Origin of the sequence: Streptomyces sp. NPDC058291, from assembly GCF_042880855.1 — a bacterium.
Lineage (GTDB): Bacteria > Actinomycetota > Actinomycetes > Streptomycetales > Streptomycetaceae > Streptomyces.
Genome location: NZ_JBHVYK010000056.1, coordinates 1 through 54,734, shown reverse-complemented (window position 1 = coordinate 54,734; position 54,734 = coordinate 1). Strand labels below are relative to the sequence as shown.

Sequence of the window (54,734 nt, the reverse complement as noted above, 5' to 3'; positions counted from 1 at the left end):
GGCCGGGCGCGGCGGCGGCTGCAGGCGGCGTCCGCCGGCGCGGGCAGGGACCGTCCGCCCGGGCAGGGCACGGCGGCGGGAGCAAGGCACGGCGGCGGGGGCGGGGCGCGGCGTCGGGAGCAGGGGCCGTCCGCCTGCCCGGGCAGGGACCGTCCGCCCGGGCAGGGCACGGCGGCGGGGGCGGGGCGGGGCGGCCGGGGCGGCAGCCTGCGCTATCTGCCGACCGCCGCCGCCACCGCCACCACGACGAACAACAGCACTAGGGCGCCGGCCATGATCCGGTTCCGGGTCTTCGGGTCCACGCGTCGAGACTAACCGGCCCTTCCCAGCGCCCAGCGCCCGACCGGCTCGTAACGGGGCTGCTCGCCCGGAACCCCGGACCTCGGCAGGCGGCTGCGCACCAGCACCAGCTCCCCCACCGTCCAGGTGCGGCCTTCGAAGGACTCCAGCGCCTCGACGTACGGCCGCACGTCCACGGCCGCACGACTGCGGGCCAGCGTCAGGTGCGCCTGGTAGCGGCGGTGCCGCCCCATCTCGACGCCCGCCCTGCGCCCCGCGGCCTCCGCCCGGTCGGCCAGCAGCCGTAGCGCCGGCACGTCCCGCGCCGCACCGGCCCACAGCGCCCGTCCGTGCCCGAACTCGCCCCCGCCGCCCAGCGCCAGCTCGAAGGGCGCGCTGCGGTGCGCGGCGCGCTCCAGCCGCTCCGACAGCCCGGGGACGACGCCGTCGTCGACCTCGCCGTAGAAGGCGAGGGTGAAGTGCCAGCCGGGCCGGTCCGTCCAGCGCAGCGCGTCCGCACCCGGCAGCGCGCGCAATGGGGCCGCCCGCTCGGCGAGTTCGTCGGCGATGGCGTCCGGGGGCAGCACGGCGGCGAAGAGTCTCATGGGCCGATTTTCCCGGCCGGGGCAGCCGCATGCGCACCATGGATGACGTCATGCGGATCACGATCGGAGAAGGCGGGCCGGACGACGTCCCCGTGCTGCTCGGGATGCTGGACAGCAGCGCCGCGTGGCTCGTCTCACAGGGGCGGCCCGGCCAGTGGGGGACGAGGCCGCTGTCGGAGAGCCCGAAGAAGGTGGAGTCGGTCGTCCGGTGCATGGAGGAGGGCTGGGCGTTCGTCGCCGAGGCCGACGGCGTGCCGGCCGCCGCCCTCACCCTCACCGACGGGCCCGGCGCGTACCTGTCGCATCTCCCGCCCCCCGGCGAGCCCGAGCGGTACATCCACTGGCTCGCCTCCGACCGCCGCTTCAAGGGCCACGGCGTGGGCAGCGCCCTGCTGGCCCACGCGGCCGAGACGACCCGGCAGGCGGGCGTCTCCCTGATCCGGGCGGACTGCTACGCCGGCGACGACCGCCGACTGGTCGCCTACTACGAGGCCGACGGCTTCACCCCGACGCAGGCCTACACCGTCGGGGAGCACCGGTGGCCCGGCCAGGTGCTGGCCCGCAGGGTGCGGCCCCCCGCCGCGTGGCCCCCCGCCGCGTCCTGCGGGTGACGTCCCGCCGGGTCAGGCGACCGTGGCGAGCTCCCGGTCCTCCCGGGGGACGAACCGCACCCGCGGGTGACCGCGGTGCCAGCCGACCGACAGACGGAGGTTGCCCATGCGGGCCAGGACCAGGCCGACGGTGACGGCCGCGGCGGCCGAGACCACGCCGCCCGACGCCAGGCCCGCCCGGACGCCGTACGCGTCGGTGACCCAGCCGGCGATCGGCGCGCCGATCGGGGCGCCGCCCATGAACACCATCATGTAGAGCGCCATCACCCGGCCGCGCATGGCCGGATCGGTGCTCAGCTGGACGCTGCTGTTGGCGGTGACGTTGACCGTCATGCCGAACATCCCGATGGGGGCCATGAGGAGCGCGAACAGCCACAGCGAGGGGGCCATGGAGGCCACGATCTCCATCGCTCCGAAGGCCACCGCCCCCGCGACGAGCACCCGCAGCCGGGCCGTGCCGCGCCGGGCCGCGAGCAGGGCGCCCGCCAGGGAGCCCACCGCCATCAGCGTGTTGAAGAGGCTGTAGGAGCCCGCACCCGCGTGGAAGACGTCGTCGGCGAAGGCCGAGAGGTAGACGGGGAAGTTGAACCCGAAGGTGCTGACGAACCCGACCAGGACGATCGTCCAGATCAGGTCGGGGCGGCCGGCGACGTACTGGAGTCCCTCCCGCAGCTGCCCCCTGCCGCGCGGGGCGCGCTCGACGACGTGCAGCTCACGGGCGCGCATCAGCAGCAGACCGGCGAGGGGGGCGACGAAGGACAGGCCGTTGAAGAGGAACGCCCAGCCGGTTCCGACGCCGGTGATCATCACGCCGGCCACGGCGGGGCCGATCAGCCGGGCCGACTGGAAGTTCGCCGAGTTGAGGCTGACCGCGTTCTGGAGCTGGTCGGGGCCCACCATCTCGGAGACGAACGTCTGCCGCGCCGGGTTGTCCAGAACGGTCGCCAGTCCCACGGCGAACGCGGCGACGTAGACGTGCCAGACCTGGACGTGTCCGGAGAGGCTGAGGACGGCCAGCGCGATGCCGGTGAGGGCCATCGCCGACTGGGTGAACAGCAGCGTCCGGCGCTTGGGCAGACGGTCGACGAGGACGCCGCCGTAGAGGCCGAAGAGCAGCATCGGCAGGAACTGCAGGGCCGTCGTGACGCCGACGGCGGTGGCCGAGCCGGTGAGGCTGAGCACCAGCCAGTCCTGCGCGATGCGCTGCATCCAGGTGCCGATGTTCGAGACGACCTGGCCCAGGAAGAACAGGCGGTAGTTCCTGACCTTCAGCGAGCTGAACATGGACGACGACTTGCGCCGCTCGGACGTCCCGGACTGCTCGGCGGACCGGGCCGTCCGGGAAGACCTGGCCGGCTCGGAAGCTGTGGGTGACCCGGAAGCTGTGGGTGACCCGGAAGCTCTGGGTGACCTGGAAGCTGTGGGTGACTCGGGTGTCCTGCCGACGCCCTGGGCGGGCTTCCCGGCAAGGGTCTCGTGGGTGGTCGGTGCGGGGGCGGAGTCTGCTCCGGGTCCCGAACTCAAAAGGGTCGCCTCCTCATGGCTGCCTACAGGTGTGCGAGTTTCTCCAGCACGGGGGCGGCGGCGCGCAGTTTCGCCCACTCGTCCTCGTCGAGGCCGTCCACCAGCGTCGCCAGGAAGGCGTTCCGCTTGGCGCGGCTCTCCGCGAGCATGGCCTCGGCCTGCTCGGTCTTGGTGACGACCTTCTGGCGCCGGTCCTCCGGGTGCGGCTCCAGCCGGACCAGACCCTTGGCCTCCAGCAGCGCCACGATGCGGGTCATGGAGGGCGGCTGCACGTGCTCCTTGCGGGCGAGCTCGCCGGGTGTGGCGCTGCCGCAGAGGGAGAGGGTGCCGAGCACCGACATCTCGGTCGGGCTCAGCGACTCGTCGACCCGCTGGTGCTTGAGCCGACGGGACAGCCGCATGACGGCTGAGCGAAGGGAGTTCACGGCGGCAGCGTCGTCGCCATGGGTGAGGTCAGACATCTCTTTAGCATAAGTCATTACTCTGGCTAAACAAGCTGGGGCGCGCCGGGATCCCCGTGACACTGGACACGGAAACCCTGCCATCACTCGAACGGGTGAGTCGGCAGCGGAAAGTGACCGGACTGCGCTACACGCCCGCGACCCTCGTCTCATGGGGACCAGTGTGCTCAGCCTGCGGATAGACGGGGAGCTGCTCGAACGGCTCCGGCAGCATGCCGCCAAAAGAGGGATGAGCGTCCAGGACTATGTCGTCCAGACGCTCATCCGGGATGACTTCGACGAGCGGTTCCAGACCGCGGTCGACGAGACGGAGAAGTTCTACGGGCTCACCTGAGCCCGTACCGACGCTCCCGCGACTCGGGGGCCGGGCTCAGGCGAGGCCGGGGACTCCGGTGCGGCGGGGGCTCGGATGCGGTCGGGCTCAGGCGAGGTCGGGGCTCAGGTGAGGCCGAGGGCCGGCATCAGGTAGTAGAAGACGAACACGGCCGAGACCACGTACATCGGCGCCGGGACCTCGCGCCCGCGGCCGGCCGCGAGGCGCAGCAGGACGAAGGTGATGAAGCCCATCCCGATGCCGTTGGTGATCGAGTAGGTGAACGGCATCATCACCATGGTGATGAAGGCCGGGATGGCGATGGTGTGGTCGGCCCAGTCGATCTCCTTGACCGAGCCGGCCAGGATCAGGAAGCCGACCGCGAGCAGCGCCGGGGTGGCGGCCTGGGACGGGACCATCGTGGCCACCGGGGTCAGGAACAGCGCGACGGCGAAGAGCCCGCCGGTGACGAGGTTCGCGAAGCCCGTGCGGGCGCCCTCGCCGACGCCGGCCGTGGACTCCACGAACGCGGTGGTGGCGGAGGAGGAGCTGGCGCCGCCCGCGGCGACCGCGAGGCCGTCGACGAAGAGGACCTTGTTGATGCCGGGCATCTCGCCCTTGGCGTTGGTCAGCTTCGCCTCGTCGCTGACGCCCATGATCGTGCCCATCGCGTCGAAGAAGCACGACAGCAGCACCGTGAAGACGAACAGGACGCCGGTCAGCACGCCGACCTCGTGGAAGCCGCCGAACAGGCTGACCTGGCCGATGAGCCCGAAGTCGGGGGCCTCGACGGGGTTGCCGGGCCACTCGGGGGTGGTCAGACCCCAGGAGGGGACGGTGGCGACCGCGTTGATGATCAGCGCCAGGACGGTCATCGCCACGATGGAGATCAGGATCGCGCCGGGCACCCTGCGGGTGATCAGAGCCAGCGTGAGCAGCGCGCCGAGGATGAAGACGAGGACCGGCCAGCCGTTCAGGTGACCGTCGGCGCCCAGCTGGAGCGGGACGGTGGTGTGCGCGGCGTCCGGGATGCGGCTGACGAAGCCCGAGTCGACGAGCCCGATCAGCATGATGAACAGGCCGATGCCGATGCTGATCGCCTTGCGCAGACCGAAGGGGACCGCGTTCATGACGCGCTCGCGCAGACCGGTGGCGACCAGGAGCATCACCACGAGACCGGCGAGCACGACCATGCCCATGGCGTCCGGCCAGGACATCCGGGGCGCGAGCTGGAGCGCGACCACGGAGTTCACGCCGAGGCCGGCGGCCAGCGCGATGGGCACGTTGCCGATCACGCCCATGAGGAGCGTGGTGAAGGCCGCCGTCACACAGGTGGCGGTGACCAGCTGGCCGTTGTCCAGCTGGTGCCCGTACATGTCCTTCGCGCTGCCCAGGATGATCGGGTTCAGCACGATGATGTACGCCATCGCGAAGAAGGTGGCGAAGCCGCCACGGATCTCCCGGGACAGCGTGCTGCCCCGCTCGGAGATCTTGAAGTAGCGATCGAGGGCGCCGTGGGCGGACCTGGCTCCCGGCTCGTCAGGGGCGGGGATCTTGGCGGGGGCCGAGGTGGACATGTTTTGGCGGTTCCTACGAAGAGAAGTGGTCAACATCAAACCGTTTCAGTATGAACATATGACGTGGGGATCGGCCATCTCCGCGCGTAGACGTGACCACCTCGTAAGCTGTCCTCCATGGCGAAGTGGACACCCCAGCACGAGGCGCCGGAGCCCCTGGAGGGCCCCGTCGTCGCCACCATCATCGGCGGCACGATCCTCTGGTTCGTCCTCTTCCTCGTCCAGCTCCCCTTCTACGGCTGGTTCGACGACCGCGGCCGTGCCTGGTGGGTGTGGACCTGCCTCGCGGGAGCGGGCCTCGGGCTGATCGGCATCTGGTACGTCCGCAAGCGCGACGCGGCGATCAAACGGGCGTCCGCCGAGTAACCGCCCGCCCGCAGCCGCGTGCCCTCGGCCGCGTGCCCTCGGCTGTGCGCCCCTCGGCCGTGCGCCCTCGGTCGACCCCTACAAGCCACGGAGCACCGCCGTCCTCCGCAGGTCGGATCTTCGGGGTCGGATCTTCGGGGTCGGATCTTCGGGGTCGGATCTTCGGGGCTTCCGGGGGTGAAGCCCCGAAACCGCACGTACCGTCGATTCCATGGCCCATACCGACGCACCCGCCCTCGCGCCGACGGCGGCCGGCCTGACCGCCGCCGAGGTCGCGGACCGCGTCACGCGCGGCCAGGTCAACGACGTGCCCGCGCGCAGCAGCCGTTCCGCCGGCGAGATCGTCCGGGCGAACGTGTTCACCCGGTTCAACGCGATCATCGGCGTCCTGTGGCTGGTCATGCTCGCCGTCGCCCCCATCCAGGACAGCCTGTTCGGCTTCATCATCCTCGCCAACACCGGCATCGGCATCGTCCAGGAGTGGCGGGCCAAACAGACCCTGGACTCCCTCGCGGTCGTCGGCGAGGCCCGTCCCACCGTCCGCCGCGACGGCACGGCGGTCGAGGTCTCCACCGCCGAGCTCGTCCTGGACGACCTCATCGAGATCGGGCCGGGCGACAAGATCGCCGTGGACGGGGTCTGCGTCGAGGCCGACGGGCTGGAGATCGACGAGTCGCTGCTCACCGGCGAGGCGGACCCCGTCGTGAAACGGGCGGGCGACCAGGTCATGTCGGGCAGCTTCGTGGTGGCCGGCGGCGGCGCCTTCCGGGCCACGAAGGTCGGCCGCGAGGCCTACGCCGCCCAGCTCGCCGAGGAGGCCTCCCGCTTCACGCTCGTCCACTCCGAGCTGCGCTCCGGCATCTCGACGATCCTCAAGTACGTCACCTGGATGATGGTCCCGGCGGCGGTCGGCCTCGTCGTGACCCAGCTGTTCGTCCAGAACAACGACTTCCGCGACTCGGTCGCCCGGACCATCGGCGGCATCGTCCCGATGGTCCCCGAGGGGCTCGTCCTGCTCACCTCCGTCGCCTTCGCGATCGGCGTCGTCCGGCTCGGCCGAAAACAGTGCCTGGTGCAGGAACTCCCCGCCATCGAGGGCCTCGCCCGCGTCGACACCGTCTGCCTGGACAAGACCGGCACCCTCACCGAGGGCGGCATGGACGTCACCGGCCTGCGCACCCTCGACGGCGCCGACGAAGGGTACGTACGGCGGGTGCTCGGGGCGCTCGGGGAGTCCGACCCGAGGCCGAACGCCTCCCTCCAGGCCGTCATCGACGCCTTTCCGGACAGCGAGGGCTGGCGCTGCACCGAGTCCCTGCCGTTCTCCTCGGCCCGCAAGTACAGCGGCGCCGCCTTCAACGAGACCGACAGCGAGAGCGACGGCGGGGACAGCACCTGGCTGCTGGGGGCGCCCGACGTGCTGCTGGACGACGACGATCCCGCCCTCGCCGAGACGGAGCGGCTCAATGAGCGGGGCCTGCGCGTGCTGCTGCTGGCCCGCGCCGCGCGCGACCTGGGCGATCCCGAGCCCGCGCGCGGAGCCCGGCCCGTCGCGCTGGTGGTGCTCGAACAGCGGCTGCGGCCCGACGCGGCCGACACGCTGCGCTACTTCGCCGAGCAGAACGTCCAGGCCAAGGTGGTCTCCGGCGACAACGCGGTGTCGGTGGGGGCGGTCGCCGCGAAGCTCGGTCTGGACGGCGCCGCCGTGGACGCCCGACGGCTGCCGGCGGACCAGGACGGTATGGGGCGGGCGCTGGACGAGGGCACGGTGTTCGGCCGGGTCACCCCGCAGCAGAAGCGGGACATGGTCGGGGCGCTCCAGTCCCGCGGGCGCACGGTGGCGATGACCGGGGACGGCGTCAACGACGTGCTCGCCCTGAAGGACGCGGACATCGGCGTGGCGATGGGGTCGGGCTCGGCGGCCACCCGGGCGGTCGCGCAGATCGTGCTGCTGAACAACAGTTTCGCGACCCTGCCGTCGGTGGTGGCGGAGGGGCGGCGGGTGATCGGCAACATCACCCGGGTGGCTACCCTCTTCCTCGTCAAGACGGTCTACTCGGTGCTGCTGGCCCTGCTGGTGGTGTGCTGGCAGGTGGAGTACCCGTTCCTGCCGAGGCATCTGACGATGCTGTCCACGCTGACGATCGGCATCCCGGCCTTCTTCCTCGCCCTCGCCCCCAACACCGAGCGGGCTCGGCCGCACTTCGTGCGACGGGTGATGCGGTACTCGGTCCCGGGCGGCGTGATCGCGGGGGTCGCGACCTTCGTCACGTACCTGCTGGCCCGTCACTATTACACCGGCGAGGGCTCCTTGGAGGCCGAGACGAGCGCGGCCACGCTCACGCTATTCCTGGCGTCGATGTGGGTGCTGGCGATCATCGCCCGGCCCTACACCTGGTGGCGGGTGCTGCTGGTGGCCTCGATGGGCGCGGCGTTCCTGCTGGTGCTGGCGGTCCCGTCGCTGCAGCACTTCTTCGCGCTGAAACTGGTCGGGCTGGCGATGCCGTGGATCGCGGTGGGCGTCGCGGTGGTGGCGGCGGTCGCCCTGGAGTTCTCCTGGCGCTGGGTCGACCGCCGTTTCCCCGACTGACCGCCTGCGCAGGTGCGCTCCCCACTGACCGCCTGCGCAGGTGCGCTCCCCCGGAGGGGAGAGCGAGGTGGCCGGCCCGGAGCTCCGGACCGGCCGATTTCAGCTGTCCGACGTCACTTGACGTCGACGAAGTCACCCGCGGCGCTGACCGCCGGGGTGGTCGAGGTGCCCGCGAACACGAAGCGGTAGTAGCCGTCCACGGACGCCGTGACCGTGGCCTTCAGACCGCCGGTGGTGCTCGACTTGACGGTCTTCACGGTGGTGTAGGTGCTGCTGCCCTTCTTGCGGAACTGCAGCTTCACCGGCTGGGCCGAGTAACCGGCGTACTTGTCGGTGTCCCAGTTGGCGCGGGCCAGCTTGCCCGTGACGGTGATCGTCTTGCCCTTCTTCACCGGCTCGGGGGTGGCGTCGGCGGTGAGGGTGGACTTGCGCTGCAGCTTGATGCCGCCGAAGTTGCTTCCCGTGGTGAGCCCGTCGTCGTCGATGGCGGCCGCGCCGACCTTCCACGCGCCCGCCAGGGCGTTGGTCAGGTCGCCGTACATGTCGGTCGCCTTCGGACGGAACTGGACCGTGGCCGTGCACTTCAGGACCGTCCGGGAGGACGCCGTGCAGGTGCCGGGCTCGTCGCCGAGCCAGACGTCCTTGTCGGGCGTGGACTCGCTGAGAGTGGCGCCCCGGTAGAGGACGGGGAAGGTGATGAAGGAATTCGCGTTCAGACCGGCGGGCTTGGTGACGGTGTAGCTCGCCGCGACCGTGACCTTCGTGGTCGGGCCGACGACGATGTTCTTGCCGCCGTTGACCTTCACGTTGGAGAAGGTGACGGCGGGACCTGCCGGAGCGGCCTGCGCGGCCGGGACGGCGAGGGCGGAGAGGGCGACGGCGCCGGTGGCGGCGACGACGAGAGCGCGTATGCGCATGTGCGTTCCCCAGATGGAGAGGAGTGATCTCGGGGCCTGTTGACCCATCAGGTGAGATCAGTGACGGAGTCGGTGAGTTGTACGTAAGAAAGTAAAGAATGATCCGCGAGTGAAGGAGCCGCTGGCCCGCCCGCCTCGTCTCACTTGACGTCGACGAAGTCACCCGCGGCGCTGACCGCCGGGGTGGTCGAGGTGCCCGCGAACACGAAACGGTAGTAGCCGTCCACGGACGCCGTGACCGTGGCCTTCAGACCGCCGGTGGTGCTCGACTTGACGGTCTTCACGGTGGTGTAGGTGCTGCTGCCCTTCTTGCGGAACTGCAGCTTCACCGGCTGGGCCGAGTAACCGGCGTACTTGTCGGTGTCCCAGTTGGCGCGGGCCAGCTTGCCCGTGACGGTGATCGTCCTGCCCTTCTTCACCGGCTCCGGCGCGGCGTCGGCCGTCAGCCGGGAGAGACGCTGGAGCCTGACGGTGGCCAGGGCGTCGCCCTCGGCGTATCCGACCTTGGTCCAGTCGACGTCGTCGCTGGGGTCGACGTCGTTCCAGTCGACGACGTAGCCGGCCGCCTTCCAGCCGGTGGCGTCGGCGTTGGACAGCCTGTCGGCCGGGTGGACGTCGATGGTGCCCGCGCAGGAGGCGACCGTGGCGGAGGTGTCGGTGCAGGTCGGCCGGTAGTCGCCGACCAGGAGGGCGTCCGGGGCGGCGAACGAGGCGCCGCGGTAGACGGCCAGGTCCAGCTCGACGTCTTCCGCGCCGAGGTCGACGCCCGCGCCGTGTGTGACCTTGAACGTGACCGGCACGCTGACATGGCCGCCGGTGCCTGCCACGATCGGCCTGCCCTTGTTGACCTTGACGCTGCCGAACGTGACGTCCAGCGGGTACGGGGCGCCGCTGTCGGCGGGGCTCGCACCGGCGAAGGCGCTGAAGGCGCTCCGGCCGGAGGCGGCCGTGTGCGGGGCCTTCAGGGGGTCGGCGGGGTGGCGCGTGCCGTTGCCCGCGGCCTGCGCGGCCGGCACGGCGAGGGCGGAAAGGGCCATGGCGCCGGCGACGGCGGCCACGGTGGCGCGTACGGGCATGCATTCCCCCGTGGAGAAAGGGGCCCCGGCGGAGGGCGTTCCCTGCGGCTCGCCGACGCCCGAGGTCATGGTCGAGGAGCCTGCTGGCTCATGCGGTGAGATGCGCAACGGACCCGAATGGTTGTGCGGGACGCGAGAGCTGTCCGACGAAGGGGCCACCCCCGGACCACCGTCCCAGCCCGATCCCGCCCGTTCCAGGCCGCGGAGCAACCGCCGTACGGTGCAACCCGGTTGACGTCGCAACACGACGTCGGACCTTCAGGCCCCGGGAATTCGGAGCGGCGGTCGAAGACGGGACGGTCCGTGAAGAAGGCCGCCCCACCGGATGCTCACCGGTGGGGCGGACTTCTTGTCTGCTGGGCGCTCAGTCGAACCAGCGGTCCCGGGCCAGTTCCGCCGTCCTGGACGGGTCCTCCAGGAGGGCGGCGACCTCGAAGCGGCGGGGCCACTGGCGGGCCGCCCAGGCGAGGCCGGCCGCGACGCCCTCCAGGGTGGCCGCGTGCAGGACGCCGTCGCCGGTCAGGCGCCAGTCGATCTCCACGCCGTCGACGACGAGTTCCTCGTGCTCGACGTAGGCGGCGGGCGTGCGCGGGCCGAGCAGTGCGCGCACCGGATCCGGGACGTCGTGCTCGGCGCCCTCGGAGTCGACCTCGCCGGTCACGGACTCGCTCAGCCGCCGCACCTGGAACAGCTCGGCGAGTTCGGCCGCCCGGGAGGGGCGGACCGGGAGCAGCGGGACGCCCTGGGTGAAGGGGAGCAGGTCGGGAGAGTCGACCACCACCGCGTCCGCGGCGTCCACGACCTCGACCCGCCCGTCGACGACGGCCCGCAGCTCGTCCGGCAGGGTCACCTGCTCGGGGTCGAGCTCGGCCAGCGCGCCGTAGAGGCCGTGCAGTTGGGCGGCGCCGACGGAACGATCCGGGTCGGCGAGGCGGTCCAGCAACTCCGCCGCGCCGCCCGGCTCGTCGAGCAGGGCGGCCACGGAGGTCCGCACGCCGAGGGCGCGCAGCACCTGCTCGTCGTCGAAGCCGGTGGCGTCGGCCTCGTCGTACAGGCCGTGCAGCAGCGGGTCGCCGCCGGCCGCCCGCAGACCGGCCGGGCGGCGGCCGTCGAGGACCGGGTTCCCGCGCAGCCACCAGGCCGTGTAGGGCCGTACGACCTCGTGGGTGCCGTCGGGCAGGAGGACGCGGACCGGCTGGGTGAGGGCGTCGCGCAGCGGCGGCCGGGCGAGCATCGCGAGGGCCTGCGGCCAGCGGTCCTCGTCGACGAGGTCGAGGTCGCGGACGGCGACCAGCTCGGTGGCGACGGGAGGCACGGGACTGTCGGGGAAGCGGTCGAGGATGTCCTCGCACCACACGTCCACCGCGTCCAGCAGCCCCGCGTCGTCGGGCTCGGCGAAGTCGCCGTCGCGCGGCTCCAGTTCGTCCGGGTCGAGGACGACGTCCGTGGCCCGCACCAGCGCGAACTCGGCCAGCACGCCACAGGCGGCGAGCGGCTGTTCGCCCCACTTCTGCGCCAACTCGGATTCGACGCAGGCGAGTTCGCCCTCCCGGATGACGGAGGCGAAAGGGCTGCCCGGCAGCACCAGTTCACCGGCGGGGACGAGTTCGCCGTCCTCGTCCGGCAGCGCGAGGGCGCCCAGCCAGGGCTCCTCGCCGGGCTCGAGCCCCGCGGCGCGGACGAGCCCGAGCACGGTGTCGGCGAGCTCCTCGGCGTCCAGCGCGTCCTGGTCGTCCCAGGCTCCGCCGTCGTCGTCCAGGGAAGCCGCGACGGCGGCCCGCACCTGCGGGGTGGTCAGGACGGCGCGCGGGGTGGCGGGCAGGGCGCCCAGCTTCTCCAGCAGGGGATGCGCGGCATCCTGGTGAGCCACCTTGAGACCGAGCCGGCGCAGGACGTCCGGGTCGAGGCCGGCCGCGTCCGGCGTGGGCAGCAGCACCTGGCGGGGGCCGATGGTCGTCCGCCCTCCCCCGGCGCCGAAACCCTGCGGGGCGCCGCCGGCCAGCGGAACCGGCAGCCCGGTGAGCCGGTCCGGGTCGACCCCGGCCAGGCTGTCGTAGAGCCGGTACCACCACTGCGGGTCCTTCTCCAGACCGGCCAGCCGGTCGACGACGTCCGCGAGCGGGATCCGCGCGACGCCCAGCGTGCGCAGCTCGACGCGCCGCTCCAGCCCGGCGGGCAGCAGCGTGGGCAGCACCTCCGCGAGCACCCGCACGGTCTCGGCGCCGGCGCCCTCGACGACCTCGGCGTCACGGGGACGCAGGGCCTCGGGAAGCCCGACCGCGTCCTCGCCCTCGGCCCCGTCCTCCTCGTCCGGCACGGGCGCGACGGCGGGCGGCAGGAAGGCGGTGCGCGGCAGCAGCTCCAGAACGGCCCGGCGCAGCGCTCCGTCCAGCTCCCCCTTGCCCAGCGGCCCGGGCACCAGGTCGATGATCCCGGCGCCCACCGGCCGCCAGTCGGCGAGGAGTTCGGCGTACACGTCGGCCGCACGGCGCACCAGGTGGTCGGTCAGCGGGCCGGGGGCCGCGTGGCGGCGGGTGGTGTCGAGCGGGAAGGAGGCGATGAGCAGGGCCGGGACGCCGAGCGGCTCGTCGCTGGGGGTCGGGGCGTGCACCACGGGCGTGGTGCGGGGCCGCACGGGAGCGCCCTCGTCGTCGACGGGGACCGCCCAGGTGACCGACCAGTGGGGACGCAGCCGCTCCTCCACGGGACGGTCGGCGAGCAGCTCCGGGTCGAGGTCGCCGTGGGCGGCGGCGGTCCGCCAGCGGGTCGTGCCGTGCTCGGTGTCCGAGACGACGGTGAGCGGGCCGTCGACGGAACGCCGCAGGGTGCGGGCGGCGCCGTCGCCGATCTCGATGACGACCTCCTCCAGCCCCGGCAGGGCCAGCAGGAGCGCGTCGTCGACGGCGGTGAGGAGCCGCTCGGCCAGGTCGGCGGCGGCGGTGTCGCGCAGCGGAAGGATGACGGCCGTGTCGTACGGGTCCGGGGCGGTGCCCTGGGCGGCGAACGGGAGCCGCAGCAGCGGCACATGGCCGTCGCGCCGCCGGATCTCGTCCCCCAGGCCGGGGCTGTGCCGGGCGGTCTCGGAGGCGAGCGCGCGGGCCTCGGCGAGGTCCCAGCGGACGCCGCCGTGGCGTCCGACGACGGCCGGCTCGTCGGTGACGGCGAGGACGGCGGCGAACCCGACGCCGAACCGCCCGACGGCCACGGCCGACTGCTGCGCCTCGCGCTTGGCGGAGGCCCGCAGGGTGGCCAGGGACTCCACGCCGGCCGCGTCCAGCGGCGCGCCGGTGTTCGCGGCGACCAGGACGCCGTCCTTGAGGGTGAGCCGCAGCCGCCCCGGCGCCCCGGCCCGGGCGGCGGCGTCGGCGGCGTTCTGCGCGAGCTCGACGACGAGCCGGTCCCGGTACCCGCCGAGGACGAGGTCCTCCTCGGCGTTGGCGTCCTCCCGGAAGCGGGCCGGGCTGGTGGCCCAGGCGTCCAGGACCCCGCGGCGCAGGCGCGCCGTGCCGAAGGGGTCCGCGCCCTCGGGCGCCGGCCGCACGAACTTGCTCACGTTGGCTCTCCTCGTCGACGGGAGTCGACGGTACCGCGAGATGTCCGTCGCCCCCGCCGCCCCTGCCCTCCCCGCCCCCGGACACCAGCAGCAGCCGCAGGAGCCGGAGGGAGCGTGAGGGAGCCGCGAGGGACCTGAGGGTCGCGCCCCGGAGCCGCGACGCACCGGAGGGTCGCGGCCAGGCCCTAGGAGTGACCCAGCTCCGCCGTGTCCTCGTCGGAGACGACCGGCACCGAGCCCGAATCCGGCGCCGGACGCAGCGGGAACGGATCGACCCGGGTCTCGTCGACCACCGGCGGGGCCGGCCGCGGCGGCGTGGGCATGACCGCCGCCTCCGAGTGACCGCCGCAGCCGTAGGCCAGGGAGACCACGCGGCCGTCGGCCGGGGAGAACTCGTTGGCGCACACGCCGAAGGCCTGGCCCAGCGAACCGCCGATGCGGGTGAGGAAGCCGCAGCTCACACAGGAGGCTGGGGCCGCCTGCGCCATGGGCGTCTTGGCGCCGAAGCCCTCTTCCCAGCGGTCGGCGGCGGTGTGCAGGCCGTAGCGGGACAGCACCCGGGCCCGGCGCAGCCCCAGTTCCTCCGCGACGGCCGCGATCGTGCCCCGGCGCGGAGCCGCGGGCAGCGCCGCCGGCGGAGCCGCAGTGACCTCCGCGTCCTCCGCCTCCACCAGCTCGGCCATCTCCTCGGAGAGGGGCGAGTTCGGCGTCGGCTCGTCCGCGTCGAAATACCCCGGCTGCAGACGCGGATCATCCTCGCCGGTGTAACCGGGCTCCAGACGCAGATCCTCCGCGTCCGTGGGCAGGAGGTCCCCCGGACCCATGTCGCCGGGGCGCAGCCGCTCGCTCCACGGAACCCACTCCGGGGCCAGCACCGCGTCCGGGCCGGGCAGCATGACCACCTCGTCCAGGGTGACGATCTTGGCGCGGGACGCCCGCGCCACCGTCGCCGCCCAGCGCCAGCCCCGGTAGCCCGGTTCCTTGCACTCGAAGTAATGGGTGACCACCCGGTCACCCTCGGAGACGAGGCCTACGTGCTCGCCCACCACGCCGGGGGCGGCTGCCTCCTCGGCTGCGGAGCGTGCGAGGTCGACGGCCTCGGCGCACAGGCGGTCGGGGGTGCGGCTTCGCGTGGTCGCTGCGCTCACAGGTATCGCTTCTCTCCTACGCCGTCTCTCGGTGCGCCTGCCTGAAGGCGGCGGGTGCGGACGGAGCGGACCACTGGACCGCGTCGACGTCCGCGCCCGATCGCGCTCGGGCGCACCTGCTGTCATCCATTCTGCGGGATGGCCGGGAGGCGCGCGGCCGAGAACGATCGCCACGGCGCGCTACGCACGCTACCTGCTCCCGGACGCTCGGCCTACACCGACGGGACGTTTCCCTCCCCCCGAAAGCCTCCCGCCCCCGTCGCGACCCCGCCGGCGACGGCCCCGCCGGAGCGGCGGAACAGCCGTGGAACCGCCTCACCACGGGCCCGCGGGCCCGTGTCCACCGCGTCGGGGCCGCCGCACAATCGCGTCCCAACCGTTGCCGAACCGGCCCGGCCCGCCGACGATCACGCGGCCATACGCGCGGCAACCGCACTATGCACGGCGTTTCCGGGGCACTATGACGGGGTGGCAGCCGCAAGGACACCCCAGGGCGCCACCGGGATCGGTGCGACGAAGGGGAACAAGGGGAGGAGCCGGGTGAGCGGTTCGGGCCGGATGAGCGGGTCCGTCCGCGCGGTCGGCCGTGCCCTGCGCTCCCCGTTCACCGGCACCGCCCGCGGCATCAGGAAGGTCACGCACGCGCACGGCGCCGGCGAGTCCGGCCTCGGCAAGCTGATCGAACTGCACGGCGTGAACGGCGCCGGCGACGTCATGATCACCGTCGCGCTCGCCTCCACCGTCTTCTTCTCCGTGCCCACCGACGAGGCCCGCGGCCGCGTCGCGCTCTACCTCGCCATCACCATGGCGCCCTTCACCGTCCTCGCCCCCGTGATCGGCCCCCTGCTCGACCGGCTCCCGCACGGCCGGCGCGCCGCCATGGCCGGGGCGATGTTCGCCCGGGCCCTGCTCGCGCTGGTGCTGTCCGGGGCCGTCGCCACCGGCAGCCTCGAGCTGTACCCGGCGGCGCTGGGCGTGCTGGTCTCCTCCAAGGCCTACGGAGTCGTCAGAAGCGCCGTCGTGCCCCGGCTGCTGCCGCCCGGGTTCTCCCTGGTCAAGGCCAACTCACGGGTCACCCTCGGCGGACTGCTCGCCACCGGCGTCGCCGCGCCGGTCGGCGCCGGACTGCAGGCCCTCGGCCCGCGCTACCCCCTCTACGGCGCCTTTCTGATCTTCGTCGCCGGGACCTTCCTGTCCTTCTCCCTGCCCCGCAAGGTCGACTCGGCCAAAGGCGAGGACGTGGCCCTGCTCGCCGCCGACGAACAGCACCTGCACGGCCCCCACCGCCATCCCGTCAAGCGCCCCGGCCTGCGCACGGTCGGCATCGCCGTCACCCATGCCCTCGGCGCCAACGCGGCCCTGCGCTGGCTCTCCGGCTTCCTGACCTTCTTCCTCGCGTTCCTGCTGCGCGAGCACCCGCTCACCGGCCAGAGCGCGGCCGTGTCGCTGGGCATGGTCGCCGTCTCCGCGGGCGTCGGCAACGCCCTCGGGACGGCGGTCGGGGCCTGGCTGCGCTCCAAGGCCCCCGAACTGATCATCGTGACGGTCGTCGCCGTCGTGCTCGGCGCGGTGCTCGTCGCCGCCGTCTTCTTCGGCGCGTTCCTCGTGGCCTGTCTGGCCGCCGTCGCCGGCTTCTCCCAGGCCCTCGCCAAGCTGTCCCTGGACGCGCTCATCCAGCGGGACGTGCCGGAACTCGTGCGCACCTCCGCGTTCGCCCGCTCGGAGACGCTCCTGCAGGTGTGCTGGGTGTTCGGCGGCGCCGTCGGCATCGTCATGCCGCTCAACGGCGCGCTGGGCCTGTCGGTGGCCGCCGTGGTCGTCGCGCTGGGCTGGCTGACCACCGTCCGCGGACTGCTCTCCTCCGTACGGCACGGCAGCGGCGCGAAGCCCCGCGTGGCCTAACACACAGCCGCGCCGCCCCCCGCGTAAAGAGACCACCCGACGTGCCCGATAGCCTTCCGCCATGACCACGATGCCCCGCGGCGGAGCCGCTGATGTCCTCGGCGCTGTGCGACGCCGCCGCGCCGTCGCCGCCGCCGGCGCCGTTTGTGCCGGACTGCTCGTCCTGTCCGCCTGCGACAAGCCGACCCCCCTGTCCACGATCACCGTCGGTCGCGACTCGGTCAGCTCCCAGGCCACCTGCGGTGGCGAGGGCAAGACCCTGCGGGCCGCCGAGCTGACCAAGTGCCTCGGGGACAAGGACATCAAGTCCATCAGCGTCGACCCGGACGAGACCGTCCGCTTCGGCGTCGACCCTGACGTGGCCGACAAGCGCTGGACCATCCTGATGAACGGTCAGCCGCTCACCGAGGACAGCGACAAGACCTACCGGACGATCCCGGGCAGCGTGTTCTTCAACGCGCAGTACGGCGCCCAGGGCAACTCCACCCTCGTCACCATCAAGGCCGGCGACGGCAAGAAGCAGAGCCAGGCGGCGACCGGCCTGTGGTCCTTCAAGCTCAAGAAGGACGACTGACCACGTCCCGCACACGCCTCCTCGTGGCCACCGCGGTCCCCGCCGAGCGGGACGCGGTGGCACGGGCGTTCCCCGGGCCCGGCCGCGAGACGCACCTGCCCGGCGTGGTCCTGCACCGGCTGCACGGCCCCGGCGGGACCTGCGACCTGCTCGCCGCCGGGGTGGGCCCCGCGCTCGCCGCCGCGTCCGTCTCCGCCGCCCTGACCGCCGCACGGTACGAGGACGCCCCCTACGACCTGGTCCTCTCGGCCGGCATCGCGGGCGGCTTCCCGCCCGGGGCGCCCGTCGGCTCCCTCGTCGTCGCCGACCGCATCACCGCCGCCGACCTGGGCGCGGAGACCGCCGACGGCTTCCTGCCGGTCACCGAACTGGGCTTCGGCCAGGTCACCCATGTCCCGCCCGCGTCCCTCGTGCGGGCGGCCGCGGCCGCCACCGGGGCCGCCGTCGGCACCGTCCTGACGGTCTCCACGGTCACCGGCACCGCCCCCCGGGCCGCCGCCCTGCGCGCCCGTCACCCCCGCGCCCTGGCCGAGGCCATGGAGGGCTTCGGGGTGGCCGAAGCGGCCGCCGCGCACGGCACGGCCGTGCTGGAGATCCGCGCGGTCTCCAACCCCGTCGGCCCGCGCGACCGCGCCGCCTGGCGCATCGGCGAGGCGCTCGGCGCGCTCACCGAGGCCTTCGGGAAGCTCGCACCCGTCCTGGAGAGTTGGAACCCACATGACCACGAGTGAGCCGGCCCTGCGGATCGCGTACTCCCCCTGCCCCAACGACACCTTCGTCTTCGACGCCCTCGCCCACGGCCGGGTGCCGGGCGCGCCCGCGCTCGACGTGACGTTCGCGGACATCGACCTCACCAACGGCATGGCCGAGCGCGGCGAGCTCGACGTGCTGAAGGTGTCGTACGCCGTGCTGCCCTACGTCCTCGACGCCTACACGCTGCTGCCCTGCGGGGGCGCGCTGGGCCGGGGCTGCGGACCGCTGGTCCTCACCGGCGAGCCGGGCGCCGACCTCACCGGCCGCACGGTCGCCGTGCCGAGCGAGCGCTCCACGGCCTATCTGCTGTTCCGCCTGTGGGCGGCGGACACGGTCCCCGGAGGCGTCGGCGAGATCGTCGTCATGCCCTTCCACGAGATCATGCCGGCGGTGCGGGACGGCAAGGTCGACGCCGGACTGGTCATCCACGAGGCCCGCTTCACCTACCGGAACTACGGACTGCACAAACTCGCCGACATGGGCGAACACTGGGAGTCCACGACCGGCCTGCCGATCCCGCTCGGCGCGATCATCGCCAAGCGCTCGCTGGGGACGGCCGCGCTGACCCGCCTGGCCGACGCGATCCGCGCCTCCATGCGGGCCGCCTGGGACGACCCCGAGGTCTCCCGCCCCTACGTGATGGAACACGCCCAGGAGATGGACCCGTCCGTCGCCGACCAGCACATCGGCCTGTACGTCAACGAGTTCACCGCGGACCTGGGCGAGGACGGCCGGGCGGCGGTCCGCGGTCTGCTCACCCGGGCCGCGGCCGAGGGACTGCTGCCGCCCCTCGGCCCCGGTGCGCTCGACTTCCCCTGACCGGCCGCGTGACCGGTCGCCGACGCCCGGCTCGGGCGTCCAGCTCAGACGTCCAGCTGGTCGGCGACCGCGCGCAGCAGCCCGGCGATCTTCTTGCCGGAGGTCTTCTCCGGGTAACGGCCCTTCTCCAGCATCGGGGTGATGTTCTCGAGGAGGGTGGTCAGGTCCTGGACGATGGAGGCCAGTTCGTCGGGCTTCCTGCGCTGCGCCGCGGCGACCGACGGGGTCGGGTCGAGAAGGACGACGGAGAGCGCCTGGTCGCCGCGCTGCCCGGCGACGACGCCGAACTCCACTCGCTGGCCCGGCTTCAGTGCCTCGACTCCGGCGGGCAGGACCGAGGAATGCACGAAGACGTCACCGCCGTCGTCGCGGGAGAGAAAGCCGAAGCCCTTCTCACTGTTGAACCACTTGACCTTGCCAGTCGGCAAAGCACACGCTCCCTCGATAGCTGCCGGACTGACACCGGACACCCTGGAACTGCCGTTGAGACAGCCTACCGGGGCTCTCCCCAGCGACACACAGGCTTAATCACGCCTGGAAACACGGCTGAGCCTCCGCCGGTGTCGGCAGAGGCTCACAGTGGCGCAGGAAGTGTGAGGGGCTACCGGATGCGCGTTCTACGATCATGTCTCGCTCAAGCTCGCCGAAGGCAACCGTCATGGTGGAAAAGAACTTCCCTTACCCCTTCGGGGAGTGACTACCGGCGAGAGTCCCAGTGAGGATGGCGAGAGTCCCAGTGAGGACGCGGAGCGCGATTCCACGGGAGCGCAGATCCTCAGAAATCCTCAGTACGTCCTTGGTTGAACGGCCGAGCCGGTCAAGCTTCCCCACGCAGGGGGCGTCTCCCCGGCGTCCCCCGGTTGTTCCTCAGGGCTGGGAACTACCCTGGTCGGGTGCGTGAGAAAACCCCAACGAATTCCGCCGCCGCCGGTGACCGACTGATCCGGGCCGGGGCCGTCGTCTTCTTCGTCGGCGCCGTGGCCACACTCGTCACGGTCGCCCCACTGCTGCTCGGCACCCGCCCCTTCCCGACGTACATGTTCGGACTGAGCATGCTGATGGGCGTCGGCTTCCTGGTCGCGGGCGCGGGGGTGCTGCGGTCGGTGGCCGCGGGCCGGCGTCAGGCGCGGGCCGGGGGCCGGCCCTCGTAGGCCGCGAACCACTCCCCGAACCGCGTCAGATCGTCGAGGACGACGTCCGCGCCGGCCTCGGTCAGCTCCGCGGCGCTGCACGGGCCGGTGGCCACGGCCACCGAGAACGCCCCGGCGGCCCGGGCGCCGCGCACGTCCCCGACGTGGTCGCCGACGTAGACGGACGCGCCGTGCTCGCGCAGGGCCTGCGCCTTCTGCGCCGCCCACAGGTCGCCGATCACCGCGGCGGGCCGCAGCCCCAGGTGTTCGATGTGCAGCCTCGCGTTCGGCTCCCACTTCGCGGTGACGACGATCGCCCGCCCGCCGGCCGCCCGGACCGCCTCGACGGCGTCGTGGGCGCCGGGCATCGCGAGGGTGCCGGCGACGGCGAACTGCGGGTAGATCTCGCGGTAGAGGGCCGCCATGGCCGCTATCTCCCGCGGCGGGAACCAGTTCGCCATCTCCTCCGTCAGCGGCGGGCCCAGCCGTGTCACCACCAGGTCGGCGTCGACGTACGTCCCGGTCCGCGCGGACAGCTCCTGCCAGCAGGCGCGGATGCCGGGCCGGGAGTCGATGAGGGTCATGTCGAGGTCGAAGCCGACGGTGAGGGCGGAAGTGGCGGTCATGGGGGCCATTGTCGCCGGTCGGGGCGTCCGTCCGGCGGCGCCGTCACCTCTGCCGCTGCGACCGCCAGGCCAGGAACAGCGCCGAGGCCACGGCCGCGCCCCGGATGACCCACGGCCAGGTCGCGGCGACCGCCTCACTCATGTGGCCCTCGGCGATGGGCTCGCCCCAGCGGCCCGCGGAGCGTCCCCACAGCCAGACGAGCCCGGCGGTGAGCGCGAGCCCGGGCAGCCACACGACCGCGAGTTTCGTCTCACGGTCGGTCAGGCGGCGCGAGGCGTAGGCGATCAGCCAGCCCAGGAGCAGGCCGAACCAGTTGCCGAGCACGGCGCCGACGACCAGGCAGCCGGCGGCGACCAGCAGGAGGGGATTGCTCCAGCGCCGGGCCGGTGCGCCGGGCGCCCGGAGGAAGAGGAGCCGGCGGCGGCGCGGGCGGGCGGCGCCCTCGTCGGCCGTGCCGTCGCCGTCGGCGGCCGTCCCGGCCGCCTTCTTCTCCGCCGCCTTCTGCTCGGCGGCCTCCTTCTCCGGGTCGTCGCGCGGCGGGGGCTTGAGCAGGTCCGGGATCTCGATGCCGCCGACGAACCCGTGCACATCCTCGCCGGGGCCGAACGGGGTCGGCTCGTGCAGCCACCAGTCGGGGGCCGCCCGGCTGTCGCCCAGTTCGTGGGCGGGGGCGCGGTGCGGCGGCGACGGCGCGTCGGAGGGGGCGGCGGGGGGCGGCGCGCCGGTGCGGGGGCGCGGCACGACGCGCCGGACGCCCTTCGGCGGCCGCGGGGTCTCCTCCCGGTCGCGCTGGACGGGCACGGCGGGCGTCGGCGGCCGGGGCTCGGCGGGGCCGGTACCGGCCGCGGCGGCGACGATGTCGTCGGGGCTGCCGAGGCGGTCGATGATGCGGCGGACGGCGGCGGGAGAGTCGACGGCGGCCTTGGCCCGGCGCCGGTCGATCTCGTCCCGCAGCTCGGAGACGAGCCGCATCCGGGTGGCCGACGACAACTGCCGCTGCTGCGCGACGTCGCCGACGCGGCTCAGATACTCGTAGACGACTTGGTCGCTCTCGATCCCCACGGGAAGAAGCTACCGCTTCCGCCCGCGCGCGCCGGGTACTCGTCGCGCGCGGACCGATGCGCATCCTGCGGCCGCCCTGGCCCGTCCTGGCCCGGCAGGGGCGGTCGGCGGGGCTGTGGGGGCCCCGGGGGCGCGGTCCGGGGGGACGTCTACCGCTACCGTGGGCAAGATGAGCACCGCGGACCAACAGGCCCCCCGGTCCCTGGCGGAAGCGCTCCGCGCCCGGGACGACGCTTCCCTGGCCGCGCTGCTGCGCGCCCGCCCCGACCTGATCACGCCGGTCCCCACGGACCTCACCCAGCTCGCCACCCGGGCCGGCACGCGTGCCTCCGTGGTGCGCGCGCTGGAGCGGCTCGACCGGTTCGCCCTGCAGACGGCGGAGTCGCTGGCCGTGGCCGGCGATCCGGCGACCTGGGAGGAACTGCTCGCTCTGATGGCGGGCGACGCGCGTGATCCCGCCGTGGTCGCCGCGCTCCCCGGTGCGTTGGCCGCTCTGCGCGAACAGGCGCTGGTGTGGGGCGCGGACGACCGGCTGCGGCTGGTGCGGACCGCGCGCGAGCTGCTCGCGCCGTCCGCGCAGCATCCGTCGCCGACGGGGCTCGGGCCGAGCGTGCGGGAGGCGACGGCGGGCATGTCGCCGGGCCGGATCCAGGAGTTCGTGGCGAACGCCGGGCTGCCGTCCACGCACGACTCGGTGTCCGCCGTCTCGGCGCTCACCGCTCTGTTCTCGCGTCGTCGGAAGATGGCCGCGCTGCTGGCCAAGGCGCCCGCCGGTGCCGTCGACGTGCTGGAGCGGCTGGTGTGGGGGCCGCCGTACGGGCAGGTGACGGCCGAACCGGCGGCGCATCTGCGGTGGCTGCTCGACCGGGGGCTGCTGCTGCCGACGGCGCCGGGGACGGTCGTCCTGCCGCGCGAGGTGGCTCTGCATCTGCGGGCGGGGCGCGCGCACCGGGTCACGGAGCCGACGCCGCCCGCCGTGCAGCCGCTCGTGACGCATCGTCCCGAGGTGGTGGACGCGACGGCGGCCGGGCAGGCGTACACGGCGCTGACGACGGTCGAGGAGCTGCTGAAGGAGTGGGACGAGGGCGGTCCGGCGGTGCTGCGGGCCGGTGGGCTGAGCCTGCGCGATCTCAAGCGGACGGCGGTCGCGCTGGACGTGTCCGAGCCGGTGGCCGCGTTCTGGGTGGAGCTGGCGTACGCGGCGGGTCTGCTGGCGTCGGACGGTGAGGCGGACGAGCGGTACGCGGCGACCCCTGAGTACGACGCGTGGCTGGAGCGGCCGCCGGCCGAGCGGTGGGCGCGGCTGGCCGAGGCGTGGCTGACGGCGACCCGGACGTCGGGGGTGGTCGGCGGCCGGGATCTGAAGGAGCGGGCGTTGTCGGCGCTGGGGCCGGGTCTGGACCGGTCGGTGGCGCCGGAGGTGCGGCGCCGGGTGCTGGCGCTGCTGGCCGGGTTGCCGGAGGGGGCCGTGCCTGACGTGGAGGCGGTGCTGGCCCGGTTGCGCTGGGAGCGTCCGTTGCGCGGGGCGCAGGGCGCGGCCGGCTCGCAGGGCTCGCAGGGCTCCCAGGCGGCTCAGGGCGCTCACGGTGCACAGGGTGCGCACGCCGTTCAGGGCTCGTACGGCTCCTACGGCTCGCCCGGTTTCCCCGCGGACGAGGATCTGCGTTCGCGGCTCGCCCGCTGGACGCTGACCGAGGCCGAGCTGCTGGGCGTGACCGGCCGGGGCGCGTTGTCGGCGCACGGCCGGGCGCTGCTGGGGGCGGGCGCGGCGGTGAAGACGACGGCGGTCGCGAGACCGTCGGCGGCCGACCCGGCGCCGGCCGGTCCGGGCGACAAGCTGCCGGCCCACCACCGTGGCGCCGTCCCCGCCGTCGGGACGCCTCTGTCGCCCCCGGAGCAGGCCGTGGCCGCCGCGGCCGCCGCCCGGCTGCTGGCCCCGCTGCTGCCCGAGCCGCTGGACCACGTGCTGCTCCAGGCGGATCTGACGGCGGTGGCCCCGGGGCCGTTGCGGCGTCCGCTGGCCGAGGTGCTGGGCGTGCTGGCGGACGTCGAGTCCAAGGGCGGCGCCACGGTCTACCGTTTCACGCCGGGCTCGGTGCGCCGGGCGCTGGACGCCGGCCGCAGCGCTTCCGACCTGCACGCCTTTCTCGCCGAGCACTCCCGTACGCCGGTGCCGCAGCCGCTGACGTACCTGATCGACGACGTGGCGCGGCGCCACGGCCATCTGCGGGTGGGCGCGGCTTCGGCGTATGTGCGCTGCGACGACGAGTCGGTCCTGAACGAGATCCTCGCCGACAAGCGGGCCGGCGCCCTGCGGCTGCGCCGGCTGGCGCCCACGGTGCTCGCGGCCCAGGCCGATCCGGCGGCCCTGCTGGACGGGCTGCGGGCGATGGGTTTCGCGCCCGCGGCGGAGTCCGCCGAGGGCGATGTCCTGATCACCCGTGCGCACGCCCACCGCACCCCGCCCCGGACGGCTCCCGAGCCGGTGCCGGACGGTCCGCCGGTGCCCGACGGCACCCTTCTCGCGGCGGCGATCCGCGCGATCCGGGCCGGCGACCTGGCCGCCACGGCCCCGCGCAAGCCGGCCGAGGACGCGGCCCCGCTCGGCCCCGGTCAACTGCCCCGCACCAGTTCCGCCGAGACGCTGGCCACCATGCAGGCGGCCGTCCTGACCGGGGAGGCGCTGTGGATCGGTTACGTCAACGCCGAGGGGGCGGCGAGCCAGCGGGTCATCGCGCCGGTGCGGGTGGAGGGCGGCTTCGTGACGGCGTACGACCACACGGCGGACGAGGTGCGCACGTACCCGCTGCACCGGATCACGGGGGTGGCGGAGCTGGCCGACGACTGACGGCGGCCGGCGTGCTCAGCACTCCCCACCGAGGCGTCCGCGGGGAGGCCGAAGTGGGCTGGCCGACGACTGACGGCGGCCGGCGTGCTCAGCACTCCCCCACGGAGGCGTCCGCGGGGAGGCCGAAGTGGGCGCGGGCCTCGGTCTCCAGTTCGGCGGGGGACATCGGGTCCTGGAGGGATGACCGGGTGAGGACACCGAAGTGGGACTCGGTCCAGCGCGCGTACTCCGCGCCGTCCGGCGGCTCCTCCCGGCCGACGACGCGGTAGCCGCCGTCGGCCGTGTGGTCCCGTTCCAGCCGCACCACCTGCGGGTACTGGCCGGCGGCGCACTCGACGAGGCTGTCGTCGCGCACGCCGTACTCGACGCACAGCGCCTTGACGCCGGCCCGCACCGCGCCCGCGTGTTCCTCCAGTTCGAGCGCCTCCGCGCGGCAGAACCAGCGCGGGTCGCGGGCGGGCGCGGCGCCGGCGGGGCCGTCGCCCCGCGCCTCCGCCGCGATCCGGGCCTCGATGACGGGCCGCACCTCGGCCCACAGTCCCTGGTCGACGTGGGCCGGCCACAGCACCCAGGTGCCCGTGACCGCCAGCACCGCCGCTGCTCCGACGCCGACCGCGCCTCTGCGGAACGACAGGACCGACATACCGTGAACTCCTCGCCGCGTCGCGTGCCTCGCGCTGCTCGTGCGGTGAGACACCCGGAGGGCGTGCAGGGTTGCCCGGCGGGGAGGGGGCCCGTGGCGGTCCCGGGCAGGCCGCGGCCCGTCGCTCAGCCGCGTCGTACGGCACACTGGAGGTTTGGCCGTGCGGAAGGGATGGCGTACGTGAACGGACCGCTGATCGTGCAGTCGGACAAGACTCTGCTCCTGGAGGTCGACCACGAGCAGGCGGACGCCTGCCGTCGGGCCATCGCGCCGTTCGCGGAGCTGGAGCGTGCGCCGGAGCACATCCACACCTACCGGCTGACGCCGCTGGGCCTGTGGAACGCGCGGGCGGCCGGGCACGACGCCGAGCAGGTGGTGGACGCGCTGGTGCAGTACAGCCGCTACCCGGTGCCGCACGCGCTGCTGGTGGACATCGCCGAGACGATGGACCGTTACGGCCGGCTGACGCTGAGCAAGCATCCGGCGCACGGGCTGGTGCTGACCACCACGGACCGTCCGGTGCTGGAGGAGATCCTGCGCTCCAAGCGGGTCGCTCCGCTGGTCGGGGCCCGGATCGACCCGGACACGGTCGTGGTGCATCCGTCCGAGCGCGGCCAGATCAAGCAGACGCTGCTGAAGCTGGGCTGGCCGGCCGAGGACCTCGCGGGGTACGTCGACGGCGAGGCGCACGAGATCGAGCTGGACGAGAACGGCTGGGCGCTGCGGCCGTACCAGAAGCAGGCGGTGGAGAACTTCTGGCACGGCGGGAGCGGGGTCGTGGTCCTGCCGTGCGGGGCCGGGAAGACGCTGGTGGGCGCGGGCGCCATGGCGCAGGCGAAGTCGACGACGCTGATCCTCGTGACGAACACGGTGTCCGCCCGGCAGTGGAAGCACGAGCTGGTCAAGCGGACGTCGCTGACCGAGGAGGAGATCGGCGAGTACAGCGGGACGCGCAAGGAGATCCGGCCCGTCACGATCGCGACGTACCAGGTGCTGACGACCCGCCGCAAGGGCGTCTATCCGCACCTGGAGCTGTTCGACTCCCGGGACTGGGGTCTGATCCTGTACGACGAGGTGCATCTGCTGCCGGCGCCGGTCTTCAAGTTCACGGCGGACCTGCAGGCGCGCCGGCGGCTGGGTCTGACGGCGACCCTGGTCCGTGAGGACGGGCGGGAGTCCGACGTGTTCTCGCTGATCGGGCCGAAGCGGTTCGACGCTCCGTGGAAGGAGATCGAGGCGCAGGGTTACATCGCTCCCGCGGACTGCGTGGAGGTCCGGGTGAACCTGACCGATTCCGAGCGGCTGGCGTACGCGACCGCCGAGGCGGAGGAGAAGTACCGCTTCTGCGCGACGACGGCGACGAAGCGGAAGGTGACGGAGGCGATCGTCCGGCGCTTCAGCGGGCAGCAGATCCTGGTCATCGGTCAGTACATCGATCAGCTCGACGAGCTGGGCGAGCACCTGAACGCTCCCGTGATCAAGGGCGAGACGTCCAACGCGCAGCGCGAGAAGCTCTTCGACGCGTTCCGGGAGGGCGAGATCAGCGTGCTGGTGGTGTCGAAGGTCGCGAACTTCTCGATCGACCTGCCGGAGGCGACGGTCGCCATCCAGGTGTCCGGCACGTTCGGCTCCCGCCAGGAGGAGGCGCAGCGCCTGGGGCGGGTCCTGCGTCCCAAGGCGGACGGCCACCAGGCCCACTTCTACTCGGTGGTGGCGCGCGACACCCTCGACCAGGACTTCGCGGCGCACCGCCAGCGGTTCCTGGCGGAACAGGGTTACGCCTACCGGATCATGGACGCGGACGAGTTGCTGGCGGAGGGCTGAGAGGCCGGAGCGCCGGGGCGGGCTCGGCGGCTCACCGGCGGCGGATGCCGGTCTCCTCGCCGTACTCGCCGAGGATGACCACGTCGAAGGCGGCCATCGCGAAGACCTTGATCGCGCGCAGGGCGTCGCCGAGACGGTGGCGGTGCCCGTCGGACAGGGGGGTCGCGCCGGACGGGCGACCGGGGGCTGGGGTGAAGGTCGCTGCACTCATGTCTCCATGATGGGATCCGGGGCATAAAGCCCGCATCGGTCCCAGGTCCCCCTTCGGCGTACTCCTCGGGTACACCCCTGGCCGGGGGTGTCCCCTACGGGATGGAGCCCTCCCGTAGGGGTGGGAGGCGTTCCGTCGGGGTCCGCCGGGTTTCGCGCAGGAGCCGGCGGCGACAAATGCGTTGGCACACGCCTTTGGCGTTCCCCTACAATCTCCGCTCTTGCCCGCCTCCCTCGTCGGAGCGCCGCCGTCCGGACGGAAACCGGAGGGCCCTCACCGCAGACCCCCTCAGCCGGTCCGGAGGCACCCCTTGTCCACGCCGTCCCAGCCCGTCGACGACGATCCGCTCGCCCGCGAACGCTTGCACCTGTCCTCCTCGCGCGCCGCCCTGCGCGCGATGCGCGAGGACTCGGAGTCCCTCGACATCAGGGACGTGACCGCGAACTGGGTCAACGCGCAGATCCTGGAGCGCCAGATCGGGGAGCGCGTCAAGGCGCTCGCCGACCTCAGCGACACCCCGCTGTTCTTCGGCCGGCTCGACTACCTGCACGCTCCCGGCGCGGACCGGGCCGAGGGGGCCGAGGGCGAGCGCTTCTACATCGGGCGCCGGCACGTGCACGACGCGGACGGCGACCCGATGGTCATCGACTGGCGTGCGCCGGTCTCGCAGCCGTTCTACCGGGCCTCGAAGAAGGACCCGATGGACGTCGCGCTGCGCCGCCGCTTCGGCTACACCCGCGGGGACGTCACGGCCTACGAGGACGAGCACCTCTGCGAGCCCGGGGACCCGTCGGTGGCCGCCACCGCGAGCAAGCTGCTCCAGCAGGAGATCGAGCGGCCGCGCGTCGGCCCGATGCGCGACATCGTCGCCACGATCCAGCCCGAGCAGGACGAGATCGTGCGCAGCGGGCTGGGCGGGACGGTGTGCGTCCAGGGCGGGCCGGGCACCGGGAAGACGGCCGTCGGCCTGCACCGGGTGGCGTATCTGCTCTACGCCCACCGCGAGCGGCTCGCCCGCACGGGCACGCTGGTCATCGGGCCGAACAAGTCCTTCCTGCACTACATCGAGCAGGTGCTGCCCGCGCTCGGCGAGCTGTCGGTCCGCCAGGGCACGGTCGACGACCTGGTGGCCCGGGTGGAGGTGCGGGGCGCGGACGACGCGGCGGCGGCGATCGTCAAGGGCGACGCGAGGATGGCTCAGGTGCTGCGCCGCGCTCTGTACGCGCACGTCAGCATGCCGGCCGAGCCCGTGGTCGTCGTGCGCGGTTCACGGCGCTGGCGCGTCGCGGCCCACGAACTGGAGGAGATGGTCCGGGAGTTGCTCGACCGGGACATCCGGTACGGCGCCGCCCGCGATGCGCTGCCGCAGCGCGTCGCGCACGCCGTGCTGGTGCAAATGGAGCGCTCGGGCGAGGCCCCGGACGACCGGGTGCAGGACGCCGTGGCCCGCAACAGCGCGGTCAAGGCGGCCGTGAAGCAGGTGTGGCCGGTGGTGGACCCGGCGAAGCTGGTGCTGCGGCTGCTCACGGACGCGCGGTTCCTCGCCGAGCACGCGGCGGGCGTGCTGAGCGAGGAGGAGCAGAAGACGATCCTGTGGGCGAAGCCGGTGCGGTCCGTGAAGTCGGCGAAGTGGTCGGCCGCGGACGCGGTGCTGATCGACGAGGCGACGGACCTGGTCGAGCGCACCCCTTCGCTCGGTCATGTGGTCCTGGACGAGGCGCAGGACCTGTCCCCGATGCAGTACCGGGCGGTGGGCCGGCGCTGCACGACGGGTTCGGCCACCGTGCTGGGCGACCTCGCGCAGGGCACCACCCCCTGGGCGACCCGGAGTTGGCAGGAGGCCCTCGGCCACCTGGGCAAGGCGGACGCGGTGGTGGAGGAGCTGACGGCCGGTTTCCGCGTCCCGACGGACGTCATCGCGTACGCCTCCCGGCTGCTGCCGCACATCGCCCCGGGCCTGGCCCCCGTCGCGTCCGTCCGTGAGAACCCCGGCTTCTTCGAGCTGCGGCCGGTCGCCGGGGACGCCGAGGTCGTCGCGGCGTGCGAGGAGTCGCTGCGCCACGAGGGCTCGACGGGGCTGATCGCGGCCGACGCCCGTATCCCGGCCCTGGCCGAGGCGCTGACGGCGGCCGGCATCGGCCATCTGTCGCCCGGCGAGGAGACGACGGCTCGGATGCGCCTCACCCTGGTGCCGGCCTCGCTCGCCAAGGGCCTGGAGTACGACTACGTGGTCCTCGACGAGCCGCGGGCCGTGGTCGACGGCGAGCCCGACGAGCGAACGGGCCTGCGCCGGCTGTACGTGGCCCTGACCCGGGCGGTGTCCGGGCTGACCGTGACCCACACGGCCCCCCTGCCACCCGAACTCGAACTCGAACTCGGCTGACGCCCGACCCGACCCGCCCCGGGTCACTGCGGCTGTTCGGCGTCCAGTGCGTGTCGCCAGCGTCGGACGGACTGCTCCGACACCGGGCCGGTCCAGCCGTCGGGGCGGGCCGCGCCGCCGATGTGGAAGGCGTTCAGGCCGGCGGAGCGCAGGCGCGGCACGTGGTCGAGGCGCAGGCCGCCGCCGACCAGGAGCTGCTGCTCGTAGCCGGGCTCGGCATGCCGGGCCGCCTCGGTGAGGAGGGTGGGCAGTCCGGCGTCGACGCCGGCGGCGGAGCCGGCCGTGAGGTAGGTGTCCAGTCCGGGAAGGCCGTCCAGCTGTTTGCGCAGGGCGTCGCGGTCGGCGGCGTGGTCGAGGGCGCGGTGGAAGGTCCAGGGGCAGCCGTCCAGTTCGGCGACGACCCGTTCCACCGCGGCCAGGTCCACCGAGCCCTGCGCGTCGAGGAAGCCGAGCACGAACTCCTCGGCGCCGGCCTCGCGCAGCTCGCCGGCGGTCCGCACGAGGCGGTCGACGTCCTTGGCGTCGCCCGCCGCGAAGCCGTCGGCGAGCCGCACCATCACGCGCAGGGAGAGGTCCACGGCGGCCCGGATGCCGGTGAGCACGGCGATCGACGGGGTGAGCCCGTCGGCGGCCATGTCGGTGACCACTTCGAGGCGGTCCGCGCCTCCGGCCTGGGCGGCGACGGCGTCCTCGGCGTCGAGGGCGATCACCTCCAGAACTGCACGCATGCTCATGGGACCCCATTCGTCGGCGTTCATCGACGCGCTTCGGCTACAGGTCTAGTCCAATTCAAGAATACGCCGGTCGGCGGGACAATGAGGCATGGCCGACATCGACGCCCTGCGCACCCGTTTCAGCCACGCCCTGGAGGGCGTCCGCAGCCCCGCGAGCGGCCCCGACCCCGGGCCGTACGCCGAGGCACTCCTGACCCGCTGGCAGGAGCCGCAGCGCCGCTACCACACGCTCACCCATCTCACCGCGGTCCTCGACCGCGTGGACGAGCTCGCGGACCACGCCGCCGACCCTGACGTCGTCCGGCTGGCGGCCTGGTTCCACGACGCCGTCTATCTGCCCGACCGCTCGGAGAACGAGGAGCGCTCCGCCCGGCTCGCCGAGCGCGCGCTGGCCGAGGCCGGGGCGCCGCCGGAGCGGACCGCCGAGGTCGCGCGGCTCGTCCGGCTCACCGTCGGCCACGACCCGGCCGACGACGACCCCGACGGCCAGGTCCTGTGCGACGCCGACCTCGCGATCCTGGCCGCCCCGCCGGCCGCCTACGCCGCCTACACCGCCGCCGTCCGCGAGGAGTACCACTTCGTGCCGAGCGACGCCTTCCGCGCCGGCCGCGCGGACGTCCTGCGCCGACTCCTCGCACTGCCCCGGCTGTTCAGCACGCCGCACGGCAGCCGGGCGTGGGAGGAGACGGCCCGCTACAACCTGCGGGCCGAACTGGAGCTGCTGACCTCATGACCGCCGCCCCCCACCCGTCCGCCGAACGCCCACGCGCCCCGCGCATCCCCGCCGCACGCCTCACCCTCGAAGGCGTCTCCCCCGGCGCCGCCGCCGGACTGCGCGCGGGCGGCGGCGGAGGCTTCACCTGGCTCGGCGGCGCACCGTTCGAGGGGACGCGGGAAGCCGCCGGGATGGCGGCGACGGCGTACGCCCGCGGGGTGCACCGCCCTGAGTTCGGCCTCTACGTCCTCGTCCGCCGGGCGGACGGTCTGGCCGTCGGCAGCATGGGCTTCCACGCCGCTCCCGACGAGGACGGCCGCACCGAGATCGGCTACGACCTCGTCGAGGCCGCCCGCGGCCGCGGCTACGCCACCGAGGCGCTGCGCGCGCTGGCCGGCTGGGCGCTGGCCCGGGACGACGTCCGGCGCCTGTTCGCGGTCGTCGAGCACGCCAACGCCGCCTCCCGGGCCGTGCTCGAACGGGCCGGCTTCGCCAGGGTCGGCGAAGGCGAGGGCGAGTACGCGTATGAGCTGCGCGGCCGACCGCACCTGACGTAGCCGGTGCCGATCTTCGTCGCTTCCCCTCCGCCGCCCGGCTCGCGCTTCACCCCGGCACGGCCGCGCCGCGCGCGGCCGGATGCGCCGGGGTGAAGCGCCGCGGGAGCGCGCCGGGGGAAACGGGGGAGCGTCACTACGCGGGCCGGTTGCAGCCGGGCGACTGCGACGCGCGGAGCGGCGTCCACGGCATCTGGCGCGAGAACGACACCGGGGACTCCGCGGGCGACGTGGTCTGCTTCCTGTCGGACACCGGCCGGTACGTCTTCCTGTGCAGCTGCTACGACCGGCCCGCGCTGGTCCGGATCACCGGCGCGGACCGGGCGGCGCTCGTCGCCTGGTGGCACACGAGGGAACCGGTGTTCACCGGCTGACGCCGCCGCCCTTGCGCCGGCGCAGGCCGGCCGCCGTCAGCAGCCGCACCACCTCCCGGCTGCTCACCTCGACCGCGCCGGCCGCCACCAGCTCGGCGTACCGGTGCGAGGGGATGTCGTAGTGGTCGCGTTCGAAGGCGCGCCGCGGGACGCCCGACCGCTCGGCGAAGGCGTGCAGTTCGGCGTACGAGACGTCGCTGACGAGGTGGGACCACATCCGGCCGTGCCCCGGCCAGGCGGGCGGGTCGATGTAGACGGTCATGAGGGGCTCACGAGGTCGACGCGCCGCCCGTGGCCGCTCCCAGCGAGCCCACCGACGCGACCTTCACGCCCGCCTTGTGGCACACCCAGTGCGGATCCGGGCCCAGTTCGGGCTCGACCTCGAGGGCGTGCGGGTCGCCGGAGCCGCAGACCGGGCACAGCGGCCAGCGCCCATGGCTCTCCAGCAGGGCGTCCTGCACGTCCTGGGCCACCAGGCCCGCCACGTACGCCGCGCCCTCGGGCCACTGCTCGACCCACCAGCGGCGCTGCACCACGGAGTCCTCGACCATCGACACCACGTCCGCCGCCGCGACCTCGCCCGAGGCGAGATCGGCCAGCACCAGGGCGCGCGCCGCGTGCAGGGTTCGTTCCAGGGGGTTGATGGGGTCGTCCATCCCCCCATTGTGCGCACTCCCGACCGGTACCCGGCCGGAGATGACGTTTCAGGCGTGCCCCAGGACGGGGAAGGGACGTCCGGCGCCACTCCCGCCGCCCCCGCCCTCGCCCTCGCCGCCGAGGACGCACGCCCGCCCCCGCCACGATCCGGCCGCCCGCCCCGCCATGATCCGGCCGCGCGGACCGGCGCCGGCCGCGTCGTACACGGCGTCGGCCCCTCGGCACCGGTAGACCGTAGGGGCGCCGCGCGCCCGGGACCACGCACCCGGTCGCCGCTCCAGCCCGAGCGGTCCCGGACCCGCGGTCCCGCCCCCGCCCCCGAAGCCACCCGTCCGACCCGCACCGGAAAGAGAGCCCGTCCCCATGACGTCCAGCCCGGACCCCCAGGAACTGCGCGCCGCGCTCGAAACGCTGACCACCGAGGCGTTCCGCCCCGACCTGTCCGAGATCGACCGGTTGCCCACCCTGGACATCGCCCGCCTGATGAACGGCGAGGACGCCGCCGTCCCCGCCGCCGTGAGCACGCAACTGCCGGCGATCGCCGCCGTCGTCGACGCCGTGGCCGAGCGGATGGCACGCGGCGGCCGGCTGGTCTACGCCGGCGCCGGCACCGCCGGGCGGCTCGGCGTGCTCGACGCCTCCGAGTGCCCGCCGACCTTCGGCACCGCGCCCGGCCAGGTCGTGGGGGTGATCGCCGGCGGGCCGTCGGCGGTGGTGACGTCGGTCGAGGGCGCCGAGGACTCCCCTGAGCTGGCCGAGGCGGACCTCGCCGCCCTCTCCCTCACGCCCGACGACACCGTGATCGGCGTCTCCGCCTCCGGCCGCACGCCGTACGCCGTCGGCGCGGTGCGGTACGCGCGCTCCCGGGGCGCGCTGACCGTCGCCCTGGCCTGCAACGCGGGCAGCGCGCTGGCCGCGGCCGCCGAGCACCGGATCGAGGTGGTCGTGGGGCCCGAACTGCTCACCGGGTCCACCCGGCTGAAGGCGGGCACGGCGCAGAAGCTGGTGCTGAACATGATCTCGACGGTCACGATGATCCGGCTGGGCAAGACGTTCGGGAACCTGATGGTCGACGTCCGCGCCTCCAACGAGAAGCTGCGCGCCCGGTCCCGGCGGATCGTCGCCCTGGCGACGGGCGCGGCGGACGACACGGTCGAGGCCGCCCTCGCGGCCGCCGGCGGCGAGGTGAAGAACGCGATCCTGGTCGTGCTGGCCGGGGTGGACGGGCCCACGGCCGCCCGCCTTCTGGAGGAGTCCGGGGGACATCTGCGCGCCGCGCTCGTCGCGGCGGGCGGCTGAGCCGCACGCTCGACGGGTGCGCATCGACTCCTCCACCACAGCCGCCGCCATCCTGCCCCTGGTCGGCGGCCCCGCGAACGTCACCTCCGTCGCCCACTGCATGACCCGGCTGCGCCTCGGCCTCGCGGATCCGGCCCGCGTGGACGAGGCCGCGCTGCGGGCCGTGCCCGGGGTCCTCGGGCTCGTCATGGACGACGGCTCCTGCCAGGTGGTCCTCGGTCCGGGCGCGGTGACGCGGGTGACGGCCGCGTTCGAGCGGCTGATCGCCGGCGCCCCGGCCGCCGACCCGCCCGCCGCCGCCGACCCGCCCGCCGCCGACCGGCCCCACGGGGCCGACGCCCCCTCCCCGATCGCGCGCCGCGGGGCTGCGCCGACCGGGCTGCGGGCCGTCCTGCGCCGCCTGGCCGCCGTCTTCCTCCCGCTGATCCCCGCGCTCATCGGCTGCGGGATCCTCGCGGGCGTCGACGGCCTCCTGCTCAACGCCGGTCTGCTGCCGGGCCTCACGCCCGCGCTGACCGCCGTCGCCTCCGGCTTCATGGCGCTGATCGCCGTGTTCGTCGGCTACAACACGGCGCAGGAGTTCGGCGGCACGCCGATCCTGGGCGGCGCGGTCGCGGCGATCGTCGTCCACCCGGGGGTCGCGAAGGTGACGGCGTTCGGGGTGGCGCTCGCCCCCGGCCAGGGCGGGGTCCTCGGCGCGCTGGCGGCGGCCCTGCTGGCGACCCGCGTGGAGAAGTGGTGCCGCCGCCGGGTCCCGCCGACGCTGGACGTGCTCCTCACCCCGACCCTGACGGTCCTCGTCGCGGGCCTCGGCACGCTGTACGGGCTGATGTACGCGGCCGGCGCGGTGTCCTCGGCCGTCGGCACGGCGGCGAACTGGCTGCTGGCGACGACGGGCGCGTTCGCCGGTCTCGTCCTGGGCGGCCTCTTCCTGCCCCTGGTGACGCTGGGCCTGCACCAGGCCCTCATCCCCGTCCACGCCACACTCATCGAGCAGCAGGGCTACACGGTCCTGCTGCCCGTCCTGGCGATGGCGGGCGCGGGCCAGGTCGGCGCGGCGATGGCGGTGTACGTCCGGCTGCGCCCCGACGCGCCCCTGCGCACGACGATCAGGTCGGCCCTGCCGGCCGGTCTGCTGGGCGTCGGCGAGCCCCTGATCTACGGGGTGTCGCTGCCGCTGGGCCGTCCCTTCGTGACCGCCTGCGCGGGCGGGGCGGCCGGCGGGGCCTTCGTCGGGTTCTTCGCGATGCTCGGCGACCGGGTGGGGGCGACGGCGATCGGCCCGTCCGGCTGGGCGCTGTTCCCGCTGCTGGCGGGCAACCGGGGGCTGGGCGCGACGGCGGCGATCTACGCGGGCGGGCTGCTGACGGGGTACGCGGTCGGCTTCGCCGCGACCTACGCCTTCGGCGGGGTGACGGCGGCGGTCGCGGCCCGGGAGGCCGCCGCCGCCCGGGACCCGCTCGGCGTGTGAGACGAGCGCGGGAGAGGAGGATGGGAACCATGCTCGTCGTCGAGATCCATGTGCCGTTGTCCCCCGCGCCGGACCTGCCGGAGGGCGCGTACCCGTACCCCTGGATCGAGGACGTCGAGGACTTCCTGGCCGAGCTGGAGGAGTCGGGCCGGGCGGAGGTCTTCGACGAGGGCGTGGAGCACGGCGACCGCTACGTCTTCTTCCTCACGGGAGCGCCGGAGCAGACCCTGCTGGCGCAGGCGGCCCGGGCGGCCGCGCTGCCCGGGGTTCCGGCCGGGGGCTTCGCGGTCGTGAGCGACGACCCTGGGGACGGCGTCGGGCGCGGACGGCGGGCGGAGCTGCCGCCGCCGGCCGACGCCTGACCGCCACCCCGGGCCCCGCCCTACCCTTGGTGCCATGAACCACGCCCAGCTCACCGCGCTCGGTCGTGCCCTCCGGCTGCTCGGCGAGCACGGCGACGCCCTGACCGCCGACACGCCCGACGCCCGGCTGCACGAGATCAAGGCCGATGTGCGCCGCGCCCTGGAGCTGCTGGACGACAGCGTCGTCGGGGCCGCGCCCACCACCCGTTGCGCCGAGCACCCGGGCGGCCCGGTCGACGAGGCGGCCCACGACCTGTGCCTGCTGTGCGAGACGCGCCGCCGGACGGCCCGCCGCGCCGAGTACAACGGCCCCGCGCCGCAGGCGCCGTACACCGCCCCCGCGCCGTCCCGGTACGGCGCCCGCGGCGACCGCCCGCAGCCGCAGCAGCGCTGGCTGGCGGAGCTGTGGAGCGGCCAGGAGTGGCAGCTGTGCGGGACGCCCCGACGGGACCGGCGCGAGGCCGAGCTGTACATCACAGCCCTGCGCCGCGGCTCCCGGCCCGCGATGGCCTACCGGCTGGTGCACGAGTTCACCGACTACGAGGTGCTGCGGGTCTGGGGCACCCCGGTGAAGGTCGACATCGAGCCCCTCGGGAACCTCTAGGATCAGGCCTTCACCTGAGCGGTCTCCCCGACCACGCCGACGGCCTCGGCCGGGTCCCGCTCCACGGACCCCGGGGGCCCGTGGACGCGTCGGAAGCTCCGGAAGCGGGCGTCCGGAAGAAGAAGGGCCGTCAGCTCCCGGACCGCGCCCGCGAGGCGTCGCTCAGCCGAGGGTCCGCAGGGCGGCGGCGTCGAAGGGCTTCAGCTCCTCGAAGCGGCCGGCGAGCACCTTGGCCGCCCACTCCGGGTCCTGAAGCAGCGCGCGCCCGACGGCCACCATGTCGAACTCGTCGCGCTCCAGCCGGTCGAGGAGGTCGTCGATGCCCTTGACCGGGGCGCCCTCGCCCGCGAAGCCCTTCAGGAACTCACCGTCGAGGCCGACCGAGCCGACCGTGATGACGGGCTTCCCGGTCAGCTTCTTCGTCCAGCCCGCGAGGTTGAGGTCGGAGCCGTCGAACTCCGGGAGCCAGTAGCGGCGGGTGGACGCGTGGAAGGCGTCGACCCCGGCCTCGGCGAGCGGGGCGAGGATGGCCTCCAGCTCCTCGGGCGTCTCGGCGAGCCGCGCGTCGTACGCCCCCTGCTTCCACTGCGAGTAGCGGAAGATCACCGGGAAGTCGGCCGAGACGGCGTCCCGGACGGCCGCGACGATCTCGGCGGCGAACCTGGCACGGGCCACCGGGTCGCCGCCGTAGGCGTCGGTGCGGCGGTTGGTGCCGGCCCACAGGAACTGGTCGATCAGGTAGCCGTGGGCGCCATGGATCTCGACGCCGTCGAAGCCGATGCGCTCGGCGACGGCCGCGGACTCGGCGAACGCGCCGATGACGTCGTCCAGGTCGCTCTGGGTCATGGCCCTGCCGGCGCCCTCGGCGCCGTCGAGACGGATGCCGGAGGGCCCGACGGCGGGCGCGTCCGCGTACGGCGGCTCACCCTGCTTGCGCACCATGCCGATGTGCCACAGCTGCGGCACGATCGTCCCGCCGCCCGCGTGCACCGCCTCGGCGACCTTCGCCCAGCCGGCGAGCTGCTCCTCGCCGTGGAACCGGGGCACCCGGTCGCTCTGCCCCGCCGACTCGTGCCCGACGTACGTCCCCTCGGTGACGATGAGTCCGACACCGGCGGCGGCGCGACGCCCGTAGTATGACACGACGTCCTCGCCGGGAACGCCGCCCGGGGAGAACATGCGCGTCATGGGGGCCATGGCGATGCGGTTCGGGACGGTCAGTCCGTTGATGGAGACCGGCCGGGACAGGATCTCGGCGGCGCGGGAGGGGGCGGACGGGGTGATGCTCACGTGGGGGACTCCTCGTGACGGGGGACCGGCTGGCGGCCCGGTCGCTTGACCAGCTGGTATGTGCACATGCATTGAGTGCCTTCCTCGCACAACCACCCCGGCTCCCGGGCCATTCCGACCACCACGCCGAACCCCCTGTGATCCAGGCCACCTACACCTGAACAGCGGCCTACGACGGCGCCGGTATCGGCGGTTCGGTGGCCGCACGGGCGCGGGCGTCGCGGTTCAGCCTGCGCACCCGCTCCCGCAGCACCTCCTCCGCCGACGCCTGCGCCACGTCCTCCGGCAGACAGTCCCACTCCCGCCCGCCGCCCACCGGCCGGAGCTGCACCCGGCCGCCCACCCGCCCCATGACCTCCCCGATCCGCCCGCTCCGCGCGTCCAGGACGTACGTCACGTGCCCCGCCCCGTCCCCCGCAGCGCCGCCGCCAGCCGCGAGGCCACGCGCAGGTTGCAGCGGCCCAGGTCCACCAGGGCGTACGGGTCGCCGTGCGCGCCCGACACCGGGTCGATCCGCAGCGAAGGCAGGATGATCCCCGCCTCGTGCAGGGCGGCCCGCAACTGCTCCACGGCCTCCTGTACCGACCGGGCGGGCCGGTCGCCCGCCGTCGTCTCCGTCATGCGGTCCCTCCACTCTGAGTGTTCGCGTTCACCACACAGCGTGGCCGCCCCGCTCTAACCTGGCCAGATACGGCGTCCCAACAACCACGTCTGTAGGACAGGGGGTTGCCATGCCAGGTCCGAAGGACCTCGATCCGTCGTCGTCACCGCGAGCACTACTGGGCGCGGAGCTGCGGCACGCACGGGAAAAGAAGGGGCTGAGCCAGGCGAACCTGGGCGAGAGGCTGTTCGTCAGCGGCTCGTTCATCGGCCAACTGGAGGCCGGAACACGGCGGATGCTTCTGGAGTACGCCGTCAAGATCGACGAAACCCTGGGGACGAACGGCTTCTTCGAGCGCAACTGCACGGCCTCCACGAACTCCAAGTACGCGCACCACTTCGCCGAGGCTGTGGAAGCGGAGGAACTCGCCACGTCGATCAGGCAGTTCACCACCACCCTGCTCCCCGGCCTTCTCCAAACGCCGTGCTACGCGGAGGCCCTGTTTCGCGCTTACTGGCCGACGGAACCGGACGTCAGGATCGACGAACTGGTGACCACGCGGATGGAACGGACCCGCCTCCTCGACGATCCAACAACCCCGCTGTTGTGGGTGGTCCTGGACGAAGCGGCCCTGCGTCGTCCCGTAGGCGGTGCGGCCGTCACGGCGGAGGCCCTCCACCACGTGGCGGCTCTCGCTCAGCGGCGGCGGATCATCATGCAAGTGCTCCCGTTCAGCGCAGGCGCCATCGGATCCCAGGTAAGCGGCATCAAGCTCATGTACTTTCCCGACGCCCCTCCGCTCTCCTACGTCGAGGGCATCGACGTGGGACGGCTGATGGACGACCCGGCGACCGTCGCCCGCCACGAGCTGACATTCGACCTGCTCAGGGCGAGCGCGCTCTCCCCGTGCGATTCCCTGGCCCTGCTCGGATCCGTGGCAGAGGATTACGCGCATGAAGCGACACAGCCCTGAGTCCTGGTACAAGTCGAGCTACAGCGGCGCCGACAACGGCGACTGCCTCGAAGTCGCCGTCGGCGACCCCGCCCTCGTCCCCGTCCGTGACTCCAAGGCCCCCCTCGGCCCGAGGCTCGTGTTCCGGGCCGAGGCGTGGGCGGTGTTCGTGGAGAACCTCAAGGACAGCTGATCCGCCCGGGCCCGAGGCTCAAGCACCCAGCGCCGAGCCCCTTGCGCAAGGAACGGGTGGTGGGTCTCAACCCACCCACCCACCGGACGAGTTGACGCGGAGCGGCCGACTCGCCACGGAAGGTCCCCAAGCTCCAGCGTGCGCACAACGAAACAGCCCCCGAACGGTGCCGGCAACACCTGCGGGGGTCTCACCTACGAGATCGATCGAGAGTCGACCTGTGGCCGGCTACTTCCGGCTGCACGTGGGCGACTGGCGCGTGCTGTACCGGTCGGACGACGACGCGGTCACCGTCTTCGTGCCGAGGGCCGGCCGCAGAAGCTGACGTCGCCCGGAGCGCACCCCGGGAACGCCCGAGGGCGGCACCCCCCGTTTCCGGGAAGTGCCGCCCTCGGTCGAAGGACAGGCGATCAACCGTGAGGTCGATCAGAAGTCCATGTCACCGCCCGGCATGCCGCCGCCGGCGGGCGCGGACGCCTTCTCCGGCTTGTCGGCGATGACGGCCTCGGTGGTCAGGAACAGCGCGGCGATGGAGGCGGCGTTCTGCAGGGCAGAGCGCGTCACCTTCGCCGGGTCGATGATGCCCTCGGCGATCATGTCGACGTACTCACCGGTCGCGGCGTTGAGGCCGTGGCCGATGGGAAGGTTGCGGACCTTCTCCACGACGACGCCACCCTCGAGACCGCCGTTGACGGCGATCTGCTTGAGCGGGGCCTCCAGTGCGATGCGCACGGCGTTGGCGCCGGTCGCCTCGTCACCCTCGAGCTCCAGCTTCTCGAAGACGGCGGAAGCCTGGATGAGCGCCACGCCACCACCGGCGACGATGCCCTCCTCGACGGCGGCCTTCGCGTTGCGGACGGCGTCCTCGATGCGGTGCTTGCGCTCCTTGAGCTCCACCTCGGTGGCGGCGCCGGCCTTGATGACCGCGACACCGCCGGCGAGCTTCGCCAGGCGCTCCTGCAGCTTCTCGCGGTCGTAGTCCGAGTCGCTGTTCTCGATCTCGGCGCGGATCTGGTTGACCCGGCCGGCGACCTGGTCCGAGGAACCGGCGCCGTCGACGATGGTGGTCTCGTCCTTGGTGATGACGACCTTGCGGGCCTTGCCGAGCAGGTCGATGGTCGTGTTCTCGAGCTTGAGACCGACCTCCTCGGAGATGACCTCGCCACCGGTGAGGATGGCGATGTCGTTCAGCATCGCCTTGCGGCGGTCGCCGAAGCCGGGGGCCTTGACCGCGACGGACTTGAAGGTGCCGCGGATCTTGTTGACGACCAGGGTCGACAGGGCCTCGCCCTCGACGTCCTCGGCGATGATCAGCAGCGGCTTGCCCGACTGCATGACCTTCTCGAGGAGCGGGAGCAGGTCCTTGACGTTCGCGATCTTGGAGTTCGCGATGAGGATGTACGGGTCGTCGAGGACGGCCTCCATACGCTCCATGTCGGTGGCGAAGTACGCCGAGATGTAGCCCTTGTCGAAGCGCATGCCCTCGGTGAGCTCGAGCTCCAGACCGAAGGTCTGGGACTCCTCGACCGTGATGACGCCTTCCTTGCCGACCTTGTCCATGGCCTCGGCGATGAGCTCGCCGATCTGGGTGTCGGCGGCGGAGATGGAGGCCGTGGAAGCGATCTGCTCCTTGGTCTCGACATCCTTCGCCTGCTCCAGCAGGGCGCCGGAGACGGCCTCGACGGCCTTCTCGATGCCACGCTTGAGGGCCATCGGGTTGGCGCCGGCGGCGACGTTGCGCAGGCCTTCCTTGACCAGGGCCTGGGCCAGGACAGTCGCGGTCGTCGTGCCGTCACCGGCTACGTCGTCCGTCTTCTTCGCGACTTCCTTGACCAGCTCGGCGCCGATCTTCTCGTACGGGTCCTCGAGCTCGATCTCCTTGGCGATGGAGACACCATCGTTGGTGATCGTGGGGGCGCCCCACTTCTTCTCGAGGACGACGTTGCGGCCCTTGGGGCCGAGCGTCACCTTCACGGCGTCCGCGAGCTGGTTCATGCCGCGCTCGAGGCCGCGCCGTGCCTCCTCGTCGAACGCGATGATCTTGGCCATGTGAAGTGGTCCTCCCGGACTGGGGTGGATTGCTCCGGACCGCGCTGGCGCCCGCGACGGACGGCTCGCCGGCCTCGTGGTTCCTTGCCCCACCTGGCCTGCGGGCCTCACCGACCCGGTCCTTCGTTGTCACTCTCACCTTCAGAGTGCTAACGCCAATGATTAGCACTCGACCCCTGAGAGTGCAAGCGCCTCCCCGAGAACGACGCCCTTCCGGACCCCTCGCGCGCCCCCTTCCGGACACGCCCGCCGACCAGCCGCGGGCGTGCCCGGCCGCGGGCACGTGCGCGTGCGCGGGCGCACCGAAGGGCTCGCACCCCGAGGAGGTGCGAGCCCTTCGACAGATGTACAGAAGAACGACGCTGTCAGTCGGCGCGTGCTTCAGCCGGTCGCGAGTCGGACCATGTCCGCCTGCGGCCCCTTCTGGCCCTGCGAGATCTCGAAATCGACCCGCTGACCCTCTTCCAGGGTGCGGTAGCCGTCCATCTGAATCGCGCTGTAGTGGACGAAAACATCCGCACCACCGTCGACCGCGATGAAGCCGTACCCCTTCTCCGCGTTGAACCACTTGACGGTGCCCTGAGCCATGCCTAACTCCCCTATTACTGGCCCTTGCACAGATCCACACTTCGCGGATCCGGGTCATACCTCACCCCCCATTGGTTGGGGGCGTGCGCCGGAACGCGTCGACCGCGGCCGAATGTATCTGTCCAACTGCCCTCTGCAACAGGTCAGTCGGACGAGAATTCTGGACGCAAGGGATCCGGAATGTGGCGAGAATTCACCTGAATTCAGGGCAAGTCGGGCCCTGTAAAAGCCGCAAAAGCCACAGAAGGAGCACGCACTTTGGCTGCTTCTTGTCGGGCCGGGGCAGAAATCAAAGGCTCCGGATCCGATGATCCGGACCGGGTTCCCCAACTGTATCGCGCTCAACCACATCGAATTGCCCCCTCCGCTTCTATCGCGGAGAGGGCAATTCGATGAACACTCGGTAATCGCTGTTACCGACGGTTACTACCGGCGGGTACGGAACAGCGGTCAGCCACCGGCCACGGCGGGGATGATCGAGACGCCGGCGCCGTCGGGCGTCGCCGTCTCCAGACCCTGCTCGAAGCGCACGTCGTCGTCGTTCACGTACACGTTGACGAACCGGCGCAGCTTGCCCTGGTCGTCCAGGACGCGCGCGGCGATGCCGGTGTGGTTCTTCTCCAGATCGGAGATGACCTCGCCCAGGGTCGTCCCCTCGGCGGCGACCTCGGCCTTGCCGCCCGTGTAGGTGCGCAGGATGGTCGGGATGCGGACGTTGACGCTCATGCGAGGCCAGCCTCTCGGAAAGAGTCCAGGGTCGGGCGGATGGTCGCGGTCAGGCCGGTGCCGGCCACCGCGTCCAGGGTCTTCAGGCCGTCGCCCGTGTTGAGGACGACGGTCGTCTTCGTGGGGTCGAGGAGACCGTTCTCGATCAGCTTGCGCGTCACGCCCACCGTCACCCCGCCGGCGGTCTCCGCGAAGATGCCCTCGGTCCGCGCCAGGAGCTTGATCGCGTCGACGACCTGCTCGTCGTTCACGTCCTCCACCGCGCCGCCGGTGCGCCGGGCGATGTCGAGGACGTAGGGGCCGTCCGCCGGGTTGCCGATGGCCAGCGACTTGGCGATGGTGTTCGGCTTCTGGGGGCGCACCACGTCGTGCCCGGCCTTGTAGGCCACCGACACCGGGGAGCAGCCCTCCGCCTGCGCGCCGAAGATCTTGTACGGCTTGTCCTCGACGAGCCCGAGCTTGATCAGCTCCTGCAGCCCCTTGTCGATCTTCGTGAGCTGCGAGCCGGAGGCGATCGGCACGACGAGCTGGTCGGGCAGGCGCCAGCCGAGCTGCTCGCAGATCTCGTAGGCCAGCGTCTTGGACCCCTCGGCGTAGTACGGCCGCAGGTTGACGTTGACGAAGCCCCAGCCCTCGCCCGCCGCATCGCCGATGAGCTCGGAGCAGAAGCGGTTGACGTCGTCGTAGTTGCCCTCGATGCCGACGAGTTCGCCGCCGTAGATCGCGGCCATGACGACCTTGCCCTGCTCCAGGTCGTGCGGGATGAACACGCAGGACCGGAACCCGGCCCGGGCGGCCGCCGCGCCCACCGCGCCGGCCAGGTTGCCGGTGGAGGAGCAGGACAGCGTGGTGAAGCCGAACGCGCGGGCGGCCTCGATGGCCTGGGCGACCACGCGGTCCTTGAAGGAGTGCGTCGGGTTGCCGGAGTCGTCCTTGACGAACAGCTTCCCGGCGTCGACGCCCAGCTCGCGGGCGAGGTTGTCGGCCTGCACGAGCTTGGTCCAGCCGGGGTTGATGTTCGGCTTGTCCGCCACGTCGGCCGGGACGGGCAGGAGCGGCGCGTAGCGCCAGATGTTCGCGGGTCCCGCCTCGATGCGCTTGCGGAGCTCCTCCGTGTCGTAGGAGGAGAAGTCGTAGGCGATCTCGAGCGGGCCGAAACACTCCTCGCAGGCGAAGACCGGGCCGAGGGGGACGCGGTGACCGCACTCTCGGCAGCTCAGCGCCGCGGCGGGACCGAGGTCCACGGAAGAGGTCGGCGTAGGGTCGGTGGTGCTTGCAACAGTCTGCGCAGCCATGTGAGGCGAGGCCCTTTCTCCTCATCTTCCTCACGACGCATCTCGCCGTGAGACGGATTTGGCACCTTCCCGAGCCGGGAGCCTCGCGGAGCCGTCACCGAAGCGGATCGGTGAGCGGTACGAGACCGGCTGGAGGGTTGCCGGGGCTTCATCGGGCCGTGTCCCTCTGCCCCTCTGGATGAGCGGTATGAAGTTGTGAACGGCGGGGACCTCGGACATGCGATGGTCATCCGCGTTGTTCAAGACTGTAACCGAAGGCCAGGACAGTTGAGAGAGTCGTCCGAACCGCGAGATGGATCACACGGTCACCTCCCGTGCACCCGGTGTGATCACGACAGTGAGGAGCCGTGGACTGTGCTGGAAGAAACCGAGCGCTGGCTGGCCACCCGCTCCTGGTCGGTGACCGATCGCCCGCTGCACCGCGTCCTGGCCGCGAAGCGTGCCACGAACCAGACGGTGTCCGTCGTCCTGCCCGCGTTGAACGAGGAGGAGACGGTCGGCGACATCGTCGCCGTCATCCGTCACGACCTCATGCACCAGGTCCCGCTCGTCGACGAGATCGTCGTCGTCGACTCGGGATCGACCGACCGCACCTCGGAGGTCGCCGCGGCGGCCGGCGCGCGGGTCGTCCACCGCGACGCCATCCTGCCGCGCATACCGGCCGTGCCCGGCAAGGGCGAGGTCCTGTGGCGCTCGCTGCTGGTCACCAGCGGGGACGTCGTCTGTTTCATCGACGCGGACCTGCGGGAGTTCTCCTCCGACTTCGTCGCGGGGATCGTCGGCCCGCTGCTCACCGACCCGGACGTGGACCTCGTCAAGGCCATGTACGACCGTCCCCTCGGCGGGGCCGCCGGCCAGGGCGGGAGGGTCACCGAACTCATGGCCCGCCCGCTGCTCAACATGCACTGGCCGCAGCTGGCCGGGTTCGTGCAGCCGCTCGGCGGCGAGTACGCGGCCCGCCGCACCCTGCTGGAGCAGCTGCCCTTCCCCGTCGGCTACGGCGTGGAGCTGGGCATGCTGGTCGACGCCCTGCACCTGGTGGGCCTGGACGCCCTCGCCCAGGTCGACGTCGGCGTGCGCAAGCACCGCCACCAGGACGGCCAGGCCCTCGGCCGGATGGCGGCGGCCATCTACCGCACCGCGCAGCTGCGGCTGGCCCGCGGACACCTGATCCGCCCGGCCCTCACCCAGTTCGAGCGGGGCGCGGAGGGCTTCGAGCCGCGCACCTACTCCGTGGACACCGAGGAACGCCCGCCGATGACGCAGATCGCCGAGTACGCGACCCGCAAGGTGGCCTGACCGCGGGCCACGCCATGGCCCCCGCCGCCCGGGTGACGAGATGGCCCCGGGCGAACGGGTGCGAACGTTTGGGCCTTCGGAGGCCGGGCTAGGTTGAGGCGTATGTCTACCACGCACGAAACGGCTGCTCGGGGTACTGCTCAGGTGCTGGTCGCGTCCAATCGCGGCCCGGTCTCCTACGAGGTGCGCGAGGACGGCTCACTGCACGCGAAACGCGGCGGCGGCGGGCTGGTCTCCGGGCTGTCGGCCATCGGCCCCGAGGCGGACGCCCTCTGGGTGTGCTCGGCGCTCTCCGACGGTGACCGGGAGGCGGTCGCGCGCGGGGTCGGCGAGGAGGGCGTGCGGATGCTGCCCGTCCCGGCCGACGTGCACGCCGACGCCTACAACGGCATCGCCAACTCGGTGCTCTGGTTCGTCCACCACATGCTGTACCAGACGCCGTTGGAGCCGGTCTTCGACGCGGAGTTCCGCCGCCAGTGGGCGGCCTACGAGACGTACAACCGGGCCTTCGCGGAGGCGCTGGCGCAGGAGGCGGCGGACGGCGCCGCCGTCCTCGTCCAGGACTACCACCTGTGTCTGGTCCCCGGGATGCTCCGCGAACTGCGGCCGGACCTGCGGATCGGCCACTTCTCACACACGCCCTGGGCGCCGGTGGACTACTTCGGCCTGCTGCCCGACGACATCCGCGAGCGGCTGCTGACGGGCATGCTCGGCGCGGACCGCCTGGGCTTCCTGACCCGTCGCTGGGCGGACGCGTTCAGCGCCTGCTGCACGGAGTTCGCCGGGGGGCCGGGCAAGACGCGGGTGGGCGTGCACGGTCTGGGCGCGGACGGCGACTTCCTGCGGGAGCGCTCGCGCCGGCCGGACGTCGACGAGCGCATGGCCGCCCTGCGCGCGGAGATCGGCGAGGGACGCAGGACGATCGTCCGCGTCGACCGCACCGAGCTGTCCAAGAACATCGTGCGCGGTCTGCTGGCCTACCGGCAGCTCCTCGACGACCACCCGGAGTGGCACGAGCGGGTGGTGCACGTGGCCTTCGCCTACCCCTCGCGCCAGGACCTGGCCGTCTACCGGGACTACATGGCCCAGGTGCGGCAGCTGACGGAGGAGATCAACTCCGCCTACGGCACGCCCGGCTGGACGCCGGTCCTGCTGAACCTCAAGGACGACTTCGCCCGCTCGCTGGCCGCCTACCGGCTGGCCGACGTGGCTCTGGTCAACCCCATCCGCGACGGCATGAACCTGGTCGCCAAGGAAGTGCCGGTCGTCTCCGACGAGGGCTGCGCGCTGGTCCTGTCCCGGGAGGCCGGGGCGTACTGGGAGCTGCGCGACGACGCGATCGTCGTCAACCCCTACGACGTCCTGGAGACCGCCCGGGCCCTGCACGAGGGGCTGACGATGGAGCCGCGGGAGCGGGCGGAGCGCACCGAGCGCCTGTCGGCGGCGGCGACCGCGCTCCCCCCGGCCCGGTGGTTCCTGGACCAGCTGAACGCCCTGCGCGAGCCTCAGCCCAGCTGAGCGGCGAGCGCCCGCAGCAGCGCGACGACCCCGTCCGGCCCGTCCACGACGAGGTCGGCGCGCTCCGCCAGCTCGCCGACCTCGGCGCTGCCGCTGCACACCAGCAGGCCGGGGACGCCCTCGGAGCGGAGTTGCTCCACGGCGGCGAAGGCCGGCAGGTCGCCGAGGTCGTCGCCGGCGTAGAGGACGGATCCGGCGCCGGTCTCGCGGACGTGCTCCAGCAGGGCCACGCCCTTGTCCATGCCCGGCGGGCGCAGTTCCAGGACCATGCGGCCGGGCTCGACGATCAGGCCGTGCCGGGTCGCCAGGTCGGTCAGGGGGCCGCGCAGGGCGTCGAAGGCGGCCTGCGGGTCGTCGGCGCGGCGGGTGTGGACGGCGACGGCCCGGCCGCCCTTCTCCTCGATCCAGACCCCGGGCCGGTCGCCGGCCGCCGCCAGGACCGCGGGAAGCCCGGCGCGGACGGCGGCCACGCCCGGGTGCGGGGCGGGGGCGCTCAGGGCGCCGGTGCGGGCGTCCCAGCGTTCGGCGCCGTAGTGGCCGAGGACGGCGAGGTGCGCCAGCCCGTCCACCCCGGCGAATCCGCCGTGCCGCACGGCGACCTCGGCGGGCCGCCCGGTGACGACGGCCACCGCGGCGATCTTCGGCGCGAGGGCCGCGAGCGCGGGGACGGCGCCGGGGTGGGCCCGCGCGTCCTCGGGGTTCTCGACGATCGGCGCCAGGGTGCCGTCGAAGTCGAGGGCGACCAGGGCGGCCGACGGCCGTGCCGTGATCGCGTCCAGCGCGGCGCGGCCGGCCGCGGTGACGGGAACGGGGAGGGGAAGGGATCCGGGTGCCGTGGAGTGCGTCCCGTGCTGCGTCTCTTGGGTGCCCATACCGCGACGATAGCCAACGGCCGGTCCGGCTACCGCTCCGCCCGCCGCGCTTCGCGCACCCTGCGCAGCCTGTTCACCGTGACCGGGTCGTGGGCCAGCGCCCGCGGGTCGTCGAGCAGGGCGTTCAGGAGCTGGTAGTAGCGGACCGGGGACAGGTCCAGCTCCTCGCGTATCGCCCGCTCCTTCGCGCCGGGCCCGGGGAAGCCGCGCCGCTCCAGGGCGAGGACGCCCCGCTCCCGCGCCCCCAGCCCGTCCGTGTCCGCTCGCCGTTCCATGCCCGCACGGTAGCGCCCCCCACCGACATCGCGGCTCATTCGCCGGACGCGGTCTCCGCCGCCGTGGCCGCGGTCTGCAGCGCGCCCAGCACGTCGGCCGGGCTGCCGTTCTCGGTCACGATCCCGCCGATGCGCTTCTTGATCTCCGCGCTGACCGTGGCCCAGGAGGTCCGTCCGACGGGGTAGCTCTCGGAGAGCGGGAGCTCCTCCAGGAAGGGCTGGAGGTCGGCGTCCTGCGGGGCCGCGCCCATCACCAGGGAGGCCGAGGTGGTGACGGGCAGCAGGTCGTACTCGCGGGAGAAGTCGAGGACGTTCTTCTCGCTGTAGACGAAGTCGAGGAAGTCGCCGATCTGCTCGCGGTGCCCGTTCTGCTTGAAGGCGGTCATCCAGTCGGCGACGCCCAGGGAGGACTTGCTCGGGCCGTCGAGGCCGGGCATCGGCACCATGCCGAACTTCACGCCCTTGCGCTGGGCGGCCTTCATCAGCGAGGGATGCCCGTTGAGCATGCCCACGTCGCCGGCGGTGAACGCGGCGAACGCCGCGGCCCGGTTCAGCTTGCCGGGGGCGACCGGTCCGGTGAGGCCCTTGCCGACCAGCTCGTCCTTCAGCCAGTCGAACGTGTCGACGTTCTCGGCGGAGTCGAGGCTGTAGCTGCTGACGGTCTGGGTGTAGCCGCCCCCGCCGCTGAGCAGCCACTGCAGGGTCTCGGCCTGTGCCTCCTCGGGCCCGAGGGGCAGCGCGTAGGGGTACTTCACGCCCTGTGCCTTGAGCGCCCTGGCGTCCTTGGCGAGTTCGGCCCAGGTGGTGGGCGCGCTGATGCCGGCCTTGGCGAAGAGGGTCTTGTTGTAGAACAGCAGCCGCGTGGAGGAGGCGAACGGCAGGCCGTACTGCACGCCGCGCACCTTGCCCGCGTCGGCGAGCCGGGGCACGAAGTCGGCCTCGACGGGGATGGAGACCACGTCGCCGACCTTGTAGAGCCGGTCGGCGGCGGCGTAGTCCGCGTACGCGCCGATCTGCGCCATGTCGGGGGCCCTGCCCTCGTCGACCATGGCCTTGACCTTGGCGTCGACGTCGTTCCAGGAGTACACGGTGACGTCGACGGTGACGCCCGGATGGTCCTTCTCGTACGCCTTGACGAGCTGGTCCCAGTACTTCTTGGAACTGTTGGCGCCGCTGTCGCCGTAGTCGGCGGCGACGAGCCGGAGAGTGACGTCGTCGGAGCCTCCGGTCAGTCCGCAGCCGGCGAGGACCGCCGCCATGCCGAGGGCGGACGCCGCCGCGATCGTCCCTGACTTTCGTGCCCGCTGCACCGAACCGCTCCCATCGCCGTCTGACTGGCCGAGCAACTGATTGCTCATACCAATGGATCCGTTATCCGGAGTAAGGTCTACACCACCCAGTGGACTAGACCTCTCGCGGGTCCGCGGGCCACACTGTCCCCGTGAGACATGTCATCGCCCTCGACGTGGGCGGCACCGGGATGAAGGCCGCCCTCATCGGCGCGGACGGCGCCGTGCTGCACCGCGCCCGCCGGGTCACCGGGCGCGAACACGGCCCCGACGCCGTGGTCTCCGCCATCCTCGACTTCGCCGCCGACCTGCGCGAACAAGGAGCCGAGCGGTTCGGCGAACCCGCCGCGGCGGCCGGCGTCGCCGTCCCCGGCATCGTCGACGAGGCGAACGGCGTCGCCGCCTACGCGGCCAACCTGGGCTGGCGGGACGTCCCCCTGCGCGCCCTCCTCGCCGACCGCCTCGGCACTCCCGTCGCCCTGGGCCACGACGTGCGCACCGGCGGCCTCGCCGAGGGCCGGATCGGCGCGGGCCGCGGCGCGGACCGGTTCCTGTTCGTGGCCCTGGGCACCGGCATCGCCGGCGCGATCGGCGTCGACGGCCGGGTGGAGGCGGGCGCGCACGGCTTCGCCGGCGAGATCGGCCATGTCGTCGTACGCCCCGGCGGAACCCCCTGCCCGTGCGGGCAGCGCGGCTGCCTGGAGCGGTACGCCTCGGCGGCGGCGGTCGGCGAGGCGTGGGCGGCGGCCGCCGGGGACCCGGACGCCGACGCCGCGCACTGCGCGAAGGCCGTCGCGGCCGAAGACCCCGACGCCGTCCGGGTCTGGCAGCGAGCCGTGGACGCCCTCGCCGACGGCCTGGTCACCGCCGTCACCCTGCTGGACCCGCGCACGCTCGTCATCGGTGGCGGGCTCGCCGAGGCCGGGGAAACCTTGTTCACACCGCTGCGGGAAGCGGTCCGCCGCCGGGTGACCTTCCAGAAACTCCCGGAGATCGTCCCCGCGGCCCTGGGCGACGGCGCCGGCTGCCTGGGCGCGGGACTGCTCGCCCGGGATCTCCTCGACACAACCGACGGCATGGAGGTAACCCCCTGATGGCCACCCCCCTAGGGGCGCGGGACGCGACACCGAGCGGCCCCGCCGCGAGCGCGCGACCGGCCACGACGCACCCGCGGCCCGCTGCCGGCGCACGCAGGCAGGTGCTCACCGGCGCCCGGGTGGTGCTGCCCACCGGCACGGTGCCCGACGGACGCGTGACGATCGACGGCACGAAGATCGCCGCCGAAGCGCCGCACGGGACCCCGCAGGGAACCCTCGTCGACGTGTCCGGACACTGGCTGGTGCCCGGCTTCGTCGACCTGCACAACCACGGCGGCGGCGGAGCCTCCTTCTCCGGTACGGCGGAGGACGTCCACCGGGCCGTCCACACCCACCGCCTGCACGGCACCACCACCCTCGTCGCCTCGACCGTCACCGACGACATGGACGTCCTCGTCCGCCAGGCCGGCCTGCTGAGCGAGCTGGCCGAGCAGGGCGACCTGGCCGGCATCCACTTCGAGGGTCCCTTCATCTCGCCCTGCCGCAAGGGCGCGCACTCCGAGGCGCTCCTGCGCGACCCGGACCCGGCCGAGGTCCGCAAGCTGATCGACGCGGCGCGCGGCCAGGCCAGGATGCTGACCCTCGCGACGGAACTCCCTGGCGGCCTGGACTCCGTACGGCTGCTCGCCGAACACGGCGTGATCGCCGCCGTCGGGCACACCGACGCCACCTACGAGCAGACGGTTCAGGCCATCGAGGCCGGAGCCACCGTCGCCACCCACCTCTTCAACGCGATGCCGCCCCTCGGGCACCGCGCCCCCGGACCGATCGCCGCCCTCCTGGAGGACGAGCGGGTGACGGTCGAGCTGATCAACGACGGCACGCACCTGCACCCGGCCGCCCTGGAACTGGCGTTCCGGCACGCGGGCCCGGGCCGGGTCGCGTTCATCACGGACGCGATGGACGCCGCCGGCATCGGCGACGGCCGCTACCTGCTCGGCCCGCTGGAGGTCGAGGTCAGCGAGGGCGTCGCCCGCCTCGTGGAGGGCGGCTCGATCGCCGGCTCCACCCTCACGCTGGACCGCGCCTTCCAGCGGGCGGTGACCGTCGACCGCATCCCGGTCGAGGACGTGGTCGCGGCCCTGTCCGCCAACCCGGCCCGCCTGATCGGCATGGACGACCGCATCGGCTCCCTGGAGCCCGGCAAGGACGCCGACCTGGTCCTGCTGGACGAGGACTTCGAGGTCAAGGGCGTGATGCGCAAGGGGGTTTGGGCAGTGGATCCCCAACTGGCCTGAAACGTCCGCCCGTACGGCGCCGGTGGCCGACCCGAGCACTGGGCCGGTCGCCGTCTCTTTGGCATGATCAGGCCTCCGGAAGCGCGGAAGCCGCGCCTACGGCCCGTACGCGTGCCCGTCGAGGGAGGTCGGCCCCGTGATCCTCACCGTCACCCTGAACACCGCTCTCGACCTCACGTATCACGTGCCCGCGCTGCGACCGCGCGCCTCGCACCGGGTGAGCGACGTACGGGAGCGGCCCGGCGGCAAGGGGCTGAACGTCGCCCGGGTGCTGGCGGCCCTCGGCCACGAGGTGACGGTGACCGGTTTCACGGGCGGCGCCACCGGCCGGCGCGTGCGGGAACTGCTCACCGGCACAGCGGGGGTGACGGACGCGCTCGTGCCCGTCGCCGGCGCCACCCCCCGCACCATCGCCGTCGTCGACTCCGGCGCCGGCGACACCACGCGGCTCAACGAACCCGGCCCGGTCATCGCGCCGGCCGAGTGGTCCGCCTTCCAGGAGGCGTACGGGGGGCTGCTCGGCGACGCCGACGCGGTGGCCCTGTGCGGCAGCCTGCCGCCGGGGGTGCCGGTGGGCGCGTACGCGCTCCTGGTGCGCGAGGCGCGGGCCGCGGGCGTCCCCGTCCTGCTGGACACCAGCGGGGAGCCGCTGCGCCGGGGGATCGCCGCCCGCCCGGACATCGTCAAGCCGAACGCCGACGAACTCGCCGAACTGACCGGCTCCCACGAGCCGTTGCGCGCGACCCAGGACGCCCGCAGGCGCGGGGCCCGGTCGGTGGTGGCCTCACTCGGCGCCGGCGGCCTGGTCGCGACGACCCCGGAGGGCCGCTGGCGCGCCACTCCGCCGGCCCGCGCCCGCGGCAACCCGACGGGCGCCGGCGACTCCGTGTGCGCGGGCCTGCTGTCGGGCCTGGTCGAACACCTCGCCTGGCCGGACCGCCTGTCCCGAGCGGTAGCCCTGTCCGCGGCGACGGTCCCGACCCCGACAGCGGGCGAGTTCGACCGGGCGGCCTACGAGGCGCTGCTGCCCACGATCACCCTCACCGCAGAGGCCACGGCGGCGTGAGCCCCGGGCAGGCCGGTCAGTTCTTGACCTGACCGGCCTTCAAGTACAACTGGTCGAGCAGGACGTTGCACTTGTCGCCGTCCTGGCAGGAGACCGAGATCGTGTTGGTGCCCTTGGTCAGCGCGGGCCATGCGTAGGTCTTCGTCCAGCCCTTGGCGAAGTCGCCGTCCTTGGCATGGGCGAAGTTACCCAGGTTGAGCTTGCTGCCGAAGGTCTTGCCGTTCACGGTGAGCGTCATCGACTGGTCTTCACCGGCGGCGCTGTAGTGCGCGAAGACGGTGTAAGTGCCGTCGGACGGGATGCCGTCGACCGTCCAGGTGACAGAGTTCCCGACCTGGTTGAGGTTGCCGACGTAGACGCCGCCGGCGGCGTCCGCGCCCTTGACGTCCGAGGCCAGCGCGGCGGAGCCGCCCAGGCTCAGCGCCTTCGCGTCGATGGCGGGCAGGTCCGCCTTGCTGTCGTCACCGGAGGCCGACGCGCTCGGCGAGGGGCTTCCCGACGCGTCGGCCGAGGACGAGACCTGGGCGCCCGCCTTGTTGTCGTCGTTTTTGTCGGAGTCGCCGCCCGCCATCGCCACCGCGATGCCGATCACGACCGCGGCGACCACCGCCACCGCGCCGATCAGCAGGCCCTTGGTGTTCGGGCCACGACCGCGTCCGCCGCCGTTCTGCGCGGGCTGCCGACCGGTGGGGGTTCCGCCGCCGAAGTTCTCGGGCGCCGCGTAGTGCGCGTTCGGCCGGCCGTACGCGGCTTGCTGCGGGACCGTGGGCGGCTGTCCGTACTGCGCCGTCTGCTGCTGCGACTGCTGTCCGTTGCGGCGCTCGCCGACCGCGCGCACTCTGCTGACCGAGTTCGGGTAGCCGTAGCCACCACCGGACGGCGGCTGGGCGCCGTTGGCCTGGCCGTCGGCGTAGAGGTAGCCGAACGGGTCGTCGTCCTCGGGCGTGCTGGCCCCGTTGTTGCCGGACGTCATCCCTTGGTACTCCTCAGCAGTGCGGGTCGGATGCGATGATGCGGTCAGACTGGCGAGCCTACCCGCTCCGGATGGCCCAAACAGGTGACTCTTCCCGCATCAGCTCGCTGACCTGGTGATCATCCGGCCCGTCGGTGCTGTTTGGGACGAGATCGTTTCTCGACGTACATGCGCTCGTCGGCGGACTTCAGCACTTCGTCCGCGGTCATCCCGCAATGCGCCCAGCCGATGCCGAAGCTGGCGCCCACCCGCACGGCCCGGCCCTCGGCGCGGATCGGCTGGATGATCTCGTTGCGCAGGCGTACGGCGAGGTCGGCGGCGTCGGCGCGGCCGAGGCCGTCGGCGAGGATCACGAACTCGTCGCCGCCGAGCCGGGCGACCGTGTCGCCGTCGCGGACCTGGCGGGAGAGCCGGCGGGCGACCTCGATGAGCACCGCGTCCCCCGCGTTGTGCCCGAACCGGTCGTTGATCGACTTGAAGCCGTCGAGGTCGCAGAAGAGGACCGCGAGCCCCTTGGCGCCGTCGTCGCGGTCGTCCTCGGGGGCGGCGGTGTGCACATGGTGGTCGTAGCCGTCGAAGGACTCCGCGCCGCCGGGCCGGTAGTCAAAGCCGTCCCCGTGGGCGTCGAAGGCGACGTGGCCGAAGCCCGTGTCCATGGCGTCGACGACCGCGGGATGGGTGGACTGGGGGCGCTGACAGAGCCGGGCGGACAGGCGCGAGCGCAGTTCCGCGGAGTTCGGCAGGCCGGTGAGGGAGTCGTGCGAGGCGCGGTGGGCGAGCTGGAGCTCGCGGCGCTTGCGGTCCTCTATGTCCTCGACGTGGGTGAGCAGGAAGCGCGGCCCGTCGG

At 73.1% G+C, this 54,734-nt stretch carries 55 protein-coding genes, 1 pseudogene and 1 riboswitch; of the genes and pseudogenes, 27 read left to right on the top strand and 29 right to left on the bottom strand.

Features of this window, described 5'->3' with window-relative positions; genetic code table 11:
- Positions 1-311 precede the first annotated feature (311 nt).
- Positions 312-884, bottom strand: coding sequence for an RNA 2',3'-cyclic phosphodiesterase (gene thpR, locus ACFVYK_RS25555; protein WP_389778015.1), 573 nt, complete (start codon positions 882-884; stop codon positions 312-314).
- Between the two features lie 50 nt (positions 885-934).
- Between thpR and ACFVYK_RS25550 the strand changes: the two genes are divergently transcribed.
- Positions 935-1,495 carry a GNAT family N-acetyltransferase gene (locus tag ACFVYK_RS25550; RefSeq protein ID WP_389778013.1) on the top strand — a complete coding sequence of 187 codons (561 nt, stop codon included), beginning with the start codon at positions 935-937 and terminating at the stop codon, positions 1,493-1,495.
- A gap of 12 nt (positions 1,496-1,507) precedes the next feature.
- On the opposite strand, the gene ACFVYK_RS25545 is transcribed toward ACFVYK_RS25550, so the two are convergent.
- Complete coding sequence (locus tag ACFVYK_RS25545) at positions 1,508-2,779, bottom strand: MFS transporter (RefSeq protein ID WP_389778011.1); 1,272 nt, start codon at positions 2,777-2,779, stop codon at positions 1,508-1,510.
- A gap of 263 nt (positions 2,780-3,042) precedes the next feature.
- Complete coding sequence (locus tag ACFVYK_RS25540) at positions 3,043-3,480, bottom strand: MarR family winged helix-turn-helix transcriptional regulator (protein ID WP_109000334.1); 438 nt, start codon at positions 3,478-3,480, stop codon at positions 3,043-3,045.
- Between the two features lie 151 nt (positions 3,481-3,631).
- On the opposite strand from ACFVYK_RS25540, the gene ACFVYK_RS25535 reads away from it, so the two are divergent.
- Positions 3,632-3,814, top strand: coding sequence for a ribbon-helix-helix protein, CopG family (locus tag ACFVYK_RS25535; RefSeq protein WP_329218426.1), 183 nt, complete (start codon positions 3,632-3,634; stop codon positions 3,812-3,814).
- Between the two features lie 104 nt (positions 3,815-3,918).
- On the opposite strand, the gene ACFVYK_RS25530 is transcribed toward ACFVYK_RS25535, so the two are convergent.
- Entirely contained in the window at positions 3,919-5,370 is a 1,452-nt protein-coding gene (locus ACFVYK_RS25530; RefSeq protein WP_389778009.1) for an NCS2 family permease, read from the bottom strand.
- A gap of 117 nt (positions 5,371-5,487) precedes the next feature.
- Here ACFVYK_RS25530 and ACFVYK_RS25525 point away from each other — a divergent pair, with 117 nt between their 5' ends.
- Together ACFVYK_RS25525 and ACFVYK_RS25520 are read left to right on the top strand one after the other, a co-directional pair.
- Positions 5,488-5,736, top strand: a complete 249-nt coding sequence (locus ACFVYK_RS25525; protein ID WP_389778007.1) for a DUF2530 domain-containing protein — start codon at positions 5,488-5,490, stop codon at positions 5,734-5,736.
- Positions 5,737-5,947: 211 nt separating this feature from the next.
- The gene (locus ACFVYK_RS25520; RefSeq protein ID WP_389778005.1) at positions 5,948-8,326 is read left to right on the top strand and encodes an HAD-IC family P-type ATPase; all 2,379 of its coding nucleotides are present in this window, start codon (positions 5,948-5,950) and stop codon (positions 8,324-8,326) included.
- 113 nt (positions 8,327-8,439) lie between these two features.
- Here the strand turns inward: ACFVYK_RS25520 and ACFVYK_RS25515 are convergent, their stop codons facing one another.
- From ACFVYK_RS25515 to ACFVYK_RS25500, 4 genes are all read right to left on the bottom strand, one after another.
- Entirely contained in the window at positions 8,440-9,243 is an 804-nt protein-coding gene (locus ACFVYK_RS25515; protein ID WP_389778003.1) for a hypothetical protein, read from the bottom strand.
- Positions 9,244-9,383: 140 nt separating this feature from the next.
- Entirely contained in the window at positions 9,384-10,319 is a 936-nt protein-coding gene (locus ACFVYK_RS25510) for a hypothetical protein (RefSeq protein ID WP_389778001.1), read from the bottom strand.
- A gap of 364 nt (positions 10,320-10,683) precedes the next feature.
- Positions 10,684-13,872, bottom strand: coding sequence for a sacsin N-terminal ATP-binding-like domain-containing protein (locus ACFVYK_RS25505; RefSeq protein WP_389777999.1), 3,189 nt, complete (start codon positions 13,870-13,872; stop codon positions 10,684-10,686).
- Positions 13,873-14,057: 185 nt separating this feature from the next.
- A complete protein-coding gene (locus tag ACFVYK_RS25500) occupies positions 14,058-15,020 on the bottom strand; it encodes a DUF3027 domain-containing protein (RefSeq protein WP_389777997.1) in 963 nt (320 codons plus the stop codon).
- 468 nt (positions 15,021-15,488) lie between these two features.
- Here ACFVYK_RS25500 and ACFVYK_RS25495 point away from each other — a divergent pair, with 468 nt between their 5' ends.
- The 4 genes from ACFVYK_RS25495 (at position 15,489) to ACFVYK_RS25480 (ending at position 19,068) form a co-directional block, all read left to right on the top strand.
- Positions 15,489-16,922, top strand: a complete 1,434-nt coding sequence (locus ACFVYK_RS25495) for an MFS transporter (RefSeq protein ID WP_389777995.1) — start codon at positions 15,489-15,491, stop codon at positions 16,920-16,922.
- Positions 16,923-16,983: 61 nt separating this feature from the next.
- Complete coding sequence (locus ACFVYK_RS25490) at positions 16,984-17,496, top strand: DUF2771 domain-containing protein (RefSeq protein WP_389777993.1); 513 nt, start codon at positions 16,984-16,986, stop codon at positions 17,494-17,496.
- A gap of 23 nt (positions 17,497-17,519) precedes the next feature.
- On the top strand, positions 17,520-18,227 hold the full coding sequence (locus ACFVYK_RS25485; protein ID WP_389777991.1) for a futalosine hydrolase: 708 nt from the start codon (positions 17,520-17,522) through the stop codon (positions 18,225-18,227).
- Entirely contained in the window at positions 18,214-19,068 is an 855-nt protein-coding gene (locus tag ACFVYK_RS25480; protein WP_389777990.1) for a 1,4-dihydroxy-6-naphthoate synthase, read from the top strand. Before ACFVYK_RS25485 ends, ACFVYK_RS25480 begins: the two co-directional genes overlap by 14 nt.
- 44 nt (positions 19,069-19,112) lie before the next feature.
- Here the strand turns inward: ACFVYK_RS25480 and ACFVYK_RS25475 are convergent, their stop codons facing one another.
- The gene (locus tag ACFVYK_RS25475; protein ID WP_010985338.1) at positions 19,113-19,496 is read right to left on the bottom strand and encodes a cold-shock protein; all 384 of its coding nucleotides are present in this window, start codon (positions 19,494-19,496) and stop codon (positions 19,113-19,115) included.
- A gap of 250 nt (positions 19,497-19,746) precedes the next feature.
- Positions 19,747-19,905: pseudogene (locus tag ACFVYK_RS25470) on the bottom strand (recombinase family protein); the annotation flags it as partial.
- Positions 19,906-19,961: 56 nt separating this feature from the next.
- On the opposite strand from ACFVYK_RS25470, the gene ACFVYK_RS25465 reads away from it, so the two are divergent.
- The gene (locus tag ACFVYK_RS25465; RefSeq protein ID WP_389777988.1) at positions 19,962-20,219 is read left to right on the top strand and encodes a hypothetical protein; all 258 of its coding nucleotides are present in this window, start codon (positions 19,962-19,964) and stop codon (positions 20,217-20,219) included.
- On the opposite strand, the gene ACFVYK_RS25460 is transcribed toward ACFVYK_RS25465, so the two are convergent.
- Both ACFVYK_RS25460 and ACFVYK_RS25455 read right to left on the bottom strand, forming a co-directional pair.
- Positions 20,189-20,833, bottom strand: a complete 645-nt coding sequence (locus tag ACFVYK_RS25460) for an HAD family hydrolase (RefSeq protein ID WP_389777986.1) — start codon at positions 20,831-20,833, stop codon at positions 20,189-20,191. The genes ACFVYK_RS25465 and ACFVYK_RS25460 overlap by 31 nt on opposite strands.
- 34 nt (positions 20,834-20,867) lie before the next feature.
- On the bottom strand, positions 20,868-21,887 hold the full coding sequence (locus ACFVYK_RS25455; protein WP_389777985.1) for a hypothetical protein: 1,020 nt from the start codon (positions 21,885-21,887) through the stop codon (positions 20,868-20,870).
- Between the two features lie 169 nt (positions 21,888-22,056).
- On the opposite strand from ACFVYK_RS25455, the gene ACFVYK_RS25450 reads away from it, so the two are divergent.
- The gene (locus ACFVYK_RS25450) at positions 22,057-24,735 is read left to right on the top strand and encodes a helicase-associated domain-containing protein (RefSeq protein WP_389777983.1); all 2,679 of its coding nucleotides are present in this window, start codon (positions 22,057-22,059) and stop codon (positions 24,733-24,735) included.
- A gap of 88 nt (positions 24,736-24,823) precedes the next feature.
- On the opposite strand, the gene ACFVYK_RS25445 is transcribed toward ACFVYK_RS25450, so the two are convergent.
- Complete coding sequence (locus tag ACFVYK_RS25445; protein WP_389777982.1) at positions 24,824-25,378, bottom strand: hypothetical protein; 555 nt, start codon at positions 25,376-25,378, stop codon at positions 24,824-24,826.
- 180 nt (positions 25,379-25,558) lie between these two features.
- On the opposite strand from ACFVYK_RS25445, the gene ACFVYK_RS25440 reads away from it, so the two are divergent.
- A complete protein-coding gene (locus tag ACFVYK_RS25440; RefSeq protein ID WP_389777980.1) occupies positions 25,559-27,202 on the top strand; it encodes a DNA repair helicase XPB in 1,644 nt (547 codons plus the stop codon).
- 31 nt (positions 27,203-27,233) lie between these two features.
- Here ACFVYK_RS25440 and ACFVYK_RS25435 read toward each other — a convergent pair whose 3' ends face one another.
- Positions 27,234-27,413: a hypothetical protein gene (locus tag ACFVYK_RS25435; protein WP_389777978.1), complete on the bottom strand. Its 180-nt coding sequence runs from the start codon at positions 27,411-27,413 to the stop codon at positions 27,234-27,236.
- Positions 27,414-27,723: 310 nt separating this feature from the next.
- Here ACFVYK_RS25435 and ACFVYK_RS25430 point away from each other — a divergent pair, with 310 nt between their 5' ends.
- Positions 27,724-29,796, top strand: coding sequence for a HelD family protein (locus ACFVYK_RS25430; protein ID WP_389777976.1), 2,073 nt, complete (start codon positions 27,724-27,726; stop codon positions 29,794-29,796).
- Between the two features lie 23 nt (positions 29,797-29,819).
- On the opposite strand, the gene ACFVYK_RS25425 is transcribed toward ACFVYK_RS25430, so the two are convergent.
- Positions 29,820-30,530, bottom strand: coding sequence for a copper homeostasis protein CutC (locus ACFVYK_RS25425; protein ID WP_389777974.1), 711 nt, complete (start codon positions 30,528-30,530; stop codon positions 29,820-29,822).
- Between the two features lie 88 nt (positions 30,531-30,618).
- Between ACFVYK_RS25425 and ACFVYK_RS25420 the strand changes: the two genes are divergently transcribed.
- The 3 genes from ACFVYK_RS25420 to ACFVYK_RS25410 all read left to right on the top strand — a co-directional run bounded on the left by ACFVYK_RS25420 (position 30,619) and on the right by ACFVYK_RS25410 (position 32,173).
- The gene (locus ACFVYK_RS25420; RefSeq protein WP_389777973.1) at positions 30,619-31,263 is read left to right on the top strand and encodes a hypothetical protein; all 645 of its coding nucleotides are present in this window, start codon (positions 30,619-30,621) and stop codon (positions 31,261-31,263) included.
- Positions 31,260-31,802, top strand: a complete 543-nt coding sequence (locus tag ACFVYK_RS25415; RefSeq protein WP_389777971.1) for a GNAT family N-acetyltransferase — start codon at positions 31,260-31,262, stop codon at positions 31,800-31,802. The genes ACFVYK_RS25420 and ACFVYK_RS25415 overlap by 4 nt, the downstream gene beginning before the upstream one ends.
- A gap of 89 nt (positions 31,803-31,891) precedes the next feature.
- Positions 31,892-32,173, top strand: a complete 282-nt coding sequence (locus ACFVYK_RS25410; RefSeq protein ID WP_389777969.1) for a hypothetical protein — start codon at positions 31,892-31,894, stop codon at positions 32,171-32,173.
- On the opposite strand, the gene ACFVYK_RS25405 is transcribed toward ACFVYK_RS25410, so the two are convergent.
- The gene (locus ACFVYK_RS25405) at positions 32,163-32,435 is read right to left on the bottom strand and encodes a DUF4031 domain-containing protein (RefSeq protein ID WP_389777967.1); all 273 of its coding nucleotides are present in this window, start codon (positions 32,433-32,435) and stop codon (positions 32,163-32,165) included. The genes ACFVYK_RS25410 and ACFVYK_RS25405 overlap by 11 nt on opposite strands.
- A gap of 7 nt (positions 32,436-32,442) precedes the next feature.
- On the bottom strand, positions 32,443-32,829 hold the full coding sequence (locus ACFVYK_RS25400) for a hypothetical protein (protein WP_389777965.1): 387 nt from the start codon (positions 32,827-32,829) through the stop codon (positions 32,443-32,445).
- Positions 32,830-33,193: 364 nt separating this feature from the next.
- Between ACFVYK_RS25400 and murQ the strand changes: the two genes are divergently transcribed.
- From murQ to ACFVYK_RS25380, 4 genes are read left to right on the top strand one after another with little or no spacing between them, the layout of a single operon-like run.
- Positions 33,194-34,129, top strand: a complete 936-nt coding sequence (gene murQ, locus ACFVYK_RS25395) for an N-acetylmuramic acid 6-phosphate etherase (protein ID WP_389777963.1) — start codon at positions 33,194-33,196, stop codon at positions 34,127-34,129.
- 16 nt (positions 34,130-34,145) lie between these two features.
- Positions 34,146-35,600 carry a PTS transporter subunit EIIC gene (locus ACFVYK_RS25390; RefSeq protein ID WP_389777961.1) on the top strand — a complete coding sequence of 485 codons (1,455 nt, stop codon included), beginning with the start codon at positions 34,146-34,148 and terminating at the stop codon, positions 35,598-35,600.
- A 20-nt stretch (positions 35,601-35,620) separates the two neighbouring features.
- Entirely contained in the window at positions 35,621-35,962 is a 342-nt protein-coding gene (locus tag ACFVYK_RS25385; protein WP_389777960.1) for a hypothetical protein, read from the top strand.
- 34 nt (positions 35,963-35,996) lie between these two features.
- A complete protein-coding gene (locus tag ACFVYK_RS25380; protein WP_389777958.1) occupies positions 35,997-36,566 on the top strand; it encodes a hypothetical protein in 570 nt (189 codons plus the stop codon).
- Between the two features lie 162 nt (positions 36,567-36,728).
- Here ACFVYK_RS25380 and ACFVYK_RS25375 read toward each other — a convergent pair whose 3' ends face one another.
- The 3 genes from ACFVYK_RS25375 to ACFVYK_RS25365 form a co-directional block, all read right to left on the bottom strand.
- Positions 36,729-37,856: an NADH:flavin oxidoreductase gene (locus ACFVYK_RS25375; protein WP_389777957.1), complete on the bottom strand. Its 1,128-nt coding sequence runs from the start codon at positions 37,854-37,856 to the stop codon at positions 36,729-36,731.
- 169 nt (positions 37,857-38,025) lie between these two features.
- Positions 38,026-38,253 (bottom strand): hypothetical protein, encoded by a 228-nt coding sequence (locus tag ACFVYK_RS25370; protein ID WP_389777955.1) that lies wholly within the window; start codon positions 38,251-38,253, stop codon positions 38,026-38,028.
- On the bottom strand, positions 38,250-38,477 hold the full coding sequence (locus tag ACFVYK_RS25365) for a hypothetical protein (protein ID WP_389777953.1): 228 nt from the start codon (positions 38,475-38,477) through the stop codon (positions 38,250-38,252). The genes ACFVYK_RS25370 and ACFVYK_RS25365 overlap by 4 nt, the downstream gene beginning before the upstream one ends.
- A gap of 110 nt (positions 38,478-38,587) precedes the next feature.
- Here ACFVYK_RS25365 and ACFVYK_RS25360 point away from each other — a divergent pair, with 110 nt between their 5' ends.
- From ACFVYK_RS25360 to ACFVYK_RS25350, 3 genes are all read left to right on the top strand, one after another.
- Positions 38,588-39,430, top strand: coding sequence for a helix-turn-helix domain-containing protein (locus ACFVYK_RS25360; RefSeq protein WP_389777951.1), 843 nt, complete (start codon positions 38,588-38,590; stop codon positions 39,428-39,430).
- Complete coding sequence (locus ACFVYK_RS25355; protein ID WP_389777949.1) at positions 39,411-39,602, top strand: DUF397 domain-containing protein; 192 nt, start codon at positions 39,411-39,413, stop codon at positions 39,600-39,602. Before ACFVYK_RS25360 ends, ACFVYK_RS25355 begins: the two co-directional genes overlap by 20 nt.
- Positions 39,603-39,822: 220 nt before the next feature.
- On the top strand, positions 39,823-39,927 hold the full coding sequence (locus tag ACFVYK_RS25350; protein WP_389777947.1) for a type II toxin-antitoxin system RelE/ParE family toxin: 105 nt from the start codon (positions 39,823-39,825) through the stop codon (positions 39,925-39,927).
- Between the two features lie 101 nt (positions 39,928-40,028).
- On the opposite strand, the gene groL is transcribed toward ACFVYK_RS25350, so the two are convergent.
- The 4 genes from groL to thrC all read right to left on the bottom strand — a co-directional run bounded on the left by groL (position 40,029) and on the right by thrC (position 44,260).
- Complete coding sequence (groL, locus tag ACFVYK_RS25345) at positions 40,029-41,651, bottom strand: chaperonin GroEL (protein WP_355706037.1); 1,623 nt, start codon at positions 41,649-41,651, stop codon at positions 40,029-40,031.
- A 381-nt stretch (positions 41,652-42,032) separates the two neighbouring features.
- Complete coding sequence (locus tag ACFVYK_RS25340; RefSeq protein ID WP_007493268.1) at positions 42,033-42,239, bottom strand: cold-shock protein; 207 nt, start codon at positions 42,237-42,239, stop codon at positions 42,033-42,035.
- 450 nt (positions 42,240-42,689) lie between these two features.
- Positions 42,690-42,965: a MoaD/ThiS family protein gene (locus ACFVYK_RS25335; RefSeq protein ID WP_389777945.1), complete on the bottom strand. Its 276-nt coding sequence runs from the start codon at positions 42,963-42,965 to the stop codon at positions 42,690-42,692.
- Positions 42,962-44,260 (bottom strand): threonine synthase, encoded by a 1,299-nt coding sequence (gene thrC / locus ACFVYK_RS25330; protein WP_389777944.1) that lies wholly within the window; start codon positions 44,258-44,260, stop codon positions 42,962-42,964. Before thrC ends, ACFVYK_RS25335 begins: the two co-directional genes overlap by 4 nt.
- Before the next feature lie 18 nt (positions 44,261-44,278).
- Positions 44,279-44,445, bottom strand: a riboswitch (SAM riboswitch).
- A gap of 169 nt (positions 44,446-44,614) precedes the next feature.
- Between thrC and ACFVYK_RS25325 the strand changes: the two genes are divergently transcribed.
- Complete coding sequence (locus ACFVYK_RS25325) at positions 44,615-45,559, top strand: glucosyl-3-phosphoglycerate synthase (RefSeq protein WP_389777942.1); 945 nt, start codon at positions 44,615-44,617, stop codon at positions 45,557-45,559.
- Positions 45,560-45,661: 102 nt separating this feature from the next.
- On the top strand, positions 45,662-47,077 hold the full coding sequence (locus tag ACFVYK_RS25320) for a trehalose-6-phosphate synthase (protein ID WP_389777940.1): 1,416 nt from the start codon (positions 45,662-45,664) through the stop codon (positions 47,075-47,077).
- Here ACFVYK_RS25320 and otsB read toward each other — a convergent pair.
- Genes otsB through ACFVYK_RS25305 form a run of 3 tightly spaced genes read right to left on the bottom strand, consistent with a single transcriptional unit; the run spans position 47,065 to position 49,483 of the window.
- Positions 47,065-47,949: a trehalose-phosphatase gene (gene otsB / locus ACFVYK_RS25315; RefSeq protein WP_389777939.1), complete on the bottom strand. Its 885-nt coding sequence runs from the start codon at positions 47,947-47,949 to the stop codon at positions 47,065-47,067. The two genes, ACFVYK_RS25320 and otsB, sit on opposite strands and share 13 nt — an antisense overlap.
- A 29-nt stretch (positions 47,950-47,978) precedes the next feature.
- Entirely contained in the window at positions 47,979-48,224 is a 246-nt protein-coding gene (locus ACFVYK_RS25310; protein ID WP_069770550.1) for a DUF3263 domain-containing protein, read from the bottom strand.
- A gap of 35 nt (positions 48,225-48,259) precedes the next feature.
- Entirely contained in the window at positions 48,260-49,483 is a 1,224-nt protein-coding gene (locus ACFVYK_RS25305) for an ABC transporter substrate-binding protein (RefSeq protein WP_389778016.1), read from the bottom strand.
- 182 nt (positions 49,484-49,665) lie between these two features.
- Between ACFVYK_RS25305 and ACFVYK_RS25300 the strand changes: the two genes are divergently transcribed.
- The 3 genes from ACFVYK_RS25300 to ACFVYK_RS25290 all read left to right on the top strand — a co-directional run bounded on the left by ACFVYK_RS25300 (position 49,666) and on the right by ACFVYK_RS25290 (position 52,914).
- Positions 49,666-50,607 (top strand): ROK family protein, encoded by a 942-nt coding sequence (locus ACFVYK_RS25300; protein WP_389777937.1) that lies wholly within the window; start codon positions 49,666-49,668, stop codon positions 50,605-50,607.
- Positions 50,607-51,848, top strand: a complete 1,242-nt coding sequence (nagA, locus tag ACFVYK_RS25295) for an N-acetylglucosamine-6-phosphate deacetylase (RefSeq protein WP_389777935.1) — start codon at positions 50,607-50,609, stop codon at positions 51,846-51,848. Before ACFVYK_RS25300 ends, nagA begins: the two co-directional genes overlap by 1 nt.
- A gap of 136 nt (positions 51,849-51,984) precedes the next feature.
- Positions 51,985-52,914, top strand: a complete 930-nt coding sequence (locus ACFVYK_RS25290; protein WP_389777933.1) for a 1-phosphofructokinase family hexose kinase — start codon at positions 51,985-51,987, stop codon at positions 52,912-52,914.
- 16 nt (positions 52,915-52,930) lie between these two features.
- Here the strand turns inward: ACFVYK_RS25290 and ACFVYK_RS25285 are convergent, their stop codons facing one another.
- Positions 52,931-53,887: a carbohydrate-binding protein gene (locus tag ACFVYK_RS25285; RefSeq protein WP_389777931.1), complete on the bottom strand. Its 957-nt coding sequence runs from the start codon at positions 53,885-53,887 to the stop codon at positions 52,931-52,933.
- A gap of 119 nt (positions 53,888-54,006) precedes the next feature.
- Positions 54,007-54,734, bottom strand: a 728-nt coding sequence (locus ACFVYK_RS25280) for a diguanylate cyclase domain-containing protein (RefSeq protein ID WP_389777929.1), incomplete at its 5' end; no start/stop codon positions are given.

Coding starts and splice junctions, on each gene's coding strand:
- otsB (WP_389777939.1), bottom strand. CDS start 47,949: ATGGGCACCCAAGAGACGCAGCACGGGACGCACTCCACGGCACCCGGA.
- ACFVYK_RS25545 (WP_389778011.1), bottom strand. CDS start 2,779: ATGTTCAGCTCGCTGAAGGTCAGGAACTACCGCCTGTTCTTCCTGGGC.
- ACFVYK_RS25365 (WP_389777953.1), bottom strand. CDS start 38,477: ATGACGGAGACGACGGCGGGCGACCGGCCCGCCCGGTCGGTACAGGAG.
- ACFVYK_RS25355 (WP_389777949.1), top strand. CDS start 39,411: ATGAAGCGACACAGCCCTGAGTCCTGGTACAAGTCGAGCTACAGCGGC.
- ACFVYK_RS25435 (WP_389777978.1), bottom strand. CDS start 27,413: ATGAGTGCAGCGACCTTCACCCCAGCCCCCGGTCGCCCGTCCGGCGCG.
- ACFVYK_RS25535 (WP_329218426.1), top strand. CDS start 3,632: ATGGGGACCAGTGTGCTCAGCCTGCGGATAGACGGGGAGCTGCTCGAA.
- ACFVYK_RS25425 (WP_389777974.1), bottom strand. CDS start 30,530: ATGAGCATGCGTGCAGTTCTGGAGGTGATCGCCCTCGACGCCGAGGAC.
- thrC (WP_389777944.1), bottom strand. CDS start 44,260: ATGGCTGCGCAGACTGTTGCAAGCACCACCGACCCTACGCCGACCTCT.
- ACFVYK_RS25525 (WP_389778007.1), top strand. CDS start 5,488: ATGGCGAAGTGGACACCCCAGCACGAGGCGCCGGAGCCCCTGGAGGGC.
- ACFVYK_RS25340 (WP_007493268.1), bottom strand. CDS start 42,239: ATGGCTCAGGGCACCGTCAAGTGGTTCAACGCGGAGAAGGGGTACGGC.
- ACFVYK_RS25530 (WP_389778009.1), bottom strand. CDS start 5,370: ATGTCCACCTCGGCCCCCGCCAAGATCCCCGCCCCTGACGAGCCGGGA.
- ACFVYK_RS25335 (WP_389777945.1), bottom strand. CDS start 42,965: ATGAGCGTCAACGTCCGCATCCCGACCATCCTGCGCACCTACACGGGC.
- ACFVYK_RS25400 (WP_389777965.1), bottom strand. CDS start 32,829: ATGGACGACCCCATCAACCCCCTGGAACGAACCCTGCACGCGGCGCGC.
- ACFVYK_RS25360 (WP_389777951.1), top strand. CDS start 38,588: ATGCCAGGTCCGAAGGACCTCGATCCGTCGTCGTCACCGCGAGCACTA.
- ACFVYK_RS25515 (WP_389778003.1), bottom strand. CDS start 9,243: ATGCGCATACGCGCTCTCGTCGTCGCCGCCACCGGCGCCGTCGCCCTC.
- ACFVYK_RS25445 (WP_389777982.1), bottom strand. CDS start 25,378: ATGTCGGTCCTGTCGTTCCGCAGAGGCGCGGTCGGCGTCGGAGCAGCG.
- groL (WP_355706037.1), bottom strand. CDS start 41,651: ATGGCCAAGATCATCGCGTTCGACGAGGAGGCACGGCGCGGCCTCGAG.
- ACFVYK_RS25550 (WP_389778013.1), top strand. CDS start 935: ATGCGGATCACGATCGGAGAAGGCGGGCCGGACGACGTCCCCGTGCTG.
- ACFVYK_RS25510 (WP_389778001.1), bottom strand. CDS start 10,319: ATGCCCGTACGCGCCACCGTGGCCGCCGTCGCCGGCGCCATGGCCCTT.
- ACFVYK_RS25450 (WP_389777983.1), top strand. CDS start 22,057: ATGAGCACCGCGGACCAACAGGCCCCCCGGTCCCTGGCGGAAGCGCTC.
- nagA (WP_389777935.1), top strand. CDS start 50,607: ATGGCCACCCCCCTAGGGGCGCGGGACGCGACACCGAGCGGCCCCGCC.
- ACFVYK_RS25405 (WP_389777967.1), bottom strand. CDS start 32,435: ATGACCGTCTACATCGACCCGCCCGCCTGGCCGGGGCACGGCCGGATG.
- ACFVYK_RS25385 (WP_389777960.1), top strand. CDS start 35,621: ATGGGAACCATGCTCGTCGTCGAGATCCATGTGCCGTTGTCCCCCGCG.
- ACFVYK_RS25420 (WP_389777973.1), top strand. CDS start 30,619: ATGGCCGACATCGACGCCCTGCGCACCCGTTTCAGCCACGCCCTGGAG.
- ACFVYK_RS25320 (WP_389777940.1), top strand. CDS start 45,662: ATGTCTACCACGCACGAAACGGCTGCTCGGGGTACTGCTCAGGTGCTG.
- ACFVYK_RS25520 (WP_389778005.1), top strand. CDS start 5,948: ATGGCCCATACCGACGCACCCGCCCTCGCGCCGACGGCGGCCGGCCTG.
- ACFVYK_RS25540 (WP_109000334.1), bottom strand. CDS start 3,480: ATGTCTGACCTCACCCATGGCGACGACGCTGCCGCCGTGAACTCCCTT.
- ACFVYK_RS25305 (WP_389778016.1), bottom strand. CDS start 49,483: ATGGCGGCGGTCCTCGCCGGCTGCGGACTGACCGGAGGCTCCGACGAC.
- ACFVYK_RS25380 (WP_389777958.1), top strand. CDS start 35,997: ATGAACCACGCCCAGCTCACCGCGCTCGGTCGTGCCCTCCGGCTGCTC.
- ACFVYK_RS25415 (WP_389777971.1), top strand. CDS start 31,260: ATGACCGCCGCCCCCCACCCGTCCGCCGAACGCCCACGCGCCCCGCGC.
- ACFVYK_RS25480 (WP_389777990.1), top strand. CDS start 18,214: ATGACCACGAGTGAGCCGGCCCTGCGGATCGCGTACTCCCCCTGCCCC.
- ACFVYK_RS25460 (WP_389777986.1), bottom strand. CDS start 20,833: ATGGCCCCCATGACCGCCACTTCCGCCCTCACCGTCGGCTTCGACCTC.
- ACFVYK_RS25285 (WP_389777931.1), bottom strand. CDS start 53,887: ATGACGTCCGGCAACAACGGGGCCAGCACGCCCGAGGACGACGACCCG.
- ACFVYK_RS25310 (WP_069770550.1), bottom strand. CDS start 48,224: ATGGAACGGCGAGCGGACACGGACGGGCTGGGGGCGCGGGAGCGGGGC.
- thpR (WP_389778015.1), bottom strand. CDS start 884: ATGAGACTCTTCGCCGCCGTGCTGCCCCCGGACGCCATCGCCGACGAA.
- ACFVYK_RS25490 (WP_389777993.1), top strand. CDS start 16,984: ATGACCACGATGCCCCGCGGCGGAGCCGCTGATGTCCTCGGCGCTGTG.
- murQ (WP_389777963.1), top strand. CDS start 33,194: ATGACGTCCAGCCCGGACCCCCAGGAACTGCGCGCCGCGCTCGAAACG.